This window comes from Serratia sp. Je.1.23.a (assembly GCF_051129805.1).
Classification (GTDB): Bacteria; Pseudomonadota; Gammaproteobacteria; order Enterobacterales; family Enterobacteriaceae; genus Serratia; species Serratia liquefaciens.
This window is the reverse complement of record NZ_JBCPSR010000007.1, coordinates 1-57,671: the sequence shown is the minus strand read 5'-3', so window position 1 is coordinate 57,671 and position 57,671 is coordinate 1. Positions and strand designations below refer to the sequence as shown.

At 55.1% G+C, this 57,671-nt stretch carries 54 protein-coding genes (1 of these 54 running past the window's edge); 21 read left to right on the top strand and 33 right to left on the bottom strand.

Annotation, left to right across the window (positions count from 1 at the left end; translation table 11 throughout):
- A protein-coding gene (locus tag AAZT04_RS20895) for a threonine/serine dehydratase (protein ID WP_261448686.1) crosses the window boundary here: on the top strand, window positions 1–116 show its 3' portion. It extends 853 nt beyond the left edge of the window; only the last 116 of its 969 coding nucleotides appear in the window; the start codon falls outside the window, past its left edge; the stop codon is at window positions 114–116.
- A complete protein-coding gene (locus AAZT04_RS20890; protein WP_261448687.1) occupies window positions 103–1,044 on the top strand; it encodes an ornithine cyclodeaminase family protein in 942 nt (313 codons plus the stop codon). The genes AAZT04_RS20895 and AAZT04_RS20890 overlap by 14 nt, the downstream gene beginning before the upstream one ends.
- Before the next feature lie 43 nt (window positions 1,045–1,087).
- Here the strand turns inward: AAZT04_RS20890 and yidA are convergent, their stop codons facing one another.
- The 5 genes from yidA to dnaA form a co-directional block, all read right to left on the bottom strand.
- Complete coding sequence (gene yidA / locus AAZT04_RS20885; protein WP_046374833.1) at window positions 1,088–1,903, bottom strand: sugar-phosphatase; 816 nt, start codon at window positions 1,901–1,903, stop codon at window positions 1,088–1,090.
- 123 nt (window positions 1,904–2,026) lie between these two features.
- Entirely contained in the window at window positions 2,027–4,441 is a 2,415-nt protein-coding gene (gene gyrB, locus AAZT04_RS20880) for a DNA topoisomerase (ATP-hydrolyzing) subunit B (RefSeq protein WP_129982608.1), read from the bottom strand.
- An 18-nt stretch (window positions 4,442–4,459) separates the two neighbouring features.
- Window positions 4,460–5,545 (bottom strand): DNA replication/repair protein RecF, encoded by a 1,086-nt coding sequence (recF, locus tag AAZT04_RS20875; RefSeq protein ID WP_046374834.1) that lies wholly within the window; start codon window positions 5,543–5,545, stop codon window positions 4,460–4,462.
- A gap of 155 nt (window positions 5,546–5,700) precedes the next feature.
- Entirely contained in the window at window positions 5,701–6,801 is a 1,101-nt protein-coding gene (gene dnaN / locus AAZT04_RS20870; protein ID WP_020824632.1) for a DNA polymerase III subunit beta, read from the bottom strand.
- A 4-nt stretch (window positions 6,802–6,805) separates the two neighbouring features.
- Window positions 6,806–8,203, bottom strand: a complete 1,398-nt coding sequence (gene dnaA / locus AAZT04_RS20865; RefSeq protein WP_041414068.1) for a chromosomal replication initiator protein DnaA — start codon at window positions 8,201–8,203, stop codon at window positions 6,806–6,808.
- 681 nt (window positions 8,204–8,884) lie between these two features.
- Here dnaA and rpmH point away from each other — a divergent pair.
- The 10 genes from rpmH to AAZT04_RS20815 all read left to right on the top strand — a co-directional run bounded on the left by rpmH (window position 8,885) and on the right by AAZT04_RS20815 (window position 17,855).
- Window positions 8,885–9,025 carry a 50S ribosomal protein L34 gene (rpmH, locus tag AAZT04_RS20860; RefSeq protein WP_003849659.1) on the top strand — a complete coding sequence of 47 codons (141 nt, stop codon included), beginning with the start codon at window positions 8,885–8,887 and terminating at the stop codon, window positions 9,023–9,025.
- Window positions 9,026–9,043: 18 nt separating this feature from the next.
- Window positions 9,044–9,403: a ribonuclease P protein component gene (gene rnpA / locus AAZT04_RS20855; RefSeq protein WP_004950547.1), complete on the top strand. Its 360-nt coding sequence runs from the start codon at window positions 9,044–9,046 to the stop codon at window positions 9,401–9,403.
- A complete protein-coding gene (yidD, locus tag AAZT04_RS20850) occupies window positions 9,367–9,624 on the top strand; it encodes a membrane protein insertion efficiency factor YidD (RefSeq protein ID WP_012004505.1) in 258 nt (85 codons plus the stop codon). The genes rnpA and yidD overlap by 37 nt, the downstream gene beginning before the upstream one ends.
- A 2-nt stretch (window positions 9,625–9,626) precedes the next feature.
- Window positions 9,627–11,264, top strand: coding sequence for a membrane protein insertase YidC (yidC, locus tag AAZT04_RS20845; RefSeq protein ID WP_020837770.1), 1,638 nt, complete (start codon window positions 9,627–9,629; stop codon window positions 11,262–11,264).
- 101 nt (window positions 11,265–11,365) lie between these two features.
- Window positions 11,366–12,730, top strand: a complete 1,365-nt coding sequence (gene mnmE / locus AAZT04_RS20840) for a tRNA uridine-5-carboxymethylaminomethyl(34) synthesis GTPase MnmE (protein ID WP_115060915.1) — start codon at window positions 11,366–11,368, stop codon at window positions 12,728–12,730.
- 154 nt (window positions 12,731–12,884) lie between these two features.
- Window positions 12,885–13,685, top strand: coding sequence for an MBL fold metallo-hydrolase (locus AAZT04_RS20835; protein WP_197821463.1), 801 nt, complete (start codon window positions 12,885–12,887; stop codon window positions 13,683–13,685).
- A 142-nt stretch (window positions 13,686–13,827) separates the two neighbouring features.
- Complete coding sequence (locus AAZT04_RS20830) at window positions 13,828–15,141, top strand: lysine N(6)-hydroxylase/L-ornithine N(5)-oxygenase family protein (protein ID WP_197821462.1); 1,314 nt, start codon at window positions 13,828–13,830, stop codon at window positions 15,139–15,141.
- A gap of 96 nt (window positions 15,142–15,237) precedes the next feature.
- Window positions 15,238–15,963, top strand: coding sequence for a 4'-phosphopantetheinyl transferase family protein (locus tag AAZT04_RS20825; protein ID WP_434681576.1), 726 nt, complete (start codon window positions 15,238–15,240; stop codon window positions 15,961–15,963).
- Between the two features lie 179 nt (window positions 15,964–16,142).
- Window positions 16,143–16,709, top strand: coding sequence for an NADPH-dependent FMN reductase (locus AAZT04_RS20820; protein ID WP_020837735.1), 567 nt, complete (start codon window positions 16,143–16,145; stop codon window positions 16,707–16,709).
- Window positions 16,710–16,805: 96 nt separating this feature from the next.
- Window positions 16,806–17,855, top strand: coding sequence for a hypothetical protein (locus AAZT04_RS20815; RefSeq protein WP_041415130.1), 1,050 nt, complete (start codon window positions 16,806–16,808; stop codon window positions 17,853–17,855).
- Window positions 17,856–17,892: 37 nt separating this feature from the next.
- Here the strand turns inward: AAZT04_RS20815 and AAZT04_RS20810 are convergent, their stop codons facing one another.
- Window positions 17,893–19,230: an NCS2 family permease gene (locus AAZT04_RS20810; protein ID WP_020837732.1), complete on the bottom strand. Its 1,338-nt coding sequence runs from the start codon at window positions 19,228–19,230 to the stop codon at window positions 17,893–17,895.
- A 349-nt stretch (window positions 19,231–19,579) separates the two neighbouring features.
- On the opposite strand from AAZT04_RS20810, the gene yieH reads away from it, so the two are divergent.
- Window positions 19,580–20,245 (top strand): 6-phosphogluconate phosphatase, encoded by a 666-nt coding sequence (gene yieH, locus AAZT04_RS20805; RefSeq protein ID WP_129941912.1) that lies wholly within the window; start codon window positions 19,580–19,582, stop codon window positions 20,243–20,245.
- Here yieH and AAZT04_RS20800 read toward each other — a convergent pair.
- From AAZT04_RS20800 to asnC, 23 genes are all read right to left on the bottom strand, one after another.
- On the bottom strand, window positions 20,238–20,978 hold the full coding sequence (locus AAZT04_RS20800) for an amino acid ABC transporter permease (RefSeq protein WP_048759323.1): 741 nt from the start codon (window positions 20,976–20,978) through the stop codon (window positions 20,238–20,240). The genes yieH and AAZT04_RS20800 overlap by 8 nt on opposite strands.
- Before the next feature lies 1 nt (window position 20,979).
- On the bottom strand, window positions 20,980–21,705 hold the full coding sequence (locus AAZT04_RS20795) for an amino acid ABC transporter permease (RefSeq protein ID WP_129982612.1): 726 nt from the start codon (window positions 21,703–21,705) through the stop codon (window positions 20,980–20,982).
- A gap of 79 nt (window positions 21,706–21,784) precedes the next feature.
- Window positions 21,785–22,624: an ABC transporter substrate-binding protein gene (locus AAZT04_RS20790; RefSeq protein ID WP_044554285.1), complete on the bottom strand. Its 840-nt coding sequence runs from the start codon at window positions 22,622–22,624 to the stop codon at window positions 21,785–21,787.
- Between the two features lie 166 nt (window positions 22,625–22,790).
- Window positions 22,791–23,525 (bottom strand): phosphate signaling complex protein PhoU, encoded by a 735-nt coding sequence (phoU, locus tag AAZT04_RS20785; RefSeq protein WP_020837725.1) that lies wholly within the window; start codon window positions 23,523–23,525, stop codon window positions 22,791–22,793.
- Window positions 23,526–23,536: 11 nt separating this feature from the next.
- Complete coding sequence (gene pstB, locus AAZT04_RS20780) at window positions 23,537–24,307, bottom strand: phosphate ABC transporter ATP-binding protein PstB (RefSeq protein WP_369982368.1); 771 nt, start codon at window positions 24,305–24,307, stop codon at window positions 23,537–23,539.
- A 54-nt stretch (window positions 24,308–24,361) separates the two neighbouring features.
- The gene (pstA, locus tag AAZT04_RS20775) at window positions 24,362–25,252 is read right to left on the bottom strand and encodes a phosphate ABC transporter permease PstA (RefSeq protein ID WP_041415128.1); all 891 of its coding nucleotides are present in this window, start codon (window positions 25,250–25,252) and stop codon (window positions 24,362–24,364) included.
- 1 nt (window position 25,253) lies between these two features.
- Entirely contained in the window at window positions 25,254–26,210 is a 957-nt protein-coding gene (gene pstC, locus AAZT04_RS20770) for a phosphate ABC transporter permease PstC (RefSeq protein ID WP_020837720.1), read from the bottom strand.
- A 92-nt stretch (window positions 26,211–26,302) separates the two neighbouring features.
- Complete coding sequence (gene pstS / locus AAZT04_RS20765) at window positions 26,303–27,343, bottom strand: phosphate ABC transporter substrate-binding protein PstS (protein WP_020837719.1); 1,041 nt, start codon at window positions 27,341–27,343, stop codon at window positions 26,303–26,305.
- Window positions 27,344–27,679: 336 nt separating this feature from the next.
- Entirely contained in the window at window positions 27,680–29,509 is a 1,830-nt protein-coding gene (gene glmS, locus AAZT04_RS20760) for a glutamine--fructose-6-phosphate transaminase (isomerizing) (protein WP_046374842.1), read from the bottom strand.
- A 291-nt stretch (window positions 29,510–29,800) separates the two neighbouring features.
- On the bottom strand, window positions 29,801–31,171 hold the full coding sequence (gene glmU, locus AAZT04_RS20755; RefSeq protein ID WP_434681568.1) for a bifunctional UDP-N-acetylglucosamine diphosphorylase/glucosamine-1-phosphate N-acetyltransferase GlmU: 1,371 nt from the start codon (window positions 31,169–31,171) through the stop codon (window positions 29,801–29,803).
- A gap of 296 nt (window positions 31,172–31,467) precedes the next feature.
- On the bottom strand, window positions 31,468–31,887 hold the full coding sequence (locus AAZT04_RS20750) for a F0F1 ATP synthase subunit epsilon (protein WP_020837715.1): 420 nt from the start codon (window positions 31,885–31,887) through the stop codon (window positions 31,468–31,470).
- Window positions 31,888–31,907: 20 nt separating this feature from the next.
- Entirely contained in the window at window positions 31,908–33,290 is a 1,383-nt protein-coding gene (atpD, locus tag AAZT04_RS20745) for a F0F1 ATP synthase subunit beta (protein WP_020837712.1), read from the bottom strand.
- Window positions 33,291–33,322: 32 nt separating this feature from the next.
- Window positions 33,323–34,186 (bottom strand): F0F1 ATP synthase subunit gamma, encoded by an 864-nt coding sequence (gene atpG / locus AAZT04_RS20740; RefSeq protein WP_020837711.1) that lies wholly within the window; start codon window positions 34,184–34,186, stop codon window positions 33,323–33,325.
- A 58-nt stretch (window positions 34,187–34,244) separates the two neighbouring features.
- On the bottom strand, window positions 34,245–35,786 hold the full coding sequence (atpA, locus tag AAZT04_RS20735) for a F0F1 ATP synthase subunit alpha (protein ID WP_020837710.1): 1,542 nt from the start codon (window positions 35,784–35,786) through the stop codon (window positions 34,245–34,247).
- A gap of 12 nt (window positions 35,787–35,798) precedes the next feature.
- On the bottom strand, window positions 35,799–36,332 hold the full coding sequence (gene atpH, locus AAZT04_RS20730; protein WP_020837709.1) for a F0F1 ATP synthase subunit delta: 534 nt from the start codon (window positions 36,330–36,332) through the stop codon (window positions 35,799–35,801).
- A 14-nt stretch (window positions 36,333–36,346) separates the two neighbouring features.
- Window positions 36,347–36,817 carry a F0F1 ATP synthase subunit B gene (gene atpF, locus AAZT04_RS20725; RefSeq protein WP_004950476.1) on the bottom strand — a complete coding sequence of 157 codons (471 nt, stop codon included), beginning with the start codon at window positions 36,815–36,817 and terminating at the stop codon, window positions 36,347–36,349.
- Window positions 36,818–36,874: 57 nt separating this feature from the next.
- Complete coding sequence (atpE, locus tag AAZT04_RS20720) at window positions 36,875–37,114, bottom strand: F0F1 ATP synthase subunit C (protein ID WP_004093904.1); 240 nt, start codon at window positions 37,112–37,114, stop codon at window positions 36,875–36,877.
- A gap of 49 nt (window positions 37,115–37,163) precedes the next feature.
- Entirely contained in the window at window positions 37,164–37,940 is a 777-nt protein-coding gene (atpB, locus tag AAZT04_RS20715; protein WP_020837705.1) for a F0F1 ATP synthase subunit A, read from the bottom strand.
- A 21-nt stretch (window positions 37,941–37,961) separates the two neighbouring features.
- Complete coding sequence (gene atpI, locus AAZT04_RS20710) at window positions 37,962–38,345, bottom strand: F0F1 ATP synthase subunit I (RefSeq protein WP_020837704.1); 384 nt, start codon at window positions 38,343–38,345, stop codon at window positions 37,962–37,964.
- A 638-nt stretch (window positions 38,346–38,983) separates the two neighbouring features.
- The gene (rsmG, locus tag AAZT04_RS20705) at window positions 38,984–39,604 is read right to left on the bottom strand and encodes a 16S rRNA (guanine(527)-N(7))-methyltransferase RsmG (RefSeq protein ID WP_176984475.1); all 621 of its coding nucleotides are present in this window, start codon (window positions 39,602–39,604) and stop codon (window positions 38,984–38,986) included.
- A gap of 137 nt (window positions 39,605–39,741) precedes the next feature.
- The gene (gene mnmG / locus AAZT04_RS20700) at window positions 39,742–41,631 is read right to left on the bottom strand and encodes a tRNA uridine-5-carboxymethylaminomethyl(34) synthesis enzyme MnmG (protein ID WP_046374845.1); all 1,890 of its coding nucleotides are present in this window, start codon (window positions 41,629–41,631) and stop codon (window positions 39,742–39,744) included.
- Between the two features lie 381 nt (window positions 41,632–42,012).
- A complete protein-coding gene (mioC, locus tag AAZT04_RS20695; RefSeq protein WP_012147574.1) occupies window positions 42,013–42,453 on the bottom strand; it encodes an FMN-binding protein MioC in 441 nt (146 codons plus the stop codon).
- A 97-nt stretch (window positions 42,454–42,550) separates the two neighbouring features.
- Window positions 42,551–43,012 carry a transcriptional regulator AsnC gene (gene asnC, locus AAZT04_RS20690; protein WP_004950461.1) on the bottom strand — a complete coding sequence of 154 codons (462 nt, stop codon included), beginning with the start codon at window positions 43,010–43,012 and terminating at the stop codon, window positions 42,551–42,553.
- Between the two features lie 155 nt (window positions 43,013–43,167).
- Here asnC and asnA point away from each other — a divergent pair, with 155 nt between their 5' ends.
- On the top strand, window positions 43,168–44,160 hold the full coding sequence (gene asnA / locus AAZT04_RS20685) for an aspartate--ammonia ligase (RefSeq protein WP_262244812.1): 993 nt from the start codon (window positions 43,168–43,170) through the stop codon (window positions 44,158–44,160).
- A gap of 3 nt (window positions 44,161–44,163) precedes the next feature.
- Here asnA and viaA read toward each other — a convergent pair whose 3' ends face one another.
- A complete protein-coding gene (viaA, locus tag AAZT04_RS20680) occupies window positions 44,164–45,627 on the bottom strand; it encodes an ATPase RavA stimulator ViaA (RefSeq protein ID WP_046374847.1) in 1,464 nt (487 codons plus the stop codon).
- Between the two features lie 2 nt (window positions 45,628–45,629).
- Window positions 45,630–47,138 carry an ATPase RavA gene (gene ravA, locus AAZT04_RS20675; RefSeq protein ID WP_434681553.1) on the bottom strand — a complete coding sequence of 503 codons (1,509 nt, stop codon included), beginning with the start codon at window positions 47,136–47,138 and terminating at the stop codon, window positions 45,630–45,632.
- Window positions 47,139–47,421: 283 nt separating this feature from the next.
- Between ravA and kup the strand changes: the two genes are divergently transcribed.
- The 7 genes from kup (at window position 47,422) to rbsR (ending at window position 55,402) form a co-directional block, all read left to right on the top strand.
- Window positions 47,422–49,290: a low affinity potassium transporter Kup gene (gene kup, locus AAZT04_RS20670; protein ID WP_048759302.1), complete on the top strand. Its 1,869-nt coding sequence runs from the start codon at window positions 47,422–47,424 to the stop codon at window positions 49,288–49,290.
- 300 nt (window positions 49,291–49,590) lie between these two features.
- A complete protein-coding gene (gene rbsD, locus AAZT04_RS20665) occupies window positions 49,591–50,010 on the top strand; it encodes a D-ribose pyranase (protein WP_020837697.1) in 420 nt (139 codons plus the stop codon).
- Window positions 50,011–50,017: 7 nt separating this feature from the next.
- Complete coding sequence (gene rbsA, locus AAZT04_RS20660) at window positions 50,018–51,523, top strand: ribose ABC transporter ATP-binding protein RbsA (protein WP_434681550.1); 1,506 nt, start codon at window positions 50,018–50,020, stop codon at window positions 51,521–51,523.
- 6 nt (window positions 51,524–51,529) lie between these two features.
- Window positions 51,530–52,495 carry a ribose ABC transporter permease gene (gene rbsC, locus AAZT04_RS20655; RefSeq protein ID WP_020837695.1) on the top strand — a complete coding sequence of 322 codons (966 nt, stop codon included), beginning with the start codon at window positions 51,530–51,532 and terminating at the stop codon, window positions 52,493–52,495.
- A 24-nt stretch (window positions 52,496–52,519) separates the two neighbouring features.
- Window positions 52,520–53,407 carry a ribose ABC transporter substrate-binding protein RbsB gene (gene rbsB / locus AAZT04_RS20650; protein ID WP_041415747.1) on the top strand — a complete coding sequence of 296 codons (888 nt, stop codon included), beginning with the start codon at window positions 52,520–52,522 and terminating at the stop codon, window positions 53,405–53,407.
- 61 nt (window positions 53,408–53,468) lie between these two features.
- Complete coding sequence (gene rbsK, locus AAZT04_RS20645) at window positions 53,469–54,395, top strand: ribokinase (protein WP_434681548.1); 927 nt, start codon at window positions 53,469–53,471, stop codon at window positions 54,393–54,395.
- Between the two features lie 5 nt (window positions 54,396–54,400).
- Window positions 54,401–55,402 carry a ribose operon transcriptional repressor RbsR gene (gene rbsR, locus AAZT04_RS20640; protein WP_434681545.1) on the top strand — a complete coding sequence of 334 codons (1,002 nt, stop codon included), beginning with the start codon at window positions 54,401–54,403 and terminating at the stop codon, window positions 55,400–55,402.
- Here the strand turns inward: rbsR and mdtD are convergent.
- Window positions 55,399–56,814 (bottom strand): multidrug transporter subunit MdtD, encoded by a 1,416-nt coding sequence (mdtD, locus tag AAZT04_RS20635; RefSeq protein WP_041415120.1) that lies wholly within the window; start codon window positions 56,812–56,814, stop codon window positions 55,399–55,401. The genes rbsR and mdtD overlap by 4 nt on opposite strands.
- Window positions 56,815–56,880: 66 nt before the next feature.
- A complete protein-coding gene (locus AAZT04_RS20630; RefSeq protein WP_046374852.1) occupies window positions 56,881–57,570 on the bottom strand; it encodes a FadR/GntR family transcriptional regulator in 690 nt (229 codons plus the stop codon).
- Between the last annotated feature and the right edge of the window lie 101 nt (window positions 57,571–57,671).

Genomic DNA, 57,671 nt, shown 5'->3' with positions numbered 1-57,671 from the left:
CCGCCGCCATTAAGCTGGCACCGGAATTTCAGGGGAAAAAAGTGGCCGTCGTCCTGTGCGGAAAAAACATCGTGCTGGAGAAATACCTCAAGGCGATCGCCGATGAAAATCCTTAACAAAAGGCAGATACTTGGATCTTTCGACGCAGATGCCACCACATTACTGCTAAAAGAAGGGTTTATTGCCTATTCAAAACGGCAGGTACAGCAACCGCCGGTACAACATTTCCTGTTTGAGCAGGCAGCCGGCGACTGCTGTATTAAATCGGCGTGGCTGGAAGGAGACGAGCAGTTTGTCCTCAAGGTTTCCTCCGGTTTTTACCGTAATCCAGCGCAGGGGTTGGCCAGCAATCAAGGGCTGATGATGGCTTTCTCAGCACAAACCGGTGAACCGCAGGCGTTGTTGCTGGACGAAGGCTGGTTAACCGCATTACGCACCGCTCTGGCCGGGCGCATCGTCGCCGAACTGTGCGCACCGACGGAGATCCCGGCCATAGGTATCGTCGGCTGCGGCATGCAGGCCCTGCTGCAGTTGCAACAGCTAAAACCTCTGACCGCCTGCCGTGAAGTCTGGGTATGGGGCCGCACCGAGTCGGCGCTGCAAGCCTACCGCCACAGTGCCGAGGCCGAAGGATTTCGGGTGCATACAACCCAGGATGCTACAGAACTGGCGGCACACTGCCGGTTGATTATCACCACCACGCCCAGCCGAGAGCCGATTCTGCGGGCGACGGATATTCGGCCCGGCACCCACATCACCGCGGTAGGCGCCGATTCCCATGGCAAGCAGGAACTGGAGAGCGGTCTGGTGGCCAGGGCGGATGTGTTGCTGGCAGACTCTGTGTCTCAATGTACAGAATACGGCGAAATCGCCACGGCTTACCGGCAGGGATTGTTGGCTTCGATACCCCTCGTCGAATTAGGTACCGCCCTGGCGCAAGGAAAGAAGGTGCGCAGCGATCCGGAGCAAATCACCCTGGCCGATCTGACCGGCTTGGCGATTCAGGATGTGCAGATTGTGAAGGGAATTTTAGCGCGGTTATAACGGGATTAAGGGGCGCAACTGCGCCCCCTGATGCAAAACAACGTTAGGCATTCAGCACAAATTTCTCGATGGCGCGTGCCACGCCGTCTTCGGTATTGGTGGTGGTCACAAACTGCGCCACCGCCTTCAGTTCCTCAATGGCATTGCCCATGGCCACGCCAACGCCGGCATACTCGATCATTGCGGTGTCGTTGGCTTGATCGCCCAACGTCATCACGTTTTGCTGTGCAATACCAAGATGATCGGCCAGCATTTTCACGCCGGTCCCTTTATCCACGTTCTTATGCAGGATCTCCAGGAAATACGGCGCGCTTTTCAGGATGGTATAACGCTCCCGCGTTTCAGCCGGGATGCGGGCGATGGCACGATCCAACAGCTCAGGCTCGTCAACCATCATCAACTTAGGGAAACGGATCGCCGGATCCATCTCTTCCACGCTGCGGTACTTGAGCGGAATGCCGGTCATCTCCGATTCATGCACGGTGTATTTGCCGATATCTTTGTTCGGTGTATACAACGTATCGAAATCAAACGCCTGATAGTGAACGCCGAATTCGCGCGCCATCTGCTCGAAGTAGAGATAATCCTCAAAGCCCAGCGTTTCCTGCAGGATGCAGGCACCATCTACCGCCTTCAAAACCAGCGCACCGTTATAGGTAATACAAAAATCACCAGGTCCCTGAATGTCCAACTGACGCAGATAGTCTTGCACGCCGACGTAAGGCCGCCCGGTGGCCAGCACCACATGCACCCCTTTGCGGCGCGCCTCGGTGATTGCCTGCTTTACTGCCGGCGTAATTTGGTGCTGCGGGTTGAGCAGCGTGCCGTCCATATCAATCGCAATCAGTTCAATAGCCATTCGATCCTCTCCCAGTGGTTTTTTTCCATGCTAACGCGTTTCAGCCCGCCGTGTCAGCGTCAAAAACGGCGTAAAAAAATCCGCGCGGGTTGCCCGGCGCGGATTTTCACAGCCATCAATGCGTTAGATATCGATATTTGCCGCTTTCAGGGCATTCTCTTCGATAAAGGCACGACGAGGTTCGACCGCATCACCCATCAGGGTGGTGAACAATTGGTCTGCAGCAATGGCGTCCTTCACGGTCACGCGCAGCATACGGCGGCTTTCCGGATCCATGGTGGTTTCCCACAGCTGCTCTGGGTTCATCTCGCCCAGACCTTTATAGCGTTGTACCGCCAGGCCGCGACGTGACTCTTTCACCAGCCACTCCAATGCCTGCTCGAAACTTTCAATCGGCTGACGGCGCTCACCACGTTCGATGAAGGCACCCTCTTCGATCAGGCCGCGCAGTTTCTCGCCCAGCACGCAGATTTTGCGGTACTCGCCACCGTGGATGAAGTCGAAGTCCAGCGCGTAATCGGTATCCACACCGTGGGTACGAATGCGCAGCACCGGCTCAAACATCTGGCGCTCGCGGTTCTCGAAGATCACCGAGTCATAGCTGCTGCCGTGCTGCTCTTTGTCGTTCAGCAGTTTCACCAGAGAATCAATCCAGGTCTTAACCTTGGCCTGATCGCTCAGATCTTCTTCCTGCAGAGTCGGCTGGTAGATCAGGTTGTTCAGCAGCGCGCGCGGGTAGCGACGCTCCATACGACCGATCAGCTTCTGCACGCTGTAGTGTTCGGCAACCAGTTTTTCCAGTTGCTCACCGCCCAGTGCCGGGGCGCTGGCGTTGGTGTGCAGGGTTGCGCCGTCCATCGCGATGGCGATTTGGTATTGATCCATCGCCTCGTCATCTTTGATGTACTGTTCCTGCTTGCCTTTTTTCACCTTGTACAAAGGCGGCTGAGCAATGAACACGTGGCCACGCTCGATGATTTCCGGCATCTGACGGTAGAAGAAGGTCAACAGCAGCGTACGGATGTGCGAGCCATCGACGTCGGCATCGGTCATGATGATGATGCTGTGATAGCGCAGTTTGTCCGGGTTGTACTCGTCACGGCCAATGCCGCAGCCCAGCGCGGTGATCAACGTCGCCACTTCCTGCGAAGACAGCATCTTGTCGAAGCGCGCCTTCTCTACGTTGAGGATTTTACCTTTCAACGGCAGGATTGCCTGGTTCTTACGGTTACGTCCCTGCTTGGCAGAGCCGCCCGCTGAGTCCCCTTCCACCAGGTACAGTTCAGACAGCGCAGGGTCACGTTCCTGGCAGTCCGCCAGTTTGCCCGGCAGGCCGGCCAGATCCAGCGCGCCCTTACGGCGGGTCATTTCACGCGCTTTACGCGCCGCTTCACGAGCACGCGCTGCGTCGATGATTTTACCGACGACGATTTTCGCATCGCCCGGGTTTTCCATCAGATAATCGACCAGCTTCTCGTTCATCAGCGTTTCAACCGCGGTTTTCACCTCGGAAGACACCAGCTTGTCTTTGGTCTGAGAAGAGAACTTCGGATCAGGCACCTTCACCGAAACCACGGCAATCAGACCTTCACGCGCATCGTCGCCGGTGGCGCTGATTTTGGCCTTTTTGCTGTAGCCTTCTTTATCCATGTAGCTGTTCAGGGTACGGGTCATCGCGGTACGGAAACCGACCAGATGGGTACCGCCGTCACGCTGCGGGATGTTGTTGGTGAAGCAGTAGATGTTTTCCTGGAAACCGTCGTTCCACTGCAGCGCCACTTCCACACCGATGTCGTCTTTGACGGTCGAGAAGTAGAACACGTTCGGGTGGATCGGGGTTTTGTTCTTGTTCAGGTATTCAACAAACGCCTTGATACCGCCTTCGTAGTGGAAGTGGTCTTCTTTGTCGGTACGTTTGTCTTTCAGGCGGATAGACACGCCGGAGTTCAGGAAAGAGAGTTCGCGCAGGCGCTTGGCCAGAATGTCGTACTCAAATTCGGTATTGTTGGTGAAGGTTTCATAGCTCGGCCAGAAACGGACCGTGGTGCCGGTCTGATCGGTTTCACCGACCACTTTCAGCGGCGACAATGGCTCGCCCATGGCATAGGTTTGCTCATGCACCTTGCCTTCACGACGGATCACCAGTTCCAGCTTCTCAGACAGGGCGTTAACAACGGAGACGCCCACGCCGTGCAGACCGCCGGAGACCTTGTAGGAGTTGTCATCAAATTTGCCGCCAGCATGCAGCACGGTCATGATCACCTGTGCTGCGGAAACCCCTTCCTCTTCGTGAATACCGGTTGGGATACCGCGGCCATCATCCTGTACCGAAACGGAATTGTCGGCATGGATGGTCACCTGAATGTCACTACAGTGGCCAGCGAGTGCTTCGTCGATAGCGTTGTCCACAACCTCGAATACCATGTGGTGCAGACCGGTGCCATCATCGGTGTCGCCGATATACATGCCCGGGCGCTTACGCACCGCGTCCAGCCCTTTTAATACCTTGATACTTGAGGAGTCATAAGAATTCGACATCAACGTTTCTCGCTCATTTTAGTCCTGTGGTTGAACCTCTATTTTACCTTGTTCCACGCGGAACATCTTGCCCTTTTCACCGGCCATATCGGTCACTTGTTCAGCGCTCACGGCACTGACAAAGACCTGGGCCTGGGTGGCTTTCAGGCGATCGGCCAGCAACCGGCGACGGCCGGTGTCCAGCTCGGAGGCAAAATCATCAATCAGATACAGGCAACGCCGCCCGCTCTGCCGGGTGAGAAACTCACCCTGCGCTAAGCGCAATGCGCACATCAGCAATTTAAGCTGACCGCGCGATAACAAATCCTCTACCGGCGTGCCGTCGGCACGAATGCGGAAGTCCGCCTTATGCGGCCCCACCGCGGTATAGGTTAACGCCCTGTCGCGCTCAAACTGGCGCTCCAGCAGCTCTCCGTAGTCGCTCTCTTTGTCCCAGCCGCGCTGGAAAGAGAAACTCAGGGCAAATTCGGGCAAAAACTGCGCGCACGTCGCGGTAATATCCGCGGCAATCGCGTCGCTGTAAGCTGCCCGCCACTCGCTGATGCGCTCTGCCAACGGGATCAGTTCCTGATCCCAGGCGCGGATTTGCGCATAGCGACTGACCTGGCGCAGCGCGGCATTGCGCTGCTTCAGTAACCGTTTCAGGTTGCTCCAGGCGGTGAAAAAACCGGGTTCGTTATGAAAACAGCCCCAGTCCAGGAAGGCGCGCCGGAATTTCGGCCCGCCGTTTAGCAGGGTAAAACCTTCGGGGGTGATCAGTTGCATCGGCAATAACTGCGCCAGTTCAGCCACTTTGTGGCCGTCGCTGCCATCGATGCGTACCTTGCTGTCACCCTGACGGCTCTTGCTTAATCCTACGGATATTTCACGTTCTGCACCGTCAATACGGCCGTGCAAAATGAACTCCGGCTGGTCGTGGCGGATCACCCGGCCGGCCTGCAGGCTGCGAAACGCACGCCCGTGCCCAAGGGTATACACCGCCTCAAGCACGCTGGTTTTCCCGCTGCCGTTGGCGCCAACCAGGAAGTTGAATCCCGGCGCCAGCGACAAATCCGCCGCTTCTATATTGCGGAAGTCTTTAATCAGTAAACGCGTTAATGCCATGCTGCAGTTATCTTAATCATCGAACAGCCCAGGGCGTTATTGTCGCAGACCCTTTGCTTGCGGCCAGCACACAGCAACCGGAGCGTACACAGAGTACGTGAGGATTGCGAGCACTGCCCAATCGCAAAGGGGCAAGTAAGATAGCCCGATAAATTCTACAGCCGCATTGGCATGACGACGTAAGCAGCAGACTTACTGGCACCGTCTTCGATCTGCACGCTGGAAACCGAGTCGGTCAGCAGCAGACGCACATCTTCACACTTGAGCGCGTTCAAAACGTCCAGCACGTAACTGACGTTAAAACCAATTTCCATCTCGGTGCCGTCGTAGCTGACATCGAGGATCTCTTCCGCTTCTTCCTGTTCCGGGTTGTTGGCGGTGATCTTGAGCTGGTTCTGGCTAACGTACAGGCGCACACCGCGGAACTTTTCGTTCGACAAAATGGCCGCGCGGGCAAACGCCTGCTTGAGCAAGTCGCAGCCGGCTTCCAGCGTTTTGTCCGGGTTCTTCGGCAATACGCGGCGATAATCTGGGAAACGGCCGTCAACCAGCTTGGAGGTGAAGATAAAGTCACCGACGTGAGCGCGAATGTTGTTGCTGCCGATCTGCAGTTGCAACAAGGTCTCGCCACCGTCCAGCAGACGCACCAGCTCCATCACGCCTTTACGCGGCACGATCACCGAATGCGACGGCAATTCCTGGCCGATCGGCATCGAACACACCGCCAGGCGGTGACCGTCGGTCGCCACGGTACGCAGCTCTTCCCCTTCGGTTTCGAACAGCATGCCGTTTAAGTAGTAACGCACGTCCTGATGAGCCATCGAGAACTGCGTAGCTTCAATCAGGCGCTTCAGCGTTGCCTGTGGCAGCGAAAATTCAACTTCGCTCTGCCAGTCGTCCAGGTTCGGGAAATCCGCCGCCGGCAACGTAGAAAGTGAGAAGCGGCTGCGGCCGGAACGCACCAGCATGCGCTCGCTTTCAAGCGTTACGGTGATCTCGGCCCCTTCAGGCAGACCACGGCAGATATCAAAGAATTTACGCGCGGGGACGGTAGTCGCGCCCGCTTCATGGGGCTGGGACAGGGCAACGCGCGCCACCATCTCCATCTCCAGATCGGTGCCGGTCAGCAGCAGGGAGCCTTCCGTCACCTGCAACAGCAGGTTACCCAGAATTGGCAAGGTTGGGCGGCCGCCCAGCGGGCTGCTCACCTGTTGCAGCGGTTTTAGCAGATGCTCACGTTCAACGATAAATTTCATAGCGCTAGGAAGATAATGTTCTGATTAAATTGGAGAAATCTTCTTTGATGTCGTGACTTTCCTCACGCAGCTGCTCAATCTTCCGGCAGGCGTGCAACACCGTGGTATGGTCGCGGCCACCAAACGCATCGCCGATTTCAGGCAGGCTGTGGTTGGTGAGTTCTTTTGCCAATGCCATCGCCATTTGGCGCGGGCGGGCAACGGAACGCGAACGCCGCTTGGACAACAAATCCGCGACTTTAATTTTATAGTATTCCGCCACCGTCTTTTGAATATTATCGATGGTGACCAGCTTTTCCTGCAGAGCCAGCAGATCGCGCAGCGCTTCACGCACGAAATCAATGGTAATGGCACGGCCGGTAAAGTTTGCGTTGGCAATCACGCGGTTCAGCGCCCCTTCGAGCTCACGCACGTTGGAACGCAGGCGCTTGGCGATAAAGAACGCCACTTCGCCCGGCAGACGGATATCGTTCTCGTCGGCCTTTTTCATCAGGATCGCCACGCGGGTTTCCAGCTCAGGCGGCTCGATCGCCACCGTCAGCCCCCAACCGAAGCGAGACTTCAGGCGATCTTCCACGCCGTTAATCTCTTTCGGGTAGCGGTCTGAAGTCAGGATAATCTGCTGATTGCCTTCCAACAGGGCGTTAAAGGTATGGAAGAACTCTTCCTGCGAACGCTCCTTATTGGCAAAAAATTGGATGTCATCGATCAGCAGCGCATCGACCGAGCGGTAATAACGCTTAAATTCTTCAATGGCATTGTTCTGCAAGGCTTTGACCATGTCCTGAACAAAGCGTTCAGAGTGCATATAGACCACTTTGGCGTTGGCCTTGCGGGCCATGATGCCGTTGCCTACCGCGTGCAACAGGTGAGTTTTACCCAGGCCGGTGCCGCCATACAGGAACAACGGGTTATAGGCGCCGCCCGGGTTATCCGCCACCTGGCGGGCCGCCGCGCGCGCCAACTGGTTGGATTTACCCTCAACAAAGTTATCAAAGGTATGCTTTGGGTTAACGTTGGAGCGGTAGGAAAGTTCAGGCTGAGGAGCTGCGTTGTCCCAACTGGGGCGGGACGGCGCCACGGCGCGCGCTACCGGTGCGCTGGGTGCGCTTGCACTCACGCTGGCGGTAACGGTCTGGCTGATGATTTGGGAGATCGGTTTGCTGCCCACTTCAAAACGCAGCAAGGGGGCATCCGTACCGCAGAAATCATTCAACAGGCCATTGATATTGTTTAAGTACTTATCGCGAACCCAATCCAGCACAAAACGATTGGGCGCATAAAGCGCCAGGGTGTTGTCACTCAGTTCCGCCTGCAATGGGCGTATCCACATACTAAATTCTGTGGCAGGTAACTCATCCTGCAATCGGGCAAGACACTGCTGCCAAAGCGAAAGTGACACGGCGGACTCCACTCGAACAAGATCAATAAAAGAAAAGAATCAGGCTAATTTTTTATAACTCATGATTTTTGACACATACCCGGCATCGGCTGTTTGCCTGTGGGGGATGCGAACCGCCTTTCACGGTTTATGTCCCTCACGATCCCCGCTTGAGAGATCGCGATCGGAATGACGGATCATAGCGCAATCCGCGCAAGAGATCCTCCCCTTCATCACAGATTAGATCCATTTTATCCACAGGCCCCGGCCTGCGGCGATCTTTTCGCCAGCCACGCCAAATTGCAGGCGAAATCCCGCCTGATGAACGGTATTTTTTACATTGTCAACCGGTTATACCCTGTTATCCACGTGGGATCCTTGGCTTAAACCACAAGGATCGCGTCGGGATCCTTGCGATTTACCCCCGAGTCCGTATAATCTTCGCCCTACGTGTGTACCTGGTTCCTTAATGGTGTGTCATTAACCAGACAGGATTCTGCGGTGACCACGGGCCAAGACCGGATTTTACTCCGTATTGGCAGACAACCAGGTAGGCTAGCGCGATGTGAATTGACTCAGGACTGTACAATTATTACAATCCCGCTTCTTTATATATTGCGATTGAGGCGTCGGTCGTCTTCACGCCGAATAGCCAAACGCGTTTACTGATCAGTAATTATTTAAGTTTAGGTAGAAATCGCCATGAAACGCACTTTCCAACCGTCCGTATTGAAGCGCAACCGTAGCCACGGTTTCCGTGCTCGTATGGCCACCAAAAATGGTCGTCAAGTTCTGGCCCGCCGTCGTGCGAAAGGCCGTTCTCGTCTGACTGTTTCTAAGTAATAAAAGCTAACCCGCTGAGTGGTTAAGCTAGCTTTTCCCAGGGAGTTACGTTTGTTAACTCCCACTCATTTCACTTTCGTCTTCCAGCAGCCACAACGGGCTGGCACGCCGCAAATCACCATCCTCGGCCGCCTGAACCAGCTGGGGCATCCCCGCATCGGTCTTACCGTCGCCAAAAAACACGTCAAACGCGCGCATGAACGCAATCGGATCAAACGCCTAACCCGCGAAAGCTTCCGTTTACGTCAGCACGAGTTACCGGCGATGGATTTTGTCGTGGTGGCCAAAAAAGGGATAGCGGATTTGGATAACCGCGCGCTGACGGAAGCTTTGGAAAAATTATGGCGTCGCCACTGTCGCCAGGCTCCCGCATCCTGATCGGGCTGGTGCGGGCTTACCAGCTCGTCATCAGTCCGCTGCTTGGGCCTCGTTGTCGCTTCCAGCCGACATGCTCTCATTACGCAATTGAGGCATTAAGCAGGTTTGGCATGATAAAAGGCAGTTGGTTAGCATTGAAACGCGTATTAAAATGCCACCCCTTGAACCCAGGTGGCGATGATCCCGTGCCGCCGAAACCCGACGATAACAGAGAACACTAACGATGGATTCGCAACGCAATCTTCTCCTCATCGCTCTGCTGTTCGTGTCTTTCATGATCTGGCAAGCCTGGCAAACGGACAACGCTCCGCAACCAGTCGCCCAGACCACGCAACAGACTTCGAACACTGCTACCGGTGATGCCGCAAGCTCAGCAGTTCCAGCCAGTGGTCAGGGTAAACTGATTACCGTTAATACTGACGTGCTGTCGCTGACCATCAACACCCGTGGTGGTGATATCGAGCAGGCTAAACTGTTGGCTTACCCGGACACTCTGGGTTCATCGACGCCATTCCAACTGCTGGAAACCACACCGTCATTTGTTTATCAGGCGCAAAGCGGCCTGACCGGCAGAAACGGCCCGGATAACCCGGCAAACGGCGAACGTCCTCTGTTCCAGGCGGCGCAGGACAGCTACACCCTGCCGGAAGGCCAGGAAGAGCTGCGCATTCCGCTGACCTTTACCGGTAAAGACGGCGCTATCTACACCAAGACTTTCGTGCTCAAGCGTAATCATTACGCGGTTGCTGTTGACTACAACGTCGACAACAAAGGCACCACCCCGCTGGAACTGACCCTGTTCGGCCAACTGAAGCAGACGACCGAGCTGCCTAAGCACCGTGACACCGGCAGCAACAACTTCGCTCTGCACACCTTCCGTGGCGCGGCGTACTCTTCCAGCGAAGACAAATATCAGAAGTATGCGTTCGATAAGGACGAAAACCTGAGTGTCACCACGCAGGGCGGTTGGGTTGCCATGCTGCAACAGTACTTCGCCACCGCATGGGTGCCGGCAACGCAAGGCAGCAACACCTTCTATACCGCCAAACCTGGCGATAACCTGTCCACCATTGGCTTCAAATCTACTCCGGTAGTGGTGCAGCCTGGTGCGCAGCAGCAGCTGAATGCCACCCTGTGGGTGGGGCCGGAACTGCAAGACCAGATGGCCCAACTGGCGCCGCACCTGGATCTGACCGTGGATTACGGTTGGTTGTGGTTCATCTCTCAGCCGCTGTTCAAATTGCTGAAGTTTATCCACGGCTTTATCGGTAACTGGGGCTTCTCAATTATCATCATCACCTTCATCGTGCGTGGCATCATGTACCCGCTGACCAAAGCGCAGTACACCTCGATGGCCAAAATGCGCATGCTGCAGCCAAAACTGCAGGCGATGCGTGAGCGTATCGGTGATGACAAACAGCGCATGAGCCAGGAAATGATGGCGCTGTACAAGTCTGAGAAAGTGAACCCGTTGGGTGGGTGTTTGCCGCTGGTTATCCAGATGCCAATCTTCCTGGCGCTGTACTACATGTTGATGGGCTCGGTTGAGCTGCGCCATGCGCCGTTCGCCCTGTGGATCCATGACCTGTCGGCGCAAGACCCGTACTACATCTTGCCAATCCTGATGGGCGTGACGATGTTCTTCATCCAGAAGATGTCACCAACCACCGTCACTGACCCGATGCAGCAGAAAATCATGACCTTTATGCCGGTGATCTTCACAGTGTTCTTCCTGTGGTTCCCGTCAGGTCTGGTGCTGTACTACATCGTCAGTAACCTGGTGACCATCCTCCAGCAGCAGCTGATTTACCGCGGCCTGGAAAAACGTGGCCTGCACAGCCGCGACAAGAAAAAGACCTAAGCGTATTGTAGGGGTTCGGCGCGCTGAACCCTTGCAGCAAAAGATAAGAGGCGGTCATTAAGACCGCCTTTTTGCATATTGAATCGTCAGAGAGAATCACTATGAGCACCACCGATACCATCGTAGCCCAAGCCACCCCGCCGGGACGCGGCGGCGTCGGCATTTTGCGTATTTCCGGCCGTGGCGCCAAAGACGTAGCCCAGGCCCTGCTCGGCAAACTGCCGAAGCCGCGTTACGCCGATTACCTGCCGTTCCGTGATGCCGAAGGCGCCACTCTGGACCAGGGCATCGCGCTGTGGTTTCCTGGCCCGAACTCGTTTACCGGCGAAGACGTGCTGGAACTGCAAGGCCACGGCGGGCCGGTTATCCTCGATTTGCTGCTCAAACGCGTACTGGCGCTGCCCGGCGTGCGTATCGCCCGTCCCGGCGAATTTTCCGAGCGTGCCTTCCTTAATGACAAGCTGGACCTGGCGCAGGCCGAAGCGATTGCCGACCTGATCGACGCCAGTTCCGAGCAGGCGGCACGTTCTGCCATGAACTCGCTGCAGGGGGCGTTCTCCACCCGCATCAACCAGCTTGTGGAAGCACTTACTCACCTGCGAATCTATGTAGAAGCAGCGATAGACTTCCCGGATGAGGAAATCGACTTCCTGTCTGACGGTAAAATCGAGGCGCAGCTCAACGGAGTCATGGCCTCTCTTTCCAACGTACGCGCAGAAGCGCGTCAGGGCAGCCTGCTGCGCGAAGGGATGAAAGTGGTGATCGCCGGGCGTCCTAACGCCGGTAAATCCAGCCTGTTGAACGAACTGGCCGGTCGCGAAGCGGCTATCGTCACCGATATCGCCGGCACCACTCGCGACGTGCTGCGCGAGCATATTCACATCGACGGCATGCCTTTACACATCATCGACACCGCCGGCCTGCGCGAAGCCAGCGACGAAGTGGAGCGTATCGGTATCGAACGTGCGTGGAACGAGATCGAACAGGCCGACCGCGTGCTGTTTATGGTCGATGGCACCACCACCGCGGCAACCGAACCGGCAGAGATTTGGCCGGAGTTTATGGCACGTCTGCCGCATCGTCTGCCGATCACCGTAGTACGTAACAAAGCCGACATCACCGGTGAACCCTTGGGCATGACAGAAGTAAATGGTCACTCACTTATTCGCCTGTCGGCGCGCACCGGTGAAGGTATCGACCTGCTGCGGGACCACCTGAAGCAGAGTATGGGCTTCACCAGCAATATGGAAGGCGGTTTCCTGGCACGTCGCCGCCACCTGCAGGCGCTTGAGCAAGCAGCCCAGCATCTGGTCGAGGGCAAAGAACAGTTAGTGAGTGCTTACGCGGGGGAGCTGCTGGCCGAAGAATTGCGACTGGCGCAGCAAGCACTGAGTGAAATCACCGGCGAATTCACCTCAGATGACCTGCTGGGACGCATTTTCTCCAGCTTCTGCATTGGTAAATAAGCGGCGGTAACGTAACAAGCGACCTATTCACGGCCAGGATAAACCTTTGTTCTGGCCGTTTTTCTTTGCCCCGCTCTGCGCCTTGGCTCACAGAGCCGTCATAACTCCCTAGATATACTGGTGGGTCAGGGATCCTTCTCAGGAACGAGCAAAGATGGCATTAACCTTCAAGGTGCTGCTGGAAAACCGCCGCGCCGCCAGCGCCAATCCGTCACTGCTGGCCAAGGCAGGCTTAAGCCTGCTGCTTCAGGATGAAACTGCCAGCGTTTTATTTGATACCGGCCCTGACGGCAGTTTCCTGCACAATGCGCGGCTGATGGGCGTAGATCTCTCCAGAATAACCGCAACCGTGCTCTCTCATGGCCACTATGACCACTGCGGCGGCGTCACCTGGCTGCCTGACGGCAGCCGCATTATCTGCCATCCGCAGATCGGCGACGAACGCTATGCGGCGCTGAAGGTACTGGGCCACACCCGCAAAATCAAAAAGCTCTCTTTGGATATCGATTACTCACGCCACCGCATGGAGTACAGCCGCAAACCACTGTCTATCAGCGATCGTTTTATGTGGTCAGGCGAAATCGCAGTACCCGCACCGCGCGCCTATGGAGTGATTGTCGGGGAAAATGCAGGAGTGGACTATGTCATCGACGAAGGCGTGCTGATTTATAAATCCGATCGCGGGTTGGTGATTATTACCGGTTGCGGGCATCGCGGGATCATTCACATCGTGCGTCACTGCCAGAAAATCACTGGGATCGATCGGATCCACGCTTTGATCGGCGGTTTTCATCTGCGCTGCGCGTCGCCGCGCACCCTATGGCGGGTAAGACATTTTCTTCATCAGCAAAAACCGGAGAAATTAATGGGATGCCATTGCACCGGAACCTGGGGGCGCCTGTGGTTACCGGAGGTGGTGTCACCCGCGACCGGAGACACTTTCGTGCTGGAATAAGACGTTAACAAGCCAGCTGGTTTTCGCTTCCTGCTACAGAATCTGGCAGGAAGAACCCCCGACAAACGCCTGCTTTCTCCTCCTTCTTGCTAAAACTCACCTAAGCTTATCTCAGCAATTTCCATCAAAGAGATAAGAAAAAATGAATGAACCACTGGATTTACTCGGCGTCGGCCTTGGCCCTTTCAACCTCAGCCTGGCGGCGTTGGCCTATGAAAGTGGTGCACTGAATTATGCCTTTCTCGATCGCAACGCCAGCTTCCGTTGGCATCCCGGCATGCTGCTCCCTTCCGCCTATATGCAGACCTATGTGTTGCAGGACCTGGTTACGGCGGTAACGCCTCGCAGCCAATTCTCCTTTATCAATTACCTGGTCGAGCAGAAAAAAATTTATCGTTTTCTGATTACCGAACAGCAAATTATCAGCCGCGAAGAGTTCTCCGACTATTTGAGCTGGGCCTGTAATAGATTAGAAGGGTTACAGTTTTCACAGTCGGTTGAGAGCATTGATTTTGACGATGACAAACAGCTGTTCAAAGTACGCACCCTCGACCAAACCCTGTGGGCGAAGAATATCTGTCTGGGCACCGGCCACGACCCCTGGCTGCCTGAGGAGTTTTACCCGGCGCTGGGGGAAAACTGCCTGCATGCCGCCGAAATCGGCCTGCGTAATCCGGATCTGACCGGTAAGCGGGTGGCGGTGATTGGCGGCGGCCAAAGCGGTGCCGATATTTTTCTGAACGCGCTGCGGGGGCACTGGGGCGAACCGGCACAGCTCGACTGGATTTCCCGTCGGCCCAATTTTCAGCCGCTGGACGAGTCTGCCTTCACCAATGAATATTTCACCCCGGAGTACGTCGATTATTTCTATACGCTGCCGCAGGATATCCGCGAGCGCGAACTCAAGACTCAGAAACTGCCGTCCGACGGTATTAGTAACCATACGCTACGTACTTTGTACCGGGAGCTTTATATGCGTTTCGATGTGATGCACCAGCCGCGCAACGTGCGCCTTTTGCCGCATCGCACTCTGCTGGCGATCGAGCCGACAGGCAAAGGGTTCCAATTGCGAACCCGACACGGCCTTGAAAATCGCCAGGAAGGATTCAATGCCGATGTCGTCATTTTAGCAACCGGTTATCGCCCTTCACTCCCTGCCTATTTAAAACCCCTGTTGCCACGCATTCCTTTCGACGAACAACAGCACTTGCCGTTACTGCCCGATTTTAACCTCGAATGGCAGGGGCCTGAGCAGAATCGCATTTATGCGGTGAATGCCGGTATCCACAGCCACGGCAGCGCGGAAGGCGGGCTTAGCCTGATGGCCTGGCGCTCAGCACGCATTCTGAATCATCTGCTCGGTAAACCCCATTTTGATCTGGCACCAAACGCCTCGCTGATCCAATGGTGGAGCGGCGCTGCCCCGGACGATGATATTACTCAAACAGATAAATAGGATAAAACGCATACTGTTTTTTGATGATAAATCCTCGACTTATGCTTAATCTAACTCCCCTGCGTTTTCAGCGACCCCTCTGGTATGGAGTGAATAATGGCGTGTCATTTTGCCCGATGGATCCCCACGTCCACCGCACTGGATACCCGGAGGCTCTCCGCCGAGGTCGTTGCTGCTACCACCGCTTTTTCCATTAAACGCCGCCAACGCTTTCTGCAGGGGCGTATCCTGCTCGCCGAAATGATGTTTTATCTCTACGGTCTGCCGACATTGCCCCCCATCGCTACCACACCTACCGGCCGTCCCTGTTTTGTCGATAACCACCTGCCCGATTTCAGCCTGGCCTACGCCAGCGATACGGTAGGGGTTTTGTTAAGCGATGAAGGCAAGGTGGGGCTGGATATTGAAGTCATGCGCGCCCGGGGCGGGCAACAGAAAAGGCTGCAAGACCAATTTCAAACGCCGGTAGAAAGTGCCTGGATCAGTGCACAATACGATCGGCTGGAGGCGGAAACGCAGCTGTGGAGCATCCGTCAAAGCGTGTTGAAAATTTCCGGCCTGGGTAACAGCGGGCAATCGTCGCTGCTGCTGCACCCTTTTTCCGGCCACCTGCGATCCAGCATCACCCCCCAGGTTCAGGTGATGAGCGATGCCGACGAATATCTGAGCTGGGCTTGCGCGCGCGAACCCAGCCTGGAACGTCTGGTATGCTGGCAGTATGAAGCCAATAAAGGCCTGCAGAAAAACGGCGAGATCTCTCCACGAGCACCGGCCAGTTCCACCCGCTTTATCAAACTGACCAGCCTGGCACTTCACCGCTGACATCGGCCGCTTACACTGCGACGAACCCCTGAGATAAAACTTTCTTTAACGCATAAATTCCTGCATAAAACTGTAAAGTCAGCTAAATATTCAGCAATCATCTATTCTCTCCTGCAGCTTTGCCCTACTATCCCCTGATGTTCTAAGCTGAATCTGTTCATTCGAAAGGGAGAATCACCATGTCAGACCAAGCATTAAAAATCGTTACCCTGCTCGGCAGCCTGCGTAAAGGCTCGTACAACGCCATGGTCGCCAATGCCCTACCGGGCCTTGCGCCACAAGGCGTCACCATCGAAGCGCTTCCTTCAATCCGTGATATCCCGCTGTATGATGCCGATGTGCAACAGGAAGAAGGTTTCCCTGCTGCAGTGGAAGCGATCGCAGAGCAAATCCGACAGGCGGACGGCGTTATCATCGTTACCCCGGAATATAACTACTCGGTGCCGGGCGGGTTAAAAAATGCCATCGACTGGCTGTCCCGCCTGCCAAACCAGCCGTTAGCCGGTAAACCCGTAGCCATTCAGACCAGCTCTATGGGGCCGATTGGCGGCGCGCGCTGCCAGTATCACCTGCGCCAGATCCTGGTGTTTCTCGATGCCATGGTGATGAACAAACCGGAATTTATGGGCGGCGTGATCCAGAATAAAGTGGATGCTCAGGCTGGGGAGTTGATTGATCAGGGCACGCTGGACTTCCTCACCGGCCAGTTGTCCGCATTCAGTGATTATATTCGTCGACTGAAGTAAGATTATTTTACAGACGCCTTCGGCAGAAAATTGACTGAAGGCGTCATTCTTATGAGAGATCGCTTTATAACCCATTAAAATTAAAGTCATAAAATTATGTATTTTCTCATTTTAGCCATATTACTGGCTTTCATCACCAGACCATTATCAGCCGCAGAAATGCGTTATCCCGCCGGAGAAGAGCCGATCGAGCTGCCGGTACATAGCCCTTTGAATGCCCAATACCCGCGCACCGCCCAGGGCCAGGAAGACAAAAAGATCGCGGCCATGTCGCTGTACCTGACGCTGATGCGCGAAGACGGGCGGAACATATGGGCCCCCTATCAACTGGCGGCCTCTTCGGCGGAAAAGGGCCAAACCGAACTGGCGGAGCGCTATCTGCAGCTGAGTGCCGATCGCGGGTTGTGGTATTACTACAACCTGTTGGAGGACGACGCCTTCAATAGCATTCAGCACAGCAGGACCTATCAATCAATATTGGCGGTCACCAAAGCCCGCTACCTGCAACATGCGCATTGGTACGAAGGCAAAGCCAGCTACGCCATTCCTGAAGGCACACCGCCTGCCGGCGGCTGGCCAACGGTGGTGTACCTGCATACCTACGGCAAGAGCGCCGGCATCACACCCGAAGAGCGTTTGTTGTTTAGCGAGATGGGCGTGGCCTATGTTGAGATCAACGGTACCCAGATGCTGTCGGAGAACAGCTTCCGCTGGTCGAATTACAGTGACGAAAGTACCCAAAGCGCGATCCGGCGGGCTTTGCAACCGGCCGCAGAACTAAAACTCAACCCGCAGCAGGTCTACCTCACCGCCCGTGGGCAAGGAGCGCTGCACGCGGCCAATCTGCTGGCCAAATATCCCCAGCTATATGCCGGCGCGATGCTGATCGCCCCCAATGGTGAGATCAAGCAGGCTCAGCAATCGCTGGCGACCAATAAGCGCTTGGTGGTGGCGTATTACGATCGGCAAAACTTCAGCGATCAGGCGCTGGCGATGCATTTCGCCAATTTGTTCAGTGAGAATAACCAGGTAGAAACGCTGCATTTTTCTCAGGGAGAGAACCCTGACGGCGGCTGGCAGGCCCGTTTTAAACGGCCTTTACAGTGGATGTTGCAGCAGGCGCCCGACGCAACGCCGGGTGCCTAAAAGATAACAGGGCCGACCAGCGTCGGCCCTTGCCGTATTAATGGCCGTCTACAAACACAATTTTCAGCACAAACAGCAGCGCCACCACCACCACGCATGGGCTGATTTCGCGCCAGCGACCGGTCCCCAACTTCATCACGCAGTAGGAAATAAAACCGAGCGCAATACCTTCGGTGATCGAGAAGCTGAATGGCATCATCACTGCCGTGACGAACGCAGGAACGGCTTCGGTCAGGTCATCCCACTTCACCCGCGCCAAACTGGATGTCATCAGCACGCCAACGTAGATCAGCGCGCCGGCTGCGGCATAAGCCGGCACCATACCCGCCAACGGCGACAGGAAAATCACCAACAGGAACAGGATACCGGTTACCACGGCGGTCAGGCCGGTACGGCCGCCGACAGACACCCCGGCGGAGCTTTCAATGTAGGCGGTAACCGAAGAAGTGCCGACAAAGGAACCGGCTACCGAGCTGATGCTGTCGACATACAGCGCCTGCTTCATGCGCGGGAACTTACCCTTGTCGTCAGTCAGCCCGGCCTTGTCGGTTACGCCAATCAAGGTACCAGAGGAGTCGAACAGGTTGACCAGCATAAAGGAGAAAATCACCCCGGCCAGGCCAATATTCAGCGCCCCGGCCAGATCAACCTGACCCACTACCGACGTGATGTTAGGAGGCATCGAGAATACGCCGCCGTATTTCACATCGCCCAGCGCCCAGCCGATCAGCGTAGTCACCACGATAGAAATCAGCACTGCCGCATGGAAGTTGCGTGAAGACAATACCGCGATGATAAAGAAGCCCAGCGCACCCAGCAGCACGTTGTGCGAAGTCAGGCTGCCGATGGTCACCAGCGTGTCCGGGTTAGCCACCACGATACCGGCATTTTTCAGCCCCATCATGCCGATAAACAGACCGATACCGCTGGTAATGCCCACCCGCAGGCTCATCGGAATATTGGCAATCATCCAGTAGCGTACGCGGAAAATGGTCAGCAGCAATAAACCGACTGCCCCCCAGAAAATGGCACCCATGCCGATCTGCCATGAGATGCCCATTGCGCCGACCACCACAAACGCGAAGAACGCATTGAGGCCCATCGCCGGTGCCAGCGCTACTGGCAGGTTCGCCAGCAGGCCCATGAAAATGCTGCCGAAAGCGGCAATCAGACAGGTTGTCACGAACACCGCCTGCGTATCCATGCCCGCCGCGCCCAGGATTTGGGGGTTAACGAACACGATATACACCATGGTCAAAAAGGTGGTAATACCGGCAATCGTTTCCGTACGCGCCGTAGTGCCATGTTGCTTGAGTTTAAACACGCGCCCAAGCAAGCCTTGCTCGACGTCAAGGCCAGATACTGGTTTGCTCATTATCAGAATTCCGAAGAGGGGAATGGACAGTCGCCGGCTATCCTATACCCAAAATAATTGGAGTCGCATCACGGCGGCAAGAACGCGAATCCCCAAGAGCTTACTCAAGTAAGTGACTGGGGTGAGCGTTCGCAGCCAACACAGATGCGGCTTCAAGTATGCCGGGTATATAACAAAAAGTCAGGGTTTTGATGCTGATCACAGGTTTTTTTCGCCGTCTTTACGGCCATAAACCCCAACAGGTTGTATTTGCTGATATTCATCGGAAAACCAGGATTCAGGAGTCGCAATCCTGCCTGATGCGGTTAAAGTGGCATTATCGCTGTTGACTCGAAGGACACTGACGCTGATGAACCAGATTGACTGTATTTTGTTTGATTGCGACGGCACGCTGGTGGACAGCGAAGTGCTGTGCAGTAAAGCCTATGTGCACATGTTTGCCCACTTCGGCATCCACCTGTCGCTGGACGACGTGTTCAGAAAATTCAAAGGAGTGAAGCTGTACGAAATTATCGAACAGGTTAATGCAGAACAGGGCACCACGCTGGCAAAGGAAGAGCTTGAACCGCTGTACCGCCAGGAAGTGGCCCGCTTGTTCGATAGCGAGCTGCAACAAATCGCCGGGGCGCGTGAACTGTTGGCGCAGGTGAAGGTGCCAATGTGCACGGTTTCCAACGGCCCGGTCAGCAAAATGCAACACTCGCTCGGCCTGACCGATATGCTGCACTATTTTGATGACCGGTTGTTCAGCGGCTATGACATCCAACGCTGGAAGCCGGATCCGGCCATTGTGTTCCACGCCGCTGAAAAAATGCAGGTGCCGTTGGAGCGCTGCATCCTGGTGGATGATTCCGCCGCCGGTGCACAGGCAGGGATCGCCGCCGGGATCCCGGTGTTTTACTTCTGCGCCGATCCGCACAATAAACCTATCGATCACCCCTTGGTCACCGTATTCGACAATCTGGCGCAATTGCCGGCGCTCTGGCGTGAACGCGGCTGGCAGCTGACTAACTAGCCGGCAACGGCGGTTTGTTGCGCCACCAGCGCCATGACCGTTTTACAGCCCGGGTCTGCGGGCTGTAGCGGCGATTGATCGCATTGGCCAGCAGATCCAACGCCAGGCAGAACACGAAGTACACCAACGCGATAAACAGGAATACCTCCATCGGATACACCATGCTGCGGTTGTTGACCTGTGTCGCCAGAAAGGTCAGCTCACTGACACCAACGATATAGGCCAGGGAGGTGTCCTTGATCAGCGAAATCCACTGGTTGATAAACGACGGCACCATCATGCGCAGCGCCTGCGGCAGCACTATCAACCACAGCGTTTGCCAGCGGGTCAGCCCCAACGATAACCCGGCCTGCCACTGCCCCGGCCCGATGGCGGCAATGCCGGCTTTCACCGCATGCGCCAGATAGGCGGAGGCGATCAACGCCAGAGCGCAAACCACCGTGGTAATTTCAGGAATATCTACGCCAAAAACGATGGGCAGCAGGAAATAGGTCCAGAAAATCAGCATGATCACCGGAATTGCGCGGAAAAAGCCCAAAATCGCCGCCAACAGCCCGGCCACCACGCCGCGTGACATCGCCAATGCCACCCCCAGCAGCGTGCCGAGAATAGCCGAAGCCACCCCCGCCATCAGGCTGATAGCCAGTGTCAGCGCCGCGCCCCCCAGCGGCCCATCCGGCCAGGTGCCCCACAGCAGATATCCCAGGTTGTCGTAAATGATGCTGAAATCCATCTTAATGTCCTCCCAGCGGTTTACGCTGCTGCCGCCACATGCCCCAGCCTTCCAATAGCGCAATGATGGCGATATACAACACCGTCGCCACGCCAAAGGCCTGGAAGGTGCGTAGCGTCTCGGTTTCTACCTGACGCGAAGCATAGGAAAGTTCAGCGACGCCGATCGCCATGGTCAGCGAGGAGTTTTTTATTACGTTCATGTATTGGCCCAGTAGCGGCGGCATGGCAATTTTCAGCGCCTGCGGCAGGACCACATAACGCATGGCCTGCCATCCGGTCAGCCCCAGCGCGTTGGCGGCGTACTTTTGTCCGCTGGCGACACCACGGATGCCGGAGCGGATCTCTTCAGCGATAAAAGCGGTGGAGTAAAGCGTCAGGCCAAAGAAACCGGCCAGAAATTCAAATGAGGGCCACTCAAACGGGCCGATGTGGTGTGGCGTATTCAGCCACTGCATGGCGGCAGACGGCAAAATCTGCCCGGCGGCGAAATACCAGAAGAACAGCTGCACCAGCAGCGGCGTATTGCGAAACAGTGAACTGTAACCGACCGCCAGCCAGCGCAGCACCCTCAGGCGGCTGTCACGCATCGCTGTCAGTAAAAATCCCAACAGCGTGGCTGCCAGGCTCGCACAGGCGGAAAGCCACAGCGTCAGCAGGAAGCCATCCCATAACCAGCTCAGATACTGCGGCGCCAGCAGCCAGTCTGAGAGTTGTTGCAGATTCATGCCTAATCCTTGTTTTGCACCATGCGCCAAGGGCGCAGCAAGCTGCGCCCCTCCGTTCTGACTTCACGACCCCGCAGAATCAGGCCTTAGGCTGCTGATCCAGGGGGGCGATGGTGAAATCGCCGCGCGGTTGAGCCGTTTTGGTTTCCGGCCCGAACCAGCGATTGTAGATTTTCACCGCTTCGCCGTCCTTTTCCAGTTTGATCAGCGTGTCGTTAACGCTGGCGGTCAGGCGATCTTCGCCTTTGGGAATGCCGACTCCCTGGTACTCTTTGGTAATGCTGAACGGCGAGATCTCGAAGTCAGCTTTCTGGGCGGCTGGCAGGTTGCCGAGCAGGCCCACCAGCTTGGCGTCATCCTGGGTGATCGCCTGCACGTTACCGTTACGCAGCGCCACGAACGCCAGCGGGGTGTCGTCGTAAGAGATCACTTTCGCCGTCGGATAATGTTCGCGCAGGGTAATTTCCTGCACCGTGCCTTTGTCCGCGCCAATGCGCAGCTTTTTGATGTCTTCCGGGGTTTTCAGTACGCCTTTATGGGCGATAAATTTCTGGCCGGTGGCGAAATACGGCACGCTGAAGTTCACTTCCTTGGCGCGCTCGTCGGTAATGGTGAAGTTAGCGGCTATCAGGTCGACCTTTTTCGAGACCAGCAAAGGAATACGGTTGGCCGGGTTGGTGGCTCGCAGCTCAACCTTCACGCCCAGCGCTTTGCCGATCGCATCGGCGACATCCACATCGTAACCCACCAGCTTTTTGCTTTGCGGGTCGATATAACCGAACGGCGGATTGCTGTCGAACACCGCGATACGCACTACGCCGGCTTTCTTGATGTCATCGAGTTTGTCCGCATGCGCGGCACCGGTGGCGAGGCTGGTCAGGCTGGCTAATAAGGTTAAGGCCAAAGCGCGATGTTTCATGGGGAGCTCCTAAGGGTTGATGTCCTGCTGGCTGCTAAGCTAGCAAGACCCACTTAGGTCAGGAAATAATATAAAAAGCTATATTTATAACCTTTTTGTCTTTAAGGGTTTTAAACAGCATAAAGGCGCAGTTTTCTGCGCCTTCAGGGGTAACTCTCGGGGGAAATTACTCTTTTTTATCGTCTTTTCCGTCGGATGACAGCAGCTTTTCCAGCGCGTCGCCACCGATATGACGGAAGTCCTGACCTTTGACGAAATAGAAGATAAATTCGCAAATGTTCTGGCAGCGGTCACCGATACGCTCGATCGAACGGGCACAGAATAACGCGGTCAGCACGCTTGGGATGGTACGCGTATCTTCCATCATGTAGGTCATCAACTGGCGTACGATGCCCTCATATTCCTGATCGACCTTCCGGTCTTCGCGGTAAATGCGGATAGCTTCATCCAAATCCATGCGCGCGAAGGCGTCCAGCACGTCGTGCAGCATCTGCACGGTATGGCGACCAAGCGACTCCAGGCTGACCAGCAGTGGCTGATGCTGGTGCGAGAATTTCTCCAGCGCGGTGCGGCAAATCTTGTCCGCCACGTCGCCGATGCGTTCCAGCTCGGAAATGGTTTTGATAATCGCCATCACCAGACGCAGGTCGCTGGCGGTCGGCTGGCGTTTGGCGATGATCCGCACGCAGGCTTCGTCAATCGCCACTTCCATCATATTGACCTTGGCGTCGCCTTCAATCACGCGCTTGGCCAATTCACCGTCCTGATTGTGCATCGCGGTGATAGCGTCGGTCAGTTGCTGTTCCACCAGCCCGCCCATGGTCAATACCTGGGTGCGGATATGCTCCAGTTCTGCGTTGAACTGGCCGGAAATGTGCTTATTTAAATTCAGGTTATCCATGATGCATCCTATCAACCATAACGGCCGGTGATGTAGTCTTCGGTCTGTTTTTTCTGTGGCGCGGTGAACAGGTTATCAGTATCACTGAACTCGATCAGTTCGCCCAGATACATAAATGCCGTGGAGTCGGAGCAACGCGCGGCCTGCTGCATGTTGTGGGTTACGATCACCACGGTGTAGTCAGACTTCAGTTCGCTGATCAGCTCTTCAATCTTACCGGTGGAAATCGGATCCAGCGCCGAGCAAGGTTCGTCCAGCAATAACACGTCCGGACGAATGGCAATGCCGCGGGCGATGCACAGACGTTGCTGCTGGCCACCCGACAGGCTGTAACCGCTCTGGTGCAGCTTGTCCTTGGTTTCGTTCCACAGCGCCGCCTTGGTCAAGGCCCACTGCACACGCTCATCCATGTCGGCACGTGACAGCTTTTCAAACAGGCGCACGCCGAAGGCGATATTGTCGTAAATCGACATCGGGAACGGCGTCGGCTTCTGGAACACCATGCCGACCTTGGCACGCAGCAGTGCGATATCCGAGTTGTCGGTCAGAATGTTCTGCCCATCCAGCAGAATGCCACCTTCGGCACGCTGCTCGGGGTAAAGCTGATACATTTTGTTGAAGGTGCGCAGCAGGGTAGATTTGCCGCAGCCGGACGGGCCGATAAACGCGGTGACCTTGTTCTTGGCGATATCCAGCGTGATGTTTTTCAGCGCATGGAATTTGCCATAGTAGAAGTTCAGATCGCGTACCTGAATTTTGCTGCTGGAAGCGTCAGTAACCATACTCATCAAGACTTCTCTCTTTTCATCAGCGCCGCCACGGCAGCGCTCAAAATTTTATGAATGCTTTTTCTTGGCGAAAACCACACGCGCCAGGATATTCAGTAGCAGTACGCACAGGGTTATCAACAGCACCCCGGCCCAGGCCAGCTCTTGCCATTCGGCGAACGGGCTCATGGCGAATTTGAAAATGGTCACCGGCAGGTTGGCGATCGGCTGCATCAGGTCGGTGCTCCAGAACTGATTCGACAGCGAGGTAAACAGCAACGGTGCGGTTTCCCCTGCGATACGCGCAATCGCCAGCAGCACGCCGGTGATGATGCCGGAGACCGAGGCTTTCAACGTGATGGCGGAAATCATGCGCCATTTCGGCGTGCCCAGCGCATAAGCGGCTTCGCGCAGCGTATCCGGCACCAGCTTCAGCATATTCTCGGTGGTACGGATCACGATCGGTACCTGCAACAGCGCCAACGCGATGATCCCGGCCCAACCGGAGAAGTGTTCCATCTTCGCCACCACGATGGTGTACACGAACAGGCCCACAACAATCGACGGTGCCGATAACAGAATGTCGTTAATAAAACGGATGACTTCCGCCAGCCAGGATTTACGGCCATATTCCGCCAGGTAAATCCCCGCCATGATGCCCAGCGGCGTACCGAACACGGTAGCCCACAGGATCAACAGGCCGCTACCGGCGATGGCGTTTGCCAGGCCACCGCCCGCGGTATTCGGCGGAGGAGTCATTTCGGTGAACAGCGCCAGCGACATGCCGTCGATGCCCTTGGTCACGGTGGAGAACAGGATCCACACCAGCCAGAACAGGCCAAACACCATGGTCGCCATCGACAGGAACAGCGCCAGTCGGTTCTTCTGGCGGCGCCAGGCCTGCATTTTGCGGCGGCTTTCCAGCAGCGCTACGCTATTTTGCATATCCATAGTCGTCACGTTAGCGTCCCTCACTCTTTGCCAGGCGCATCACCATCAGCTTCGACAGCGCCAGCACGATAAAGGTGATAACAAACAGAATCAGCCCCAACTCCATCAACGCGGCGGTGTGCACGCCCGACTCCGCCTCGGCGAATTCGTTGGCCAGTGCAGAGGTGATGCTGTTGCCCGGCATATACAGTGAAGCGCTGTCGAGCTGGTAGGTGTTACCGATGATGAAGGTCACCGCCATGGTTTCCCCCAGCGCACGGCCCAAGCCGAGCATTACACCGCCAATCACGCCATTCTTGGTAAACGGCAATACGATGCGCCAAATCACTTCCCAGGTGGTGCAGCCGATGCCATAGGCCGACTCTTTCATCATCACCGGGGTTTGTTCGAATACATCGCGCATTACGGCGGCGATATAAGGAATAATCATAATCGCCAGGATCACCCCGGCAGCCAGAATACCGATACCGAACGCCGGGCCAGAGAAAAGCTCACCGACAATCGGAATGCCTGACAGCACGTCGCCGACCGGGGTCTGGAAATATTCGGCAAACAGCGGGGCGAACACGAACAGGCCCCACATGCCATAAACGATACTCGGGATCGCCGCCAGCAATTCAATGGCGATACCCAGCGGGCGCCTCAGCCAGTTTGGTGCCAGCTCGGTCAGGAACAGCGCAATGCCGAAGCTGACGGGTACGGCGATAATCAATGCGATCAGCGAGGTGACGACGGTGCCGTAGATCGGTACCAGGGCGCCGAACTGCTCAGCAGGCGCGTCCCATTCTTTGGTCCACAGGAAGGAGAAACCGAATTTCTGTATGCTCGGCCAGGAGGCGAAGATCAGCGAAACAATAATGCCGCCCAGCAACAATAGGGTAATCAGCGCCGCCAGTTTAACCAGCGCGCTGAAGATGACGTCACCATTTTTACTCGGTGCTTTAATGGTCGGCTTGTACTCAGCCATAGATCACTCTCTGTGTTAACCCTGGCAGGCCCAACCTGAATTGAGCCCTGAAAAACTGAGTGGGGCGCGCCGAATCACGCGCCCCTGCGTTGTTAGTACAGCGCTTTACCGGAACTGTCTTTTACGTTGGTTTTCCATGCTGCACGCACCTGCTCGATAACTTCGTTCGGCAGCGTGGCGTAATCCAGGTCGTTAGCCTGCTTAGCGCCAGTTTTATACGCCCAGTCAAAGAACTTCAGAACTTCAGTGCCCTGAGCCGGGTTTTTCTGCTCTTTGTGCACCAGGATGAAGGTGGTGGAGGTAATTGGCCAGGCGTTGTCACCTTTCTGGTTAGTCAGGTCCTGGGCGAAGGTTTTGCTCCAGTCAACGCCTTTAGCGGCGGCGCTGAAGCTCTCTTCTGTTGGGCTAACCGCTTTGCCGTCGGCAGAAATCAGCTTGGTGTAAGCCAGGTTGTTTTGTTTGGCATACGCGTATTCAACGTAACCGATGGAGCCTGGCAGACGCTGTACGAATGCGGCGATGCCGTCATTGCCCTTGCCGCCCAGACCGGTTGGCCAGTTAACGGTAGAACCTGCACCGATTTTCTCTTTCCACTGCGCGTTGGCTTTAGACAGATAGCTGGTGAACACGAAAGAGGTGCCTGAACCGTCTGCGCGACGAACAACCGCAATGTTCTGATCCGGCAGCTTGACGCCTGGGTTCAGCTTGGTGATCGCCGGGTCGTTCCATTTTTTCACGTTGCCCAGGTAGATATCACCCAGGGTTTTCCCATCCAGGGTCAGCTCACCGGATTTGATGCCCGGGATGTTAACGGCCAGCACCACGCCACCGATCACGGTAGGGAACTGGAACAGGCCATCGGCCGCCAGCTTGTCATCACTCAAAGGTGCATCGGAGGCACCAAAGTCAACGGTATTGGCGACGATTTGCTTCACGCCACCAGAAGAGCCGATGCCCTGATAGTTAACTTTGTTACCGGTTTCTTTCTGATAAGAATCTGCCCACTTGGCATAAACCGGAGCGGGGAATGTCGCACCTGCACCGGTCAGGCTAGCAGCAGCGAACGCGGACACGGCGGTCAGGGAGAAAGTCGCTGCCACAATACTGGCGACGGTGGTACGCATCAGTTTCATAATCCCTCCTAATGGGATATTCAAAAATCGACTTTGAGTCGTTTTCATCAGAGTAAGTATTGCTGCAGGAGGGAAAATAGGACAGTTTGGTGACAGTAAAATGTACGAAATATGACAGTTATATTACAGTGAGAGCACAGATATGATTACTCTATAAAAATCAAACCATTAAACATAAAACCACTCAGTAATTAATCAATAAAAAAACCCTTTCCAACGCCGCTATCCGTTTGAATATGACAACTTTTATCTCCGCTGTAGCACTCTTGTCATATTTGATCCCGTTATGAAAAAAGCCGGCACAGTGGCCGGCTTTTAGAGATTAACAGCAGCGGATTACTCTACGGTGACAGACTTAGCCAGGTTACGCGGCTGGTCAACATCGGTGCCTTTGATCAACGCCACATGGTAAGACAGCAGCTGCAACGGCACGGTGTAGAAGATAGGGGCCACGATTTCTTCTACGTGCGGCAATGGAATGATGGTCATCCCTTCGCTGCTGACGAAACCGGCATCCTGATCGGCGAACACATACAGCTGGCCGCCACGCGCGCGAACTTCTTCGATGTTGGATTTCAGTTTTTCCAACAGTTCGTTGTTCGGCGCCACCACGATCACCGGCATATCGGCATCGATCAACGCCAGTGGGCCGTGCTTCAATTCACCGGCCGCATAGGCTTCCGCGTGAATGTAGGAGATCTCTTTCAGCTTCAGCGCACCTTCCATGGCAATCGGATACTGATCGCCACGGCCGAGGAACAGCGCGTGATGCTTGTCGGAGAACCCCTCCGCCAGCGCTTCAATGCTTTTGTCCAGCGACAGCATCTGTTCTATACGCGCCGGCAACGCCTGCAGGCCGTGTACGATTTCATGCTCAACGCTTTCCGCCATGCCTTTCAGTCGGCCCAAACGCGCCACCAGCATCAACAACACCGCCAACTGGGTGGTGAAGGCCTTGGTAGAGGCCACGCCAATTTCGGTCCCGGCCTTGGTCATCAGCGCCAAATCGGATTCACGCACCAGCGAAGAACCGGCTACGTTACACACCGCCAACGAACCGAGGTAGCCCAATTCCTTCGACAGGCGCAGCGCCGCCAGGGTATCGGCGGTTTCGCCGGACTGCGACAGCGTGATGATCAAGCTGCCCGGACGCACGGCAGATTTGCGGTAACGGAATTCAGACGCGATCTCGACGTCGCAAGGCACACCGGCCAGAGATTCGAACCAATAGCGAGCAACCATGCCAGAGTGGTATGACGTACCGCAGGCAATGATCTGCACATGCTGCACCTTCGCCAGCAGCTCATCGGCGCGCGGGCCCAGCTCGCTCAGGTTGATTTGGCCATGGCTGAAACGCCCTTCCAGGGTGTTTTTCAGCGCCAGCGGCTGTTCGTAAATCTCTTTTTGCATGTAATGGCGGTAAGCGCCTTTATCACCGGCGTCGTATTGCACCTGAGATTCAATCTCAGGGCGTTCAACGGCGTTACCCTGTTTGTCGAAAATGTTGACGGTGCGGCGGGTCATTTCCACCACGTCGCCTTCTTCCAGGAAGATAAAGCGACGGGTCACCGGCAGCAGCGCCAGTTGGTCGGATGCCAAGAAGTTTTCACCCACGCCGCGGCCGATCACCAGCGGGCTGCCGGAACGCGCTGCCACCAGCACGCTCGGGTCGCGGCTATCCATTACCACGGTGCCGTAGGCGCCACGCAGCTGTGGGATCACGCGCTGCACCACTTCCAGCAAGCTGCCGCCCTGGCGCTGTTCCCAATGCACCAGGTGAGCAATCACCTCGGTATCGGTCTCGGAGCTGAAGTGATAGCCCCGTTCGATCAGCAATTCACGCAGCGGTTCGTGGTTTTCGATGATGCCGTTATGCACCACGGTAATGTAATCAGAAACATGCGGGTGCGCATTCGCTTCGGTAGGTTCACCGTGCGTTGCCCAGCGGGTGTGAGCAATACCGGTGCCGCCGTGCAAGGGATGTTGTTCCGCGGCTTCGGCCAGTTTATTGACCTTGCCCACGCGGCGTAAACGGTTCACGTTGCCTTCCGCATCCACCACTGCCAAACCGGCTGAGTCATAGCCACGGTACTCAAGGCGGCGTAAACCTTCCAACAGGATCTCTGCAATATCACGTTGCGCTACTGCGCCTACAATTCCACACATCAGTTGTATTCCTAATTAAACGCCTTTCGGGGCGCTTTCGATGTCTTGACCTGATTTTGCCGGTTTTTACCGTGCGTCCCCGAGCCTGTAGAGAATGGGGATTATTATGTTTTGTATTGGGCTCTACATTGGAGCGCAATACAAAACATATTCTTTCTACTACATGCTGCCGCCCAATAGATTTCGAGTTGCAGCTAGGCGGCAAATGTCAGGATCCCCAGGAGCTTACTCAAGTAAGTGACTGGGGTTCTGGCATGAAGCCAACAACGCTGCAGCTCGAAAGATGAAGGGCTATCTCTTTTTCACCGGACGCTGCCAACCCTGGATGTGCACCTGCTTAACGCGGCTTAGCACCAGTTCGTCCTCGCCGATATCACGGGTAACCGTAGTGCCAGCGGCGATGGTAGAGCCTTTGCCGACGGAGACCGGTGCCACCAGTTGGGTATCGGAACCAACAAACACGCCGTCGCCAATAATGGTTTTATGCTTGTTGGCGCCATCATAGTTACAGGTGATAGTACCGGCGCCGATATTCACATCGTCACCAATCTCGGCATCGCCCAGATAGCTCAGATGGCCCGCCTTGGAACCTTTGCCCAAGCGTGCTTTTTTCATTTCGACGAAGTTGCCGACATGGGCGCCCACCGCCAGCTCTGCCCCCGGACGAAGACGGGCGAATGGCCCCACGGTGCATTCCGCTGCCAGCACCGCATCTTCCAATACGCTATACGGGCTGATCTCGCAGTCGTCGCCAATTACGCAGTTTTTCAGCACGCAGCCGGCACCGATTTTCACGCGGTCGCCCAGCTTGACCGAACCTTCAATAATTACGTTGGCATCAATAGAGATGTCGCGACCGTGCACAAGTTCCCCGCGCAGATCAAAACGCGCCGGATCCAACAGCATTACGCCGGCCAGCAGCAACTTTTCAGATTGTTCTGCCTGATAAATGCGCTCAAGTCGCGACAGCTGCAGGCGGTTATTCACGCCTTCCACTTCACTCAGGCGAGATGGATGGACCGCCTCAATTTTCTTGCCGTCGGCATGTGCCAACGCGATGATATCGGTGATATAGAACTCACCCTGCGCGTTGTCGTTGTTCAGCATCCCCAGCCAGCGCTTCAGATCGCGCCCGTTGGCCACCAGGATGCCGGTATTGATTTCAGTGATCTGACGCTGGGCTTCGCCGGCATCCTTGTGCTCAACAATTCCCACCACCGTATCCTGCTCGCGCACGATACGACCGTAACCGCTCGGATCAGCCAGTTTTACGGTCAGCAGACCAATGCCGCCCTGTGGCTTCGCCGCCAGCAGGCGCTGCAGGGTATCGACAGAGATCAGCGGAACGTCACCGTACAGCATCAGCACGTCTTCATCATCGGCAAAATGCGGTGCAGCCTGCTGCATGGCGTGGCCGGTCCCCAACTGCTCGGCCTGCAGCACCCAGTTCAGCGCACTGTCGGTCAGGGTCTTTTTCAGCAACTCACCGCCGTGGCCGTAGACCAAATGGACGTTTTTCGCGCCCAGTTTCATCGCGGCATCAATGACGTGCTGCACCATCGGCTTACCGGCCAATGGATGTAACACCTTGGGAAGATCGGAATACATGCGTGTTCCCTTGCCCGCGGCGAGGATCACCACACTCATTGCGCTGTTCGACATAAGCAACCTGATAACTCCATTTTGATAGACGAAAGTAGAACTCTTTAGTGACGATATTACTACATATTTCTCTTCACGAACCCGGCGCAGGCCATGGGGCACTAGGCGCGCCGCAGTTAACATTCAGATAACCCCAGTCTGGCTGGAACTGTCGGCGATCGGAGACATTTTTAGCCTCTCTCGAGGGTTATACATCACAATGCCCACTGGGTTGAAACGCTTATTTTAAAGCAAAAAAAAAGCGACCAAATAGGCCGCTTTCTTAATTTTGGTTGCGTTATGCACGCGCCAAAATGTTACATCGCTCTTCTGGTGAGCTCGATAACGCGCAGTTTTGCGATCGCTTTCGCCAGTTCCGCAGATGCCTGAGCATAGTCGACATCGCCATGAGAGCTACGGATGTGCTCTTCAGCTTTACGCTTAGCTTCCAGCGCTCTCGCTTCGTCGAGGTCCGTTCCACGGATGGCAGTGTCCGCCAACACGGTGACCACGCTCGGCTGTACCTCAAGGATACCGCCGGACAGGTAGATGAACTCTTCTTCACCGTGCTGTTTAACAATACGCACCATGCCAGGCTTGATGGCAGTCAGCAGCGGCGCATGGCCAGGGAAAATCCCCAGTTCGCCTTCGCTACCTGTCACCTGGATCTTTTGCACCAGGCCGGAAAACATATGTTTTTCCGCGCTGACTACATCCAGATGGTAAGTCATAGCCATATCACCCTCCTCTCAAGGCGTTACAGTTTCTTGGCTTTTTCCACTGCTTCTTCAATGGCGCCAACCATGTAGAACGCTTGTTCAGGCAGGTGGTCATAGTCGCCGTCCATAATGCCTTTGAAACCACGAATGGTGTCTTTCAGCGATACGAACTTGCCCGGAGAACCGGTGAAGACTTCTGCCACGAAGAACGGCTGAGACAGGAAGCGTTGGATTTTACGCGCACGGGATACGACCAGTTTGTCATCTTCTGACAGCTCGTCCATACCCAGGATTGCGATGATATCTTTCAGTTCCTGGTAGCGTTGCAGAATAGACTGCACGCCACGCGCTACATCGTAGTGCTCCTGGCCAACTACCAGCGGATCCAGCTGACGGCTGGTGGAATCCAGCGGGTCAACGGCCGGGTAGATACCCAGAGAAGCGATATTACGGCTCAGTACCACGGTTGCATCCAAGTGAGCAAAGGTGGTGGCTGGTGACGGGTCAGTCAAGTCATCCGCAGGAACGTAAACGGCCTGTACGGAAGTGATAGAACCGGTCTTGGTAGAGGTGATACGTTCTTGCAGAACGCCCATCTCTTCCGCCAGCGTTGGCTGATAACCTACCGCAGATGGCATACGGCCCAGAAGTGCGGACACTTCGGTACCGGCCAGGGTATAACGGTAAATGTTATCAACGAACAGCAGAACGTCGCGGCCTTCGTCACGGAATTTCTCCGCCATGGTCAGACCGGTCAGAGCAACGCGCAGACGGTTACCCGGTGGCTCGTTCATCTGGCCGTAAACCAGGGATACTTTGTCCAGTACGTTGGAGTCGTTCATTTCGTGGTAGAAGTCGTTACCCTCACGAGTACGCTCACCCACGCCTGCAAACACGGAATAACCGGAGTGCTCGATCGCGATGTTACGGATCAGCTCCATCATGTTTACGGTTTTACCAACACCAGCACCACCGAACAGACCAACTTTACCGCCCTTAGCGAACGGACAAATCAGGTCCATAACCTTGATACCGGTTTCCAGCAGATCCTGGGAGTTTGACAAATCTTCGTAGCTTGGCGCTGGACGGTGAATCGCCCAACGTTCTTCTTCGCCGATGTCGCCTTTCATGTCGATTGGTTCACCCAATACGTTCATGATACGGCCCAGGGTAGCTTTACCTACCGGTACTTCAATTGGGTGTTCCAGATCGTTCACTTTCAGACCGCGGCGCAGACCATCTGAGGTCCCCATCGCGATACAGCGAACTACGCCACCGCCCAACTGCTGCTGAACTTCCAGCACCAGCTTCTCGGTACCGTTTTCTACCTCAAGAGCATTGTACACTTTTGGTACGGCATCCTGAGGGAACTCGACGTCCACTACGGCGCCGATTACCTGGATAATCTTTCCAGTAGCCATCTTGAATCCTCTACGTAATTCGTAAACCTAGCTTAAACCGCGGAGGCTCCCGAAACGATCTCGGTGAGTTCCTGAGTGATGCTGGCCTGACGAGCCTTGTTGTATACCAACTGCAGCTCTTTGATCAGGCTACCGCCGTTATCGGTTGCGGCTTTCATCGCTACCATTCGTGCGGCCTGCTCGCTGGCCAGGTTTTCCACGACGCCCTGATAAACTTGCGATTCCACATAGCGGCGCAGCAAGGTATCAAGCAGCACTTTTGGATCGGGTTCATACAGGTAATCCCAAGATTTTTTCTTCAGCTCACCGTCATCGGAAGGCGGCAACGGCAGCAGCTGAATAATCTGTGGTTCCTGGGACATCGTATTGATAAATTTGTTGCTGACAATGTACAGCTTGTCCAAACGACCTTCGTCGTAGGCTTGCAGCATCACTTTCACCGGACCGATCAGTTCCGACAGGGAAGGTTTATCCCCCATGCCGGTAACCTGGGCAACCACGTTGCCGCCCACGGAACCAAAGAAAGAGGCCGCTTTAGAGCCAATCAGCGCCAAATCAACTTCAACGCCTTTTTCGGACCAGCCTTTCATCTCTGCCAACAGACGCTTGAACAGGTTGATGTTCAAGCCGCCACAGAGACCACGGTCAGTAGACACCACCAGATACCCGACGCGCTTAACGTCACGCTCATCCAGGTACGGGTGCTTATATTCCAGATTACCCAACGCAAGGTGACCAATCACTTTGCGCATGGTCTCTGCATAAGGACGGCTGGCCGCCATGCGTTCCTGCGATTTACGCATTTTGGAGGCGGCGACCATTTCCATCGCTTTAGTGATCTTTTGCGTGTTTTGCACGCTCGCGATCTTACTACGTATCTCTTTTGCGCCGGCCATCTCTGCTTCTCCTCATTGCCAGACGGCCTGCTGTCTTTCAACTGCAGGCCGCTGAGCGTTACCAGGACTGGGTTTTCTTGAAGGTCTCGAGGACGGCTTTCAGTTTGCCCTCGATCTCATCGTTGAAATTGCCAGTTTGGTTGATGTGGTTCAGCAACTCAGCATGCTCGCGGTCTGCGTAAGCAACCAGCGCGGCTTCGAAGCTCACGACTTTCGCGACTTCAACGTCGTTCAGGTAGCCACGTTCTGCGGCAAACAGCACCAGAGACTGTTGTGCGACGGACATCGGCGCATACTGTTTCTGTTTCAGCAGCTCGGTCACTTTCTGACCGTGGCTCAGCTGTTTGCGGGTCGCATCATCCAGATCGGAAGCGAACTGAGAGAACGCAGCCAGTTCACGGTACTGTGCCAGCGCGGTACGAATACCACCGGACAGTTTTTTCATGATCTTGGTTTGCGCTGCACCGCCCACACGGGATACGGAGATACCCGGGTTAACCGCCGGACGAATACCGGAGTTAAACAGGTTGGATTCCAGGAAGATCTGACCATCGGTAATCGAGATTACGTTGGTCGGAACGAACGCGGAAACGTCACCTGCCTGGGTTTCAATGATCGGCAGAGCGGTCAGTGAACCGGTTTGGCCTTTGACTTCACCTTTGGTGAAGGCTTCAACGTAGTCGGCGTTAACACGCGCAGCACGCTCCAGCAAACGGGAGTGGAGGTAGAATACGTCGCCTGGGTAAGCTTCACGACCTGGTGGACGACGAAGCAGCAGGGAAATCTGACGGTAAGCAACGGCCTGTTTGGACAGGTCATCATAAACGATCAGTGCATCTTCACCGCGGTCACGGAAGTATTCGCCCATCGCACAACCGGCATAAGGCGCCAGGTATTGCAGTGCAGCGGATTCAGACGCGGTAGCAACCACAACGATGGTGTTTGCCAGTGCGCCGTGCTCTTCCAGCTTGCGCACCACGTTAGCGATGGTAGACGCTTTCTGGCCGATAGCCACGTAAACACATTTGATGCCGGAGTCGCGTTGGTTGATGATCGCATCGATAGCCAGAGCGGTTTTACCGGTCTGACGGTCACCGATCACCAGCTCACGCTGGCCACGGCCGATTGGGATCATGGCGTCGACAGATTTGTAGCCAGTTTGAACCGGCTGATCTACGGACTGACGCTCGATAACACCAGGGGCGATAGCTTCAACCGGGGAGAAACCGTCGTTATCAACCGGGCCTTTACCGTCGATAGGTGCACCCAGGGTGTTAACTACACGGCCCAGCAGGCCACGGCCAACCGGAACTTCCAGAATACGGCCGGTACATTTTACCTTCATGCCTTCGGCCAGATCCGAGTACGGACCCATAACCACGGCACCTACGGAGTCACGCTCCAGGTTCAATGCGATTGCGTAACGGTTGCCTGGCAGTGCGATCATTTCGCCCTGCATAACTTCGGCCAGACCGTGTACGCGGATGATCCCGTCGCTGACGGAAACAATAGTACCTTCATTGTGAGCTTCGCTCACCACATTGAACTGAGCAATGCGCTGCTTGATCAGTTCGCTGATTTCGGTGGAATTCAGTTGCATGCTCCAGTCCCCTTAAGACTGCAAGACGTCTGTCAGGCGTTCAAGACGACCGCGAACGCTGCCATCAATCACCATATCGCCAGCACGGATAATTACGCCGGCCAGTACAGACTTGTCAATTTTGCAATTCAGCTTAACTTTGCGTGACAGACGTTTTTCCATCGCAGCGGCAATATTAGCCTGCTGTTTGTCGCTCAGTGCGCTCGCAGAGAGCACGTCGACTTCGACGGTGGATTCCAGCAAGGCGCGCAGTTCGTTGAACTGCTGCAGCACGGCAGGAAGAACCAGTAAACGTCCATTTTCGGCCATTACACGGATAAAGTTCTGGCCATGTTCGTCGAGTTGATCGCCACATACCGCGATGAACGTCTTGGACAGCGTCTCTGGCGCCATAGCGCCAGACAGCAGTTCAGAAATCTGTTCATTGCGAGTGACATCAGCAGCAAACGCCAGCATATCTTGCCAGCGCTCTACGCTTTGATGCTCAACGGCAAAGTCAAAAGCTGCTTTGGCGTAGGGGCGAGCTACAGTTACAAATTCAGACATCAGCCCCTCCCTCCTTACAGTTCAGCGACCAGTTTATCAACGATGTCGCTGTTAGCAGCTTCATCCACGGAACGTTCGATGATCTTCTCGGCGCCGGCAATTGCCAGCATCGCGACTTGCTTACGCAACTCTTCACGAGCGCGCTTACGTTCGGCTTCGATCTCAGCCTGAGCCTGCGCCACGATTTTGTTACGTTCCTGCTCGGCTTCGGCTTTCGCTTCATCCATGATCTGAGCTTTGCGTTTGTTTGCTTGCTCGATGATCACCTGAGCTTCTGCTTTAGCAGTTTTCAGCTGGTCGGTCGCATTGGCTTGCGCTAAGTCCAAATCTTTTTTGGCACGTTCTGCAGAAGCGAGACCGTCAGCAATTTCTCCCTGACGCTTCTCGATGGCTGCCATAATCGGCGGCCATACATACTTCATGCAGAACCAGACAAACAGAACGAACGCGATGGCCTGGCCGAGGATTGTTGCGTTAAGATTCACAGCACAATGCCTCTTTAAAAGTTAATAGTGTGGTTTCAGTGTAGAGAAATTCTCTACTTACGCGACAGCGAACATCACGTACAGACCCAGACCAACAGCGATCATCGGGATGGCGTCAACCAGACCCATAACGATAAAGAACTGTGTACGCAGCAGAGGAATCAGGTCAGGCTGACGAGCAGCGCCTTCCAAGAATTTACCACCCAGGATGCCGATACCGATCGCAGCACCGATTGCCGCTAAACCCATCATCACAGCGGCAGCCATGTACAGCAGATCCATACTCAGGTTTTCCATGACAGTCTCCAGTTTGTTTCAGTTTAAAAGTGCAAGTGTTTTAAGAAAATCAGTGCTCTTCAGATGCCATCGAGAGATAGACAATCGTCAGAACCATGAAAATAAAGGCTTGAAGCGTAATGATCAGGATGTGGAAAATAGCCCAAGGCAAGCTCAGGACCCACTGTGACCACCACGGCAACAGGCCGGCAATCAGGATGAAGATCAACTCACCCGCATACATGTTGCCGAACAGTCGCAGGCCCAGTGAAACAGGCTTGGACAGCAGGCTGACACCTTCAAGGATCAGGTTGATAGGAATGAATACAGGGTGGTTGAACGGCTGCATGGTTAACTCTTTAACGAACCCACCAACGCCTTTCATTTTAATGCTATAGAACAGAATCAGGATAAATACGCCCAACGCCATCGACAGGGTGACGTTCACGTCAGCCGTAGGCACCACACGCAGTGCCGGCAGACCGAGCTGAGCACCGATGAATGGCAGGAAGTCGACCGGGATCAGGTCCATCATGTTCATCAGGAATACCCAGACAAACACCGTCAGCGCCAGCGGAGCAATTACCTTGCTCTTGCCGTGGTACATATCGCGTACGCTGCTGTCGACAAACCCGACGACCAGTTCCACTGCGGTTTGCAGCTTACCCGGTACGCCGCTGGTGGCGTTTTTGGCAACCCGGCGGAAAATCACCAGGAACAGAACCCCGAGGACAACGGAGAAAAACATCGAGTCGAGGTTAATCGACCAAAAACCAGTCCCGACCTGAAGTTGCGTCAGGTGGTGACCGATATACTCCTGTGGACTGTTGTATCCCTCTGCAGACATGATGCCTCTACCCTTATTTAGTTAATTTCGGTAACTGTTAATCACGGCGGGTGCGATAATTTGCACCGCTAACACCGCTAAATAGGTCAGGCCAAGCGGTATAAACTCCGCTTTGAACACCCCAAGCGCCACGATCAACAAAACTATGGTGATCAAGACCTTTAACCCCTCGCCGATGGCGAATGACCAGGCGACCCGACCGGGTGCCTGCGTCTGCGTCTGATGACGCAAGGCAAACAGCATAAACATGGTACTCGGCAACCAGGCTGCGAGACCGCCCGCCAGTGCCGAACCGCTCCATTCCAGGCTTTTCAGACCGAAGGCAGCGCTGATCAAAACAAAAGTCATTAACTGCAGAAACAGCAATTTACGAGCAACTTTTCCGCTGTAAAGGGACACAGACATGACGTTTGTTCTCTCCGTACCCCAGAGGGGGTATGCTGAGTGACGTATAAAACTGTTTTTACTGATCTGAGTCAAGCAGCAAAAAACGAGCAAATTATACGGGGCATACCAACGAATTCAATCGATAAGTAGCGAAAAGGTGAACAATTATTTAAATTCCCCTATTTCAGGCTATTTTCACAAGAAAACGGTCGGAATATAGGGCGCATTAAATTGTCTGATTATTCCAGCGTTACAGTACGAAACGTCGAACCGCTCACAATAATGCCTCTTTCTGATTTATAACTCACCGACGTGTAAACCGTCTTTAGCAAATTGAGTGATCAAAAAACATTATAAATCAAAATATTACAAGTTAACCGTTCAAAAACAATCCATCTACTCGGTAAAAACCTTTTATTGACAGCTTGTCGCGTAATATTACAACAGCCAATTAACATTAGCGCCAAAGCAGAATCGTTAACTTATCGTTGCTAACGTGACTATTTCGAATTGCAATTACTCTATTGTCGCTAATTGGCGGCTATTTTTGTGTTAATAAAAAGTAAATTAACTAAAAAAACCGCCATTTGATTAGCCTGCTTACATTTACTCTGGGCACTATCTTTTAATTCACGCTTATTTGATCAAAAACAAACTCAGTTTGCTTTAAGTATCACCAAATGACGTTCGCCTTCGAGTTCCGGCACCTGCAAGCGCACCACCGACTCGAGTTCGATACCTTCCGGCAGCTGCGTCAGCTCTTCATCAGGACGAACCCCTTTCAGCGCGTAGAAACGCCCCTGCCCTTTCGCCGGCAAGTGATGGCACCAGGACAGCATGTCCTGCAGCGAAGCAAAAGCACGGCTGATGACGCCGTCAAACGGCGGTTCGGCCGGGAACTCCTCAACGCGGCTCTGTACCGGCTCAACGTTGGTCAGGCCCAGTTCGTGCTGCACCTGACGCAGGAAGCGCACGCGCTTGCCCAGGCTGTCCAGCAAGGTGAAATGGGAATCAGGACGAACGATCGCCAACGGAATGCCCGGCAGACCGGGGCCGGTGCCTACGTCGATAAAACGGGAGCCCTGCAAATGCGGGTTTACCACGATGCTGTCGAGAATATGGCGTACCAGCATTTGCTGAGGATCGCGCACCGAGGTGAGGTTATAAGCCTTGTTCCACTTGTCCAGCATGCCGACATAGCCCAGCAATTGCTGTTTTTGCTGATCGGGAAGCGTAATGCCTGCTGCACTGAGCAGCGAGTCTAATTTTTTCTGCACAACGGGTCCTCTGACTGGCGTGGAACGACTAGCCAAATTGGGGCTGGCCAAGAAGCCAAGCATGATAATTCAGGCACGGGACGATGTCAGCGACCGTTTGTCTACTTGATAGACAAACGGTCGCACAAAAACAAGATTTATGCGCTGCGGCGCAGCAAACCCTGCTTTTTCAGCCAGATCAGCAAAATTGAGATCGCCGCCGGTGTGATGCCGGAGATGCGTGAAGCCTGGCCGATCGAGTTCGGCTTGTGGTCATTCAATTTGGCAATCACTTCATTCGACAAGCCGGAAACTTGCTGATAATCGAGATCCAACGGCAGCACGGTGTTTTCGTTACGCTGTTGTTTTTCGATCTCTTCCTGCTGACGAGCGATGTAGCCTTCGTATTTTACCTGGATCTCAACCTGCTCTGCAGCCTGGGTATCGGCCAACGGCGGCGCAAATGCGGCTACGGAGGTCAGCTGTTGGTAATCCATTTCAGGGCGACGCAGCAACTCTTCGCCATTCGCTTCACGCGACAGCGGCGCTTTCAGCAGTACGTTGACCTGATCGACATTCTCCGCATGCGGGTGCATCCAGATGTCGCGCAGGCGCTGACGTTCTTGTTCTATGTGTTCCAGCTTTTCGCTAAAGCGCGCCCAGCGGGCATCGTCCACCAGACCCAGTTCGCGGCCTTTTTCGGTCAGGCGCAGATCGGCATTGTCTTCGCGCAGCATCAGGCGGTATTCGGCGCGTGAAGTGAACATGCGATACGGTTCTTTGGTACCCAGGGTACTGAGATCGTCCACCAGCACGCCGAGGTAAGCCTGATCGCGACGTGGTGACCAGCCTTCATCTTCGTTGGCATAACGTCCGGCATTCAGACCGGCCAGCAGGCCCTGTGCAGCGGCTTCTTCGTAGCCGGTGGTGCCGTTAATCTGACCGGCGAAGAACAAGCCTTGGATAAATTTGCTTTCCAGCGTCGGTTTTAAATCGCGCGGATCGAAGAAATCATACTCGATGGCATAACCCGGACGAACGATACGGGCATTCTGCATCCCTTCCATCGAACGCACGATCTGCATCTGTACGTCAAACGGCAGGCTGGTGGAAATGCCGTTAGGATAAATTTCGTTGCTGGTCAGGCCTTCCGGTTCAAGGAAGATCTGGTGAGCGTTACGATCGGCAAAGCGCATGACTTTGTCTTCGATCGATGGGCAATAGCGTGGGCCGATCCCTTCGATGATCCCGGCATACATCGGGCTGCGATCGAGGTTATTGCGGATCACGTCATGGGTTTTTTCGTTGGTATGGGTGATGTAGCACGCCATTTGCTCCGGGTGTTGCCCGGCATTGCCCATAAACGAGAACACCGGGATCGGTGTATCACCGTGTTGCGGCGTCAGAACGCTGAAATCGATAGTGCGTGCATCGATACGCGGTGGCGTACCTGTTTTCAAGCGATTAACGCGCAAAGGCAATTCACGCAGACGCTGTGACAACGAGATCGACGGAGGATCCCCAGCGCGGCCTCCGCTGTAGTTTTCCAGACCGATATGGATCTTGCCATCCAGGAAGGTGCCAACGGTCAGTACCACCGCTTTGGCACGGAACTTCAGCCCCATTTGGGTTACCGCACCGACAACGCGATCGTTTTCCACAATCAGATCTTCAACCGGCTGCTGGAAGATCATCAGGTTCGGCTGGTTCTCCAGGGCGGTGCGTACAGCCTGGCGATACAGTACGCGGTCAGCCTGGGCACGAGTGGCTCGCACCGCCGGGCCTTTGCTGGCGTTTAGTATCCTAAACTGGATGCCGGCATGGTCAATCGCCGTGGCCATCAGGCCGCCAAGTGCATCAATTTCCTTAACCAGATGCCCTTTACCAATACCGCCAATCGCCGGGTTGCAAGACATCTGCCCCAGCGTATCGATATTGTGTGTCAATAATAAAGTCTGACGCCCCATGCGTGCCGCAGCCATTGCGGCTTCGGTACCGGCATGGCCACCACCGATGATGATGACGTCAAATTGCTCTGGATAAAACATGGAACTGCACCTCGCCGTATTGCGAACGATCGTTGTTTGCCCTGGGGAGGGCGATTCTACTCAAGTTTAGTCGATCGACCAAGTGGTCAGGATCGTCGGTAATTAAAAGAAGATCTTTTTTATTTAAAGATCTCTTTATTAGATCTCTTATTAGGATCGCGATCTTCTGTGGATAAGTGACTATTCGTGATTGAGATCAGCGGATTAAGGAGGATCGTTAGCTGTGAATGATCGGTGATCCTATAGCTGATAAGCTGGGATCTAAATGGCATGTTATGCACAGGACAAAAAGCGACCTAAGGTTGTTATTGGGATAACTACCGCTTTTACCCTGCTTTTAAGCATAGTTATCCACAATCGTTCGGGTGAACTTTGAACAAATTAGAGTAAATTAATCCAATTTTTCACCCATTCCTCTGCCGGATCCTCAGGAATTTCGTGTTCAGTCACGTCGATCTCGAGCCGATCGCCGATCCTTTTCGCCCCGCGAGCGATCAGAAGATCGTCGATCCGTTGGATCGCACCACAGAAAGTGTCGTATTCCGAGCTACCCAAACCGACTGCGCCGAACTGCACCTGGGATAAGTCAGGAAGCTGTTCTTCTATTTGTTCCAGCAGCGGTTGCAGGTTATCCGGTAAATCGCCAGCACCGTGGGTAGAAGACACCACCAGCCAGCGCCCGGACAGGGTCAGTTCATCCAATTCAGGGCCGTGCAGGGTTTCGGTCGTAAAACCCGCAGCTTCCAGTTTTTCAGCCAAGTGCTCGGCTACGTACTCGGCGCTGCCAAGCGTACTGCCACTGATCAGAGTAATGTCTGCCATGAAATGAATGATCCCAGCCTTCTCAAAGTGGCAGCATTGTACGCTGTGAATCGGCTGGGATCTACCTGTGGATAATATGGGTATAGTAATTAATTGGCTAAGGCGTGATGGTACGCATGATGGGGTTCTGCAGCGAGATCAGCGTTTCGGTGGACTGGATCTCGTCAATGGTCTGGATCTTGTTGATAAGTACCTGTTGCAACGCATCTATTGAGCGGCACATCACTTTGATAAACACGCTGTAGTGGCCGGTGGTGTAGTAAGCCTCAACCACTTCCTCCAGGCTTTCGAGCTTTTTCAGTGCCGAAGGATAGTCTTTAGCACTCTTTAATATAATGCCGATAAAACAGCAGACATCGTAACCCAGGCGTTTAGGGTTCACGTCAACCCGTGCGCCGGTGATGATACCGGCCTGCTTCATCTTTTCTACTCGCACATGAATGGTACCGGGACTGACGGCAAAGTTCTTGGCCAGTTCGGCGTAAGGCGTGCGGGCATTTTCCATCAAAGCGTTAAGAATGCCGCGATCGAGATTATCGATCTGATAATTTTCAGCCATTTAATCCCCCACTAATTGCTGATTGTTGAATTATTGCCGCATCAAAATGAACGATTAAAAGTGAAAAGGCAATATTGATTAGCGGATATTGAATTACGGTGCCGTTCTGTTGCTTAATCGTTGGCAACAGAGACAGGTTTATAAGAGATACGGCAATGAAAAAACAGTTTATTCAAAAACAACAACAAATCAGCCTGGTTAAATCCTTCTTCTCACGCCAGCTGGAACAGCAGCTTGGCCTGATCGAAGTGCAGGCGCCGATCCTCAGCCGCCTGGGTGACGGTACCCAGGATAACCTGTCAGGCAGTGAGAAAGCGGTGCAGGTAAAGGTCAAAACCCTGCCGGAAGCCACCTTCGAAGTGGTGCACTCACTGGCGAAATGGAAACGTAAAACGCTGGGCAGCTACGATTTTGGCGTCGGTGAAGGCCTGTATACCCATATGAAAGCATTGCGTCCTGATGAAGATCGTCTGAGCGCGATCCATTCGGTCTACGTCGATCAATGGGACTGGGAGCGGGTGATGGGGGATGGTGAGCGCAGCCTGGATTACCTGAAAAGCACCGTGAGCAGTATTTATGCGGCGATTAAGGCCACTGAAGTCGAAGTGAGCCGCGAATATGGCTTAACGCCGTTCCTGCCAGAGCAGATTCATTTTGTTCACAGTGAAACCCTGTTGCAACGCTACCCGGAACTGGATGCCAAAGGCCGTGAGCGGGCGATTACCAAAGAGCTGGGCGCGGTATTTCTGATCGGGATCGGCGGTAAGCTGTCGCACGGCAAATCACACGATGTCCGTGCGCCGGATTATGATGACTGGACGACACCGGCGGCAGAAGGGCTGGCAGGTTTGAACGGCGATATTCTGGTCTGGAACCCGGTATTGCAGGATGCCTTCGAGCTTTCTTCTATGGGGATTCGCGTTGACGCCAGTGCGCTGAAGCGCCAGTTGGCGCAAACCGGCGATGAAGATCGTCTGGCGCTGGAGTGGCATCAGTCATTGCTGCGTGGCGATATGCCGCAGACTATCGGTGGCGGTATCGGCCAGTCACGCCTGGTGATGCTGTTGCTGCAACTGTCGCACATTGGTCAGGTGCAGTGTGGCGTGTGGTCACCGCAAGTGCGTGACGCGGTCGAAGGGCTTCTGTAACAATCAGCGCCGCCAGCGGCGCATCAAGCGGCTTTTTAACCCGGTATCAAAGCGCCAGATATGATCGAAGATGCGCATGATGCCGGGTTTGCCATAGCTGGACATCGCCACCGCGTGAAAGCGTTGCTGGTGGTTCTGCTGCTGCTGTTTGACCTTCTTTATGACCTCCTCCGGCAACCGCTGGGCAATAAAGTCAGAAATGATCACCGCATCCGCGTCGAACCAGCCGCTCTCCGCCATTTTACTCACCGTGGCGTTCAGGCAGGCTGCCAGATCTGTGCCGCCGCGAAACTGCTGACCGAGAAAACGCACTGCCTGTTCAATTCCGCTGGCGGCCGTAAGCTCGTAATGCACTATCTGGTTGGCGAACAGCATGATGTAGCAGCGGCGGTTATCCGCCAGCGCAATGCGCAGCAGCGCCAGACAAAACGCCTTGGCGCACTGCTCATTGAACCCACCCATGGAGCCTGAGGTATCGACACAGACGATAAACGGGCCGCGTGGCTGCTGATCCTGCTGCTGGTGGGTGACCTGCCGGATCGTTATCTGTTCCTGCCAGACATCGCCCTGCAGGCGGTAGCTCAATAACTGCTTTTCCAGCAGGCGCCGGTAAAACTCAAATTCCAATTCTTCGATACCCAGCGTGACCAACTCAGGCGGCAGCAGGCGCAGAATATCGTCGCTCTGATGAATACCGCTGACCTCTTCCGGCAGCGTGGCGGGTACCTGCACCATGACGCGAAACGGCTCTGGCAAAGCATCCTGTTGCTGTACCGCTTTGGCCTGATAGCTGCGCCCAAGCTGCTGCGCCAGCTTTTTCAGTTCCGGCTGCTGCTGCAGGAAGTTGCCGTATTCCACCAGCCGTTGATAATCGCCGCGCTGAAGATGGCCTTTGCTCATGTCCCACAGTCGCCCGGCGGCGGTGTCGTTTTCCGACAGCAGCGGTTCCAGCGCCCCACTCAGTGCCAGGCGCTCCTGCAGCTCTGCCATCAGCTGTTCGCGTTCCTGTTCCAGCAACTGATGATGCATCATGGTGGCCTGCAGCGTCAGGCTGATACGCCAGCGTTGTAAAAACAGGGTCTGGAAACTGTCGTCCAGCGGATGATTGGGCAGATCGGCGGCATCCACCAGCGAGCGAGCCTGCTCATAGAAAGGAGAAACCAGCTGGCGCAGCAGGTCCAGAGTGTCATTGAGGTTATGAAAGAACTGGGTATTGTTCTCTAACTGGCACTGTTGATAGCGGTAAAATTCTTGCGCCAGCGCAGGTGGCACCATGGCTTCATGCAGACGCTGTTTCAACTGCAGCTTCCAGCGCGGCAGGTCGCGATCCAGCGCCCGGCGGATCGCCGGAAACTTCTTGAAGAAAATCGACAGCTGCGGGGCCGCCAGCATACCGATGATCATCTCCTCGATCAGTTCACCTTCGGTGATCGCCAGCAGCAGATCGAGCGTTTCCAGGCTGAGCATGCTTACTGACCGCGCATCTGCTGGTGCTGCTGTTTGATTTGTTCCGCCACCTGCAACAGGCTGGCCTCAATTTTTGCCAGCCTGGCGGCCGGGGTAAACAGGCAGGGCTGATGCTGACTGAACAACCGACGCTGTTCCGCCAGACGCTGAGCCAACTGGTCCATTTCGTCGAGCATTGCCTGAGGCGTTCCCCCGGTCTTTATACCGGGCAGGGCCAGCAGCGAAGGCTGACGACTGACGTCCAGTACCGTCAGATGCAGTTTTTCGTCCACTTCCAGATCGATCTGCTGGGCAAAGCCGATGCCGTTCAGTTTGGCGCGTACGTCGCCGCCTTTTTGCAGCCAGTTTTCCAGTACGCTGTTTTCAATACTCAGATGGTTAACCTGAATATCATGCAGCTGCAGCGGTTTTTGCAGCAACAGTGTCAGGGGGCCGGTGCCGAGCGGCGTGGCCAGGGCAAACTGCGGCTTTCGGCTGAACATGCCGCCTTTTTTTACCAGTGTGATCGCCTGACTGTCGCTCTGCTGTTGTTGGTGCTGCAGCCAGCGGGTGAGGATCTGTTGCAGCTGGATCAGCAGCGTTTGCTGTTGGTAGGCCGACTCGTTTAGCAACTGCTCTACTTGCTGCTGCAGCAGTTTTAGCGAGGTGAGATCGTGCCACAGGCAGTCTTTCAGCAGCAGCAGGTCGATCGGGGCCACGGCGTCGCGACCACTGAAAAAGGCGCAGGCCTGCAACAGGCGCAATGCCTTCTTCCATCGGCGATCGGAAACGTAAGGAGCATGGTCCAGCGCATCCAGCCGCTGACGCAGTTGGAATATCAGTTCGAAGCAGCTTTCAGGCAGCTTGATTTTGTCGATCTGCGATTGCCACTGATGATACTCCTCGTCGGTGATGCTCAGGGCTTCCGGCACCGGGTTTTCATTCTCGTTCTGGCGACTGACCAGCAACGAGCGAAAGTTCTGCTTGTCCTGCACTTTGTCCAGCCACAGGCGTATCAGCATGCGGTCGTACAGCGCTTCCAGGCTGCTGTCGGCTTCCGGCAGTTCGTTGGAGGCGGTGACCAGCAACCGCAGGGGGATCGGTTCCTCCGCGTTGCCGTTACGGAAGCGACGTTCGTTGATCGCGGTCAGCAGGGTATTGAGGATTGCCGGGCCGGCTTTCCAGATCTCATCCAGAAATACGATTTCCGCTTCGGGCAGGTAGCCGGCGGTCAGGCGCTGATAGCGGCCTTCGTCTTTTAACGCCTGGATGGATAACGGGCCGAACACCTCTTCTGGCGTCGAGAAGCGCGTCATCAGGTATTCAAAGGAGCGCGCATGGCGAAAGGCGAATTTTAACCGGCGTGCAATCAGGCTTTTGGCAATGCCCGGTGGACCGAGCAGGAACACGCTTTCACCGCTGAGCGCCGCCAGCAGACACAGGCGAATGGCTTCCTGACGTTCATAAAGACCGCTCTCCAGCGCGCTGCTGAGGCGGGAAATCCGTTCTGCAAGAAGTGATGATGGCGCCATATTATTGTCGTGTTGTCCGAGAGTTAGCCAATCTTGGTGGATAATCCGATGATAAACCACCATTATTTTTAATGGTATAGCTTGTTGATTAGTAAAATCTTTCTATTATCAAAAGAGCGGCCGGTTCACATTTTGTTTATTTTTTGGGTCTGATATAAGAGTAGGCAAGCAGTATAAATCGTGCATACTGTGCGCCTTTTAGTGGGCGTAACGGATCTTAGAGCCCGTATCTCTGGCTGATGCGGATGCATCGCTAACGGATGTTCTAATAAAGAAACGAATTATGAGCACAGAGCATAAACAGTCCTTATCGGCGGTAACCCTGGCGGCAATTGGGGTGGTTTACGGTGATATCGGCACCAGTCCTCTCTATACTCTCAGAGAGTGTTTCTCCGGCCATTACGGCTTCGATGTTCGTCCAGACGTAGTTTTCGGCTTCCTGTCGCTGATTTTCTGGATGCTGATCATCATTGTTTCCCTTAAATACCTCACTTATGTCATGCGGGCAGATAACGCCGGCGAAGGCGGGATCCTGACGCTGATGTCGTTGGCCGGGCGTAATACTTCAGCGCGCACTACCGCAGTGTTGGTGATCCTGGGCCTGATTGGCGGCAGCTTCTTCTATGGCGAGGTGGTGATCACCCCGGCGATATCGGTGATGTCCGCGATAGAAGGGTTGGAAATCGCCGCTCCGTCGCTCGATGGCTATATCGTTCCGCTGTCGATTCTGGTGCTGACGCTGCTGTTCGCCATCCAGAAACACGGTACCGGCAGCGTCGGTAAGCTCTTTGCACCGGTGATGCTACTGTGGTTTATCGTCCTGGCGGTACTGGGGGCGCGCAGCATTATGGCTAACCCGGAAGTGTTGCAGGCGTTGAACCCGAAATGGGCGCTGAACTTCTTTATTGAATATAAGAAGGTTTCGTTCTTTGCGCTGGGTGCGGTGGTGCTGTCGATTACCGGCGTTGAGGCGTTGTACGCCGATATGGGCCACTTCGGCAAATTCCCTATTCGCCTGGCCTGGTTCACCGTGGTGTTGCCTTCACTGGTGCTGAACTATTTTGGCCAGGGCGCTCTGTTGCTGAAAAATCCCGAGGCGATCAAGAACCCGTTCTTCCTGTTGGCGCCGGACTGGGCGCTGATCCCGCTATTAATTCTGGCGACGCTGGCCACGGTTATCGCCTCGCAGGCGGTGATCTCCGGCGTGTTCTCCCTGACCCGTCAGGCGGTGCGCCTGGGTTACCTGTCGCCAATGCGCATCATCCATACGTCTGAAATGGAATCTGGCCAAATCTACATTCCGGTGATCAACTGGACGCTGTATATCGCGGTGGTGCTGGTGATTGTCGGTTTCGAACACTCCAGTAATCTGGCGGCGGCCTACGGCATCGCCGTGACCGGCACTATGGTGCTGACCAGTATTCTGGTGACGTCGGTGGCGATTAAAAACTGGCACTGGAATCGCTTCTTGGCCGTCGGCATTCTGGTTGTCCTGCTGATTATCGACATCCCGATGTTTTCCGCCAACGCCCTGAAACTGTTCTCGGGGGGTTGGCTGCCGCTGATGTTGGCGCTGGTGATGTTCATCATCATGACCACCTGGAAGAGCGAACGTTTCCGACTGCTGCGCCGCATGCACGAGCACGGCAATTCTCTGGAGGCGATGATCGCCTCACTGGAAAAATCGCCACCGGTGCGGGTGCCTGGCACCGCGGTCTTTATGTCACGCGCCATCAACGTGATCCCTTTTGCGCTGCTGCATAACCTAAAGCACAACAAGGTGCTGCACGAACGCGTGGTGCTGTTGACGTTGCGTACCGAGGATGCACCTTACGTTCACAACGTGCGGCGAGTGACCATCGAACAGCTGTCACCGACCTTCTGGCGGGTGGTGGCCAGCTATGGTTGGCGTGAAACGCCGAACGTTGAAGAAGTGTTCCACCGCTGCGGGCTGGAAGGGCTGCCGTGCCGGATGACGGAAACCTCGTTCTTTATGTCGCACGAGTCGTTGATCCTGACCAAACGGCCGTGGTACCTGTTCCTGCGCGGCAAGCTGTTTATTGCATTGAGCCGCAATGCGCTACGTGCGCCGGACCAGTTTGAGATCCCGCCTAATAGGGTGATCGAGCTGGGAACCCAGGTCGAGATTTAACTCCCCCTCAAGGGCTCAGCCACCGCTGGGCCCTTTCTGTTTAACCCCGTCATACTTGAAGCTGCCTCTTTGTTGGCTGCACCAGCTCATTCCGGTCACATAGTGGACTATGCTCCCGGGAATTCGCAGGCTTGCCGCCGCGATGCAACGTCAATTATTTAAGGTATCTGTTCTCGGTAACACGAGCGAAACGTTTCGATGACGATCACACTTCTGCATTATCCCGGTTGCCTTCTACTGACGTTTTTTTAAACTCCAGACACAAGCGAAACGTTTCGCTGGCGGAATGAGAAGAACAAGATGAAAAAAGGCGTGTTGCTGAATGCTGATGTCTCTGCCGTGGTTTCCCGTCTCGGTCATACCGATCAGATAGCTATCGGCGATGCCGGGCTGCCTATTCCGGCGGCCACACAGCGCATCGATTTGGCGCTGACTCAGGGGGTGCCGACTTTTCTACAGGTACTCGAGGTCGTGACGCAGGAGATGCAGGTCGAAAGCGCGATTCTGGCGGAAGAGATCGTTAAGCAAAATCCACAGCTTCATAGCGCGTTATTGGCTCAGCTGACCGAACTTGGCCAACGCCAGGGGAAGAGCATCAGCCTGAGCTATATCAGCCACCAGGCTTTTAAAGCACAAACGGAACACTGCCGTGCGGTGATCCGCAGCGGGGAATGTTCGCCCTACGCGAACGTGATCCTTTGCGCCGGCGTAACTTTCTGAGGCACCTATGCAACCTTTACTGCAACTGAAAGGGATCGATAAAGCCTTTCCCGGCGTGAAGGCGCTTTCCGGCGCTGCGCTCAGCGTGTACCCGGGCAAGGTGATGGCGCTGGTGGGTGAAAACGGCGCCGGGAAATCCACCATGATGAAGGTGCTGACCGGCATTTATAACAAAGACGCCGGCAGTCAGTACTTTCTCGGAGAAGAGGTGGCGTTCAACGGCCCAAAGGATTCGCAGGAAGCGGGCATCGGCATCATCCATCAGGAACTGAACCTGATCCCGCAATTGACCATTGCGGAGAACATCTTCCTCGGGCGTGAGTTCGTTAACCGTATCGGCCGCATCGACTGGAAGCGCATGTATGCCGAAGCAGACAAACTGCTCGCACGACTGAACCTGAGTTACAGCAGCCACCGGCTGGTGGGGGAACTGTCGATCGGCGATCAGCAAATGGTGGAAATCGCCAAGGTGCTGAGCTTCGAATCGAAAGTCATCATTATGGATGAGCCGACGGATGCGTTGACCGATACCGAGACGGCCTCTTTATTTAAAGTGATCAATGAACTGAAGGCCGAAGGGCGAGGGATTGTTTACATCTCCCACCGGCTGAAAGAGATTTTTGAAATTTGCGATGACGTCACGGTGTTTCGTGACGGGCAGTTTATCGCCGAGCGTCCGGTCAGTGAGCTGCAGGAAGATTCGCTGATAGAAATGATGGTCGGCCGCAAGCTGGAAGAACAATACCCGCGCCTCAACCAGCCGCGCGGTGAAAAACGGCTGGAGGTCAGTCAGGTTTCCGGTCCGGGTGTGCATGACGTCAGCTTTACGCTGTACCGTGGCGAAATTCTTGGCGTCGCCGGGTTGATGGGCGCCGGACGTACCGAGCTGATGAAAATTCTCTACGGGGCAGCACCGCGCAAGGCCGGCACGGTCAGCCTCGATGGCCGCCAGGTGGTCACTCATTCTCCACAGGACGGTTTGGCGAACGGCATTGTGTATATCTCCGAAGACCGCAAGCGCGATGGTCTGGTGTTGGGGATGTCGGTGAAGGAAAACATGTCGTTGACCGCGCTGCGCTATTTCAGCCGTGCCGGCGGCAGCCTGAAACAGGCCGAAGAACAGCAGGCGGTGGGGGATTTCATCCGCTTGTTCAATATCAAGACGCCGTCGATGGAACAGCCCATTGGCCTGCTCTCCGGCGGCAATCAGCAAAAAGTGGCAATCGCCCGCGGCCTGATGACGCGGCCAAAGGTGTTGATCCTCGATGAACCGACACGCGGTGTTGATGTCGGTGCCAAAAAAGAAATCTATCAGTTAATTAACCAGTTCAAGCAGGAAGGTCTGAGCATCATTCTGGTGTCGTCGGAAATGCCGGAGGTCATGGGCATGAGCGACCGCATTCTGGTGATGCACGAAGGACTCCTTAGCGGCGAGTTCCCGATTGAACAGGCCACCCAGGAAGCGTTGATGGCTGCGGCCGTTGGCAAGCAATACGGCGTAAAGCAGGAGTAATCAGATATGAGTTCCCAGAGTGTGGCAAAGCGCTGGTTCAGTAAAGAGTGGCTGTTAGAGCAAAAATCACTGATTGCTCTGCTGGTGCTGATCGCCGTGGTCTCTTCAATGAGCCCAAATTTCTTCACCCTAAATAACCTGTTCAATATTCTGCAGCAAACCTCTGTTAACGCCATTATGGCGGTGGGGATGACGCTGGTGATCCTCACTTCCGGCATCGATTTGTCGGTGGGATCGCTACTGGCGTTAACTGGTGCGGTAGCGGCATCGATCGTGGGCTTTGAAGTTAACGCGGTGGTGGCCGTGGCGGCGGCACTGGCATTGGGGGCCGCGGTCGGCGCCTGTACCGGGGTGATTGTTGCCAAAGGCAAGGTGCAGGCATTTATTGCGACCCTGGTGATGATGCTGCTGTTGCGCGGCGTCACCATGGTGTACACCAACGGCAGCCCGGTGAACACCGGCTTTACCGACGTGGCCGATACTTTCGGCTGGTTCGGCATCGGCCGGCCGCTGGGCGTGCCAACCCCGATCTGGATCATGGCGATCGTCTTTATCGCTGCGTGGTACATGCTGCACCATACCCGTCTGGGCCGCTATATTTATGCTCTGGGCGGCAACGAGGCGGCGACCCGCCTGTCCGGTATCAGCGTCGATAAAGTAAAGATTATCGTTTATTCGCTTTGTGGTTTGTTGGCGGCGTTGGCGGGCGTGATCGAAGTGGCGCGCCTGTCTTCCGCGCAGCCGACCGCCGGCACCGGCTATGAGTTGGACGCCATTGCCGCAGTGGTGCTGGGCGGTACCAGCCTGGCCGGCGGCAAGGGCCGCATCGTTGGTACCTTGATCGGGGCGCTGATCCTTGGCTTCCTGAACAACGGATTGAATTTACTGGGTGTTTCTTCTTACTACCAAATGATCGTGAAGGCAGTGGTGATACTGCTGGCGGTTCTGGTAGAGAACAAAAGCAACAAATAACCTCCCCCTACAGGAATCACGATGATGAAAATGAAAAAACTGGCAATTTTGGCTTCAGCCTTCGCACTGAGCGCCACCCTGAGCGCTAACGCGCTGGCGAAAGACACCATTGCGCTGGTGGTTTCCACGCTGAACAACCCGTTCTTTGTCTCAATGAAAGAGGGGGCGCAGCAGGAAGCCAACAAGCTGGGTTACAACCTGGTGGTGCTGGATTCGCAGAATAACCCGGCGAAAGAGCTGGCTAACGTGCAGGATCTGATGGTGCAGGCGCCTAAGCTGCTGCTGATTAACCCAACCGATTCCGATGCGGTCGGTAACGCCATCAAGATGGCCAATCAGGCCAAGATCCCGGTCATCACCCTGGACCGCGTGGCGAGCAAGGGCGAAGTGGTCAGCCATATCGCTTCGGATAACCGCGTTGGCGGCAAAATGGCCGGTGATTTCATTGCCAAAAAAGTGGGCGCAGACGCTAAAGTGATCCAACTGGAAGGGATCGCCGGTACCTCCGCTGCCCGTGAGCGTGGCGAAGGCTTTAAACAATCACTGGATCAGAACAAATTCAAACTGTTGGCCAGCCAACCGGCAGATTTCGACCGTACCAAAGGCCTGAACGTGATGCAGAACCTGCTGACCGCTCACCCAGATGTGCAGGCGGTGTTTGCCCAGAACGATGAAATGGCGCTGGGCGCCCTACGTGCGCTGCAAACCGCCGGTAAAACCGACGTGGTCGTGGTAGGCTTCGACGGCACTGCCGACGGCGTGAAAGCGGTTGAGGGCGGCAAGCTGGCGGCTACCGTCGCGCAGCGTCCGGATCAGATCGGCGTGATCGGCGTAGAAACCGCCGATAAAGTGCTGAAAGGCGAGAAAGTGTCGGCTACCATTCCGGTGGATTTGAAACTGGTCACCCAATAAGTCATACCAGCGCCATCAAAACGGGGCGTTTATGATGGCGCGTAATTCAGGAATCAATGCGATGGCAACAGGTAAGATGGTGGTTCTGGGCAGTATCAATGCCGACCATATCCTTAATATTGAGCAGTTTCCTCGCCCGGGCGAAACGGTGATCGGGAAACAGTATAAAGTGGCGTTTGGCGGCAAAGGCGCAAACCAGGCGGTGGCGGCTGGGCGCAGCGGTGCAGATATCGCTTTTATCGCCTGCGTGGGTGCCGATGACATCGGTGAACGCGTGCGTCAGCAGCTGGCGAGCGATCGCATTGATACCCAACCGATAGAAGCTATTGCCGACAGCACCACGGGCGTCGCGCTGATTTTCGTTAATGCGGAAGGCGAGAACGTGATCGGCATCGATGCGGGTGCCAATGCCGCAGTGACCCCCGATTATCTTGCACGTTATCAGCAAAAGGTTATCGACGCCGACGCGTTGCTGATGCAGCTCGAGTCTCCGTTGGAAACCGTTATCGCAGCCGCCAGCCTGGCGAAACAGCATCAGACGCAGGTTATCCTTAACCCGGCACCTGCTCGTGAGCTGCCGGACGATCTACTGGCGACTATCGATATGATTACGCCAAACGAAACCGAAGCTCAGCGCCTGACCGGTATTGCGGTCAATGACGATAATGATGCCGCGCGCGCCGCTCAGGCGTTGCACGATAAAGGTATCGCAACGGTGATCATCACCCTTGGTAGCCGTGGCGTGTGGCTGAGTGAGAACGGCAACGGCAAATTGGTACCAGGTTTCAAGGTTAAAGCGGTCGATACTATCGCCGCTGGCGATACCTTCAACGGGGCGCTGGTCACGGCGTTGCTGGAAGGCAAAATCATGGCGGATGCGGTGCGCTTTGCTCATGCAGCAGCGGCAATTGCGGTGACCCGTCCCGGCGCCCAACCTTCCGTGCCCTGGCGCGAAGAGATTGACGCCTTCTTGCAGCAGCAGGAGTAACCCCCTTGGCCACCATGAAAGATGTCGCCCGCCTGGCGGGTGTTTCAACCTCGACGGTTTCGCACGTTATTAATAACAATCGCTTTGTCAGCGACAGCGTGCGAGCCAAAATCATGGCGGCTATAGAACAACTGAACTATGCGCCTTCCGCCCTGGCGCGCAGTCTCAAACTGAATCAGACGCGAACCATCGGCATGCTGGTCACTTCCAGCAACAACCCCTTTTATGCTGAGGTGGTGCGTGGCGTCGAGCGCAGTTGTTATGAACGTGGCTACAGTTTGATCCTGTGCAATACCGAAGAAGATGCTGCGCGCATGAACCGCAATATGGAGACGCTGCTGCAAAAACGCGTCGACGGTTTGCTGTTGATGTGTACCGAAAACCATCGGCCATCGCAGGATGCGTTGAGTCGCTACCCGTCTCTACCGATAGTGATGATGGACTGGGCACCGTTCGAAGGGGCTAACGACATCATCCAGGACAACTCTTTGTTGGGCGGCGAGATGGCGACCGATCATCTGATCGCTCGCGGGTATCGCAAAATCGCCTGCATCGCCGGCCCGCAGGATAAAACCACGGCACGCCACCGACTGGAAGGTTACCGCAGTGCCATGCAGCGTGCTGGGCTGGCGATCCTGCCGGGGTATGAAGTGCACTGCGATTTTGAATTTGAAGGCGGTGTCATGGCCATGAAACAGCTGTTGGCCTTGGCTGAGCCACCCCACGCGGTGTTCGCCGGCAACGACGCGGTCGCGGTGGGGGCTTACCAGGCGTTGTATCAGGCTGGGTTATCGGTACCACAGGACATGGCGGTGATGGGTTACGACGATATCGAACTGGCCAAATACCTTGCGCCGCCGCTAAGCACCATTCATCAACCTAAAGATTCGCTGGGCGAATTGGCGATCGATGCGTTGATCAACCGCCTGCAGAATCCGGAACGTGAAGCTCAGGTTCTGGTACTGACCCCTGAGCTGGTGGAACGCGCTTCTGTTGGCCGCCGCTAGCGAGTAGCTTCGGCTTCTTTCTTGCTGTCACGGCCGCTGATCAGGTTACGGCCGTCCTTCCTTTTTAACAGCATAAAGACAAACGCTGAGGCCAGGGTGACAATCCCCATGGTGATAAAGGTGTAGTGGAAGTGATCGACCATGGTGCCGAGCGACATAGATTCATAGAAACGCAGCACCGCTGCGCTGATCGCCACGCCGAAGCTGATGGAAAGCTGCTGAGTAACCGCCAGCACGCTGTTGCCGGAGCTGGCATTGGCATCGTTTAAATCCGCCAGGCTGATGGTATTCATGGCGGTGAACTGTGTAGACATCGCCATCCCCAGCACGAACAGCGGCAGGATCATCAACCACAGCGGCATTCCCGGGCTTTGTAATGCAAACTGGGCGATCAGCACGCCGATAATCAACGTGATGCCAACCAGCGTTTTGCGATAGCCGAACCAGCGCAGCACTTGAGTCACGGTGGATTTCGCCATCAGTGAGCCGATGGCCGTCGGTGCCATCATGCAGCCCGCAATAATCGCCGAGTAACCGAAACCGACCTGCAGCATCAGCGGCATCAGGAACGGCACGCAGCCGGTACCCAGGCGTGAAGCGACATTGCCGGCGATCCCCACGGAGAAGGTGCGAGTCTGGAATAAATCCAAACCAATCAGTGGCTGAGGGTGCCTGCGGGCATGAGCGATATAGCCGAACAGCATCACCACGCCGCTGAGCAGAATACCCAGTGAGATATAGCTGGCCAGCACCTGTTCCCCAAACAGCTCAAGCCCGGTAGAAACCAGCACCAGACTCAGGCCAAACAGCATAAAGCCGAGGAAATCGAACCGACGCTTGGGCGTGGTGAAGTCCGGCATATATTTGCGTGCATAGAAGATGCCGAGCAGGCCAATCGGGATGTTGATAAGGAAAATCCAGTGCCAGGTGGCGTAGGTGACCAGCCATCCCCCCAGCATCGGCCCCATGATCGGGCCAACCAGCCCGGGCATGGTCACGAAGTTCAGAACCGGCAACAGCTCGCTGCGCGGGTAGGCGCGCAACAGGGCCAAACGTGCTACCGGCATCATCATCGCACCACCAACGCCCTGAATGACGCGTGAGGTCACCAACACGCTTAGCGTTGGGGAAAGCGCACACAGCAGCGAACCGAGAGTAAATAGCGAAACCGCAAAGATAAATACCCGCCGGGTACCGAAACGGTCTGCCAGCCAGCCACTGACCGGGATCAGCATGGCAACCGTCAACGTATAGCTGATTACGGCAGACTGCATCGCCAGTGGCGAGCGCTCCAGGCTTTGCGCTATCGCAGGCAACGCCGTGTTGAGGATGGTGGCGTCCAGCGCCTGCATAAAGAATGCCATTGCGGCGATCCAGGGGAGCCCTGCCATACTGCGCGCGGATTTAGTCATTATGATTCCCGGTTAACTGTCGTATTCGTCCCTTCATTGTTCTTCTATATATAAGTAGGGCATGAGTTAGTCTTTCTCTCTGAGCAAGACTTGGCAGGCGGCTAATGCCCCTGCGCCGTCGCCGGCGAGTATCGCATCGACAATGGCCTGATGGTTCTGGAGCTTAATCACTTCGTTACCGGTGATGGCGCGGAAGTAACTTTGATACACCGAACTGAACAGGTTGGCGAATGATGTGAGAAACGGATTACCGCTGGCCTCATAGATAAGCTGGTGGAACTGGGTATCAACCTGGATCCAGTGCTCGCGGTCAAACTGAACATGCAGTGCCCGCATTTCCGCCATCAGTTCAGCCAACCGCGCAGTTTGCTGCGTGCTGGCGTTGGCAGCCGCCAATGAGCAGGCCTGAGGTTCCAGCGAGGTTCGCAGGATAAGGAAATGCTGCATCACCTGATCGAAGTTCTCTTTGGTCATCCACCAGGTCAGTAAATCCTGATCGAGAAAGTTCCACTGGCTTTGCGGCATGACCCGAGTGCCGATGCGCGGACGGGGGAGCAGCATGCCTTTGGCGGCCAGCATCTTCACCGCTTCACGTACCGCGGTGCGGCTCACGCCAAATTGTTCCCCGAGTTCCATCTCCCCGGGCAGGATACTGCCGGCCTGATAATCGCCTGCCAGAATTTGTTGGCCGAGTTTTTCTGCAAGTAGATAAGAAAGATTGCGTTGGGCGGCCTGTTGTTGAGCATTAAATTGCATGGCTGCGAGTCCTTACTGACATTGTTACTCTTATTTTACTCTACGGATCGCCAGCTTTTGTCGCTGATTTCCGGAAAAAGTGACGAAAACGCTGGCTTGTG

What these genes read in the sequence shown, in the direction of transcription:
- AAZT04_RS20890 (WP_261448687.1), top strand. Translation starts at nt 103, where the DNA reads ATGAAAATCCTTAACAAAAGGCAGATACTTGGATCTTTCGACGCAGAT.
- yidA (WP_046374833.1), bottom strand. Translation starts at nt 1,903, where the DNA reads ATGGCTATTGAACTGATTGCGATTGATATGGACGGCACGCTGCTCAAC.
- gyrB (WP_129982608.1), bottom strand. Translation starts at nt 4,441, where the DNA reads ATGTCGAATTCTTATGACTCCTCAAGTATCAAGGTATTAAAAGGGCTG.
- recF (WP_046374834.1), bottom strand. Translation starts at nt 5,545, where the DNA reads ATGGCATTAACGCGTTTACTGATTAAAGACTTCCGCAATATAGAAGCG.
- dnaN (WP_020824632.1), bottom strand. Translation starts at nt 6,801, where the DNA reads ATGAAATTTATCGTTGAACGTGAGCATCTGCTAAAACCGCTGCAACAG.
- rpmH (WP_003849659.1), top strand. Translation starts at nt 8,885, where the DNA reads ATGAAACGCACTTTCCAACCGTCCGTATTGAAGCGCAACCGTAGCCAC.
- yidD (WP_012004505.1), top strand. Translation starts at nt 9,367, where the DNA reads ATGGCGTCGCCACTGTCGCCAGGCTCCCGCATCCTGATCGGGCTGGTG.
- yidC (WP_020837770.1), top strand. Translation starts at nt 9,627, where the DNA reads ATGGATTCGCAACGCAATCTTCTCCTCATCGCTCTGCTGTTCGTGTCT.
- mnmE (WP_115060915.1), top strand. Translation starts at nt 11,366, where the DNA reads ATGAGCACCACCGATACCATCGTAGCCCAAGCCACCCCGCCGGGACGC.
- AAZT04_RS20835 (WP_197821463.1), top strand. Translation starts at nt 12,885, where the DNA reads ATGGCATTAACCTTCAAGGTGCTGCTGGAAAACCGCCGCGCCGCCAGC.
- AAZT04_RS20830 (WP_197821462.1), top strand. Translation starts at nt 13,828, where the DNA reads ATGAATGAACCACTGGATTTACTCGGCGTCGGCCTTGGCCCTTTCAAC.
- AAZT04_RS20825 (WP_434681576.1), top strand. Translation starts at nt 15,238, where the DNA reads ATGGCGTGTCATTTTGCCCGATGGATCCCCACGTCCACCGCACTGGAT.
- AAZT04_RS20820 (WP_020837735.1), top strand. Translation starts at nt 16,143, where the DNA reads ATGTCAGACCAAGCATTAAAAATCGTTACCCTGCTCGGCAGCCTGCGT.
- AAZT04_RS20815 (WP_041415130.1), top strand. Translation starts at nt 16,806, where the DNA reads ATGTATTTTCTCATTTTAGCCATATTACTGGCTTTCATCACCAGACCA.
- AAZT04_RS20810 (WP_020837732.1), bottom strand. Translation starts at nt 19,230, where the DNA reads ATGAGCAAACCAGTATCTGGCCTTGACGTCGAGCAAGGCTTGCTTGGG.
- yieH (WP_129941912.1), top strand. Translation starts at nt 19,580, where the DNA reads ATGAACCAGATTGACTGTATTTTGTTTGATTGCGACGGCACGCTGGTG.
- AAZT04_RS20800 (WP_048759323.1), bottom strand. Translation starts at nt 20,978, where the DNA reads ATGGATTTCAGCATCATTTACGACAACCTGGGATATCTGCTGTGGGGC.
- AAZT04_RS20795 (WP_129982612.1), bottom strand. Translation starts at nt 21,705, where the DNA reads ATGAATCTGCAACAACTCTCAGACTGGCTGCTGGCGCCGCAGTATCTG.
- AAZT04_RS20790 (WP_044554285.1), bottom strand. Translation starts at nt 22,624, where the DNA reads ATGAAACATCGCGCTTTGGCCTTAACCTTATTAGCCAGCCTGACCAGC.
- phoU (WP_020837725.1), bottom strand. Translation starts at nt 23,525, where the DNA reads ATGGATAACCTGAATTTAAATAAGCACATTTCCGGCCAGTTCAACGCA.
- pstB (WP_369982368.1), bottom strand. Translation starts at nt 24,307, where the DNA reads ATGGTTACTGACGCTTCCAGCAGCAAAATTCAGGTACGCGATCTGAAC.
- pstC (WP_020837720.1), bottom strand. Translation starts at nt 26,210, where the DNA reads ATGGCTGAGTACAAGCCGACCATTAAAGCACCGAGTAAAAATGGTGAC.
- pstS (WP_020837719.1), bottom strand. Translation starts at nt 27,343, where the DNA reads ATGAAACTGATGCGTACCACCGTCGCCAGTATTGTGGCAGCGACTTTC.
- glmS (WP_046374842.1), bottom strand. Translation starts at nt 29,509, where the DNA reads ATGTGTGGAATTGTAGGCGCAGTAGCGCAACGTGATATTGCAGAGATC.
- glmU (WP_434681568.1), bottom strand. Translation starts at nt 31,171, where the DNA reads ATGTCGAACAGCGCAATGAGTGTGGTGATCCTCGCCGCGGGCAAGGGA.
- AAZT04_RS20750 (WP_020837715.1), bottom strand. Translation starts at nt 31,887, where the DNA reads ATGGCTATGACTTACCATCTGGATGTAGTCAGCGCGGAAAAACATATG.
- atpD (WP_020837712.1), bottom strand. Translation starts at nt 33,290, where the DNA reads ATGGCTACTGGAAAGATTATCCAGGTAATCGGCGCCGTAGTGGACGTC.
- atpG (WP_020837711.1), bottom strand. Translation starts at nt 34,186, where the DNA reads ATGGCCGGCGCAAAAGAGATACGTAGTAAGATCGCGAGCGTGCAAAAC.
- atpA (WP_020837710.1), bottom strand. Translation starts at nt 35,786, where the DNA reads ATGCAACTGAATTCCACCGAAATCAGCGAACTGATCAAGCAGCGCATT.
- atpH (WP_020837709.1), bottom strand. Translation starts at nt 36,332, where the DNA reads ATGTCTGAATTTGTAACTGTAGCTCGCCCCTACGCCAAAGCAGCTTTT.
- atpE (WP_004093904.1), bottom strand. Translation starts at nt 37,114, where the DNA reads ATGGAAAACCTGAGTATGGATCTGCTGTACATGGCTGCCGCTGTGATG.
- atpB (WP_020837705.1), bottom strand. Translation starts at nt 37,940, where the DNA reads ATGTCTGCAGAGGGATACAACAGTCCACAGGAGTATATCGGTCACCAC.
- atpI (WP_020837704.1), bottom strand. Translation starts at nt 38,345, where the DNA reads ATGTCTGTGTCCCTTTACAGCGGAAAAGTTGCTCGTAAATTGCTGTTT.
- mnmG (WP_046374845.1), bottom strand. Translation starts at nt 41,631, where the DNA reads ATGTTTTATCCAGAGCAATTTGACGTCATCATCATCGGTGGTGGCCAT.
- mioC (WP_012147574.1), bottom strand. Translation starts at nt 42,453, where the DNA reads ATGGCAGACATTACTCTGATCAGTGGCAGTACGCTTGGCAGCGCCGAG.
- asnC (WP_004950461.1), bottom strand. Translation starts at nt 43,012, where the DNA reads ATGGCTGAAAATTATCAGATCGATAATCTCGATCGCGGCATTCTTAAC.
- asnA (WP_262244812.1), top strand. Translation starts at nt 43,168, where the DNA reads ATGAAAAAACAGTTTATTCAAAAACAACAACAAATCAGCCTGGTTAAA.
- viaA (WP_046374847.1), bottom strand. Translation starts at nt 45,627, where the DNA reads ATGCTCAGCCTGGAAACGCTCGATCTGCTGCTGGCGATCACCGAAGGT.
- ravA (WP_434681553.1), bottom strand. Translation starts at nt 47,138, where the DNA reads ATGGCGCCATCATCACTTCTTGCAGAACGGATTTCCCGCCTCAGCAGC.
- kup (WP_048759302.1), top strand. Translation starts at nt 47,422, where the DNA reads ATGAGCACAGAGCATAAACAGTCCTTATCGGCGGTAACCCTGGCGGCA.
- rbsD (WP_020837697.1), top strand. Translation starts at nt 49,591, where the DNA reads ATGAAAAAAGGCGTGTTGCTGAATGCTGATGTCTCTGCCGTGGTTTCC.
- rbsA (WP_434681550.1), top strand. Translation starts at nt 50,018, where the DNA reads ATGCAACCTTTACTGCAACTGAAAGGGATCGATAAAGCCTTTCCCGGC.
- rbsC (WP_020837695.1), top strand. Translation starts at nt 51,530, where the DNA reads ATGAGTTCCCAGAGTGTGGCAAAGCGCTGGTTCAGTAAAGAGTGGCTG.
- rbsB (WP_041415747.1), top strand. Translation starts at nt 52,520, where the DNA reads ATGAAAATGAAAAAACTGGCAATTTTGGCTTCAGCCTTCGCACTGAGC.
- rbsK (WP_434681548.1), top strand. Translation starts at nt 53,469, where the DNA reads ATGGCAACAGGTAAGATGGTGGTTCTGGGCAGTATCAATGCCGACCAT.
- mdtD (WP_041415120.1), bottom strand. Translation starts at nt 56,814, where the DNA reads ATGACTAAATCCGCGCGCAGTATGGCAGGGCTCCCCTGGATCGCCGCA.
- AAZT04_RS20630 (WP_046374852.1), bottom strand. Translation starts at nt 57,570, where the DNA reads ATGCAATTTAATGCTCAACAACAGGCCGCCCAACGCAATCTTTCTTAT.